The sequence below is a fragment of the Pseudomonas fluorescens genome (genome assembly GCF_902497995.1).
Taxonomy (GTDB): domain Bacteria; phylum Pseudomonadota; class Gammaproteobacteria; order Pseudomonadales; family Pseudomonadaceae; genus Aquipseudomonas; species Aquipseudomonas fluorescens_BK.
This window is the reverse complement of record NZ_CABVII010000017.1, coordinates 114,497-162,761: the sequence shown is the minus strand read 5'-3', so window position 1 is coordinate 162,761 and position 48,265 is coordinate 114,497. Positions and strand designations below refer to the sequence as shown.

Annotated in this window: 46 protein-coding genes, 1 tRNA gene, 1 rRNA gene and 1 pseudogene; 41 read left to right on the top strand and 8 right to left on the bottom strand. The window is 59.1% G+C overall.

Features of this window, described 5'->3' with window-relative positions:
• Window positions 1–10 precede the first annotated feature (10 nt).
• The 3 genes from rrf to F8N80_RS20335 all read left to right on the top strand — a co-directional run bounded on the left by rrf (window position 11) and on the right by F8N80_RS20335 (window position 1,548).
• A 5S ribosomal RNA gene (gene rrf, locus F8N80_RS20345) occupies window positions 11–126 on the top strand.
• 541 nt (window positions 127–667) lie between these two features.
• Window positions 668–1,120 (top strand): hypothetical protein, encoded by a 453-nt coding sequence (locus F8N80_RS20340; RefSeq protein WP_150784577.1) that lies wholly within the window; start codon window positions 668–670, stop codon window positions 1,118–1,120.
• A gap of 59 nt (window positions 1,121–1,179) precedes the next feature.
• Window positions 1,180–1,548 (top strand): PH domain-containing protein, encoded by a 369-nt coding sequence (locus F8N80_RS20335; protein WP_150748538.1) that lies wholly within the window; start codon window positions 1,180–1,182, stop codon window positions 1,546–1,548.
• Window positions 1,549–1,711: 163 nt separating this feature from the next.
• Here the strand turns inward: F8N80_RS20335 and F8N80_RS20330 are convergent, their stop codons facing one another.
• Window positions 1,712–2,023: a DUF3077 domain-containing protein gene (locus F8N80_RS20330; protein ID WP_150784576.1), complete on the bottom strand. Its 312-nt coding sequence runs from the start codon at window positions 2,021–2,023 to the stop codon at window positions 1,712–1,714.
• A gap of 944 nt (window positions 2,024–2,967) precedes the next feature.
• Here F8N80_RS20330 and F8N80_RS20320 point away from each other — a divergent pair.
• Both F8N80_RS20320 and F8N80_RS20315 read left to right on the top strand, forming a co-directional pair.
• A pseudogene (locus F8N80_RS20320) lies at window positions 2,968–3,510 on the top strand (Abi family protein); the annotation flags it as partial.
• A 293-nt stretch (window positions 3,511–3,803) separates the two neighbouring features.
• Window positions 3,804–5,102 carry a delta-60 repeat domain-containing protein gene (locus F8N80_RS20315; RefSeq protein WP_150784575.1) on the top strand — a complete coding sequence of 433 codons (1,299 nt, stop codon included), beginning with the start codon at window positions 3,804–3,806 and terminating at the stop codon, window positions 5,100–5,102.
• A gap of 379 nt (window positions 5,103–5,481) precedes the next feature.
• Here F8N80_RS20315 and F8N80_RS20310 read toward each other — a convergent pair whose 3' ends face one another.
• On the bottom strand, window positions 5,482–5,811 hold the full coding sequence (locus F8N80_RS20310) for a hypothetical protein (protein WP_150784574.1): 330 nt from the start codon (window positions 5,809–5,811) through the stop codon (window positions 5,482–5,484).
• Window positions 5,812–5,975: 164 nt separating this feature from the next.
• Window positions 5,976–6,060, bottom strand: a tRNA-Leu gene (locus F8N80_RS20305).
• 107 nt (window positions 6,061–6,167) lie between these two features.
• Between F8N80_RS20305 and queA the strand changes: the two genes are divergently transcribed.
• From queA to F8N80_RS20275, 6 genes are all read left to right on the top strand, one after another.
• On the top strand, window positions 6,168–7,217 hold the full coding sequence (gene queA / locus F8N80_RS20300; RefSeq protein WP_150748546.1) for a tRNA preQ1(34) S-adenosylmethionine ribosyltransferase-isomerase QueA: 1,050 nt from the start codon (window positions 6,168–6,170) through the stop codon (window positions 7,215–7,217).
• A 5-nt stretch (window positions 7,218–7,222) separates the two neighbouring features.
• Window positions 7,223–8,338 (top strand): tRNA guanosine(34) transglycosylase Tgt, encoded by a 1,116-nt coding sequence (gene tgt, locus F8N80_RS20295; protein ID WP_162130630.1) that lies wholly within the window; start codon window positions 7,223–7,225, stop codon window positions 8,336–8,338.
• A 43-nt stretch (window positions 8,339–8,381) separates the two neighbouring features.
• Window positions 8,382–8,717 carry a preprotein translocase subunit YajC gene (yajC, locus tag F8N80_RS20290; protein WP_053214538.1) on the top strand — a complete coding sequence of 112 codons (336 nt, stop codon included), beginning with the start codon at window positions 8,382–8,384 and terminating at the stop codon, window positions 8,715–8,717.
• A 63-nt stretch (window positions 8,718–8,780) separates the two neighbouring features.
• Window positions 8,781–10,649 (top strand): protein translocase subunit SecD, encoded by a 1,869-nt coding sequence (gene secD / locus F8N80_RS20285; RefSeq protein WP_150748548.1) that lies wholly within the window; start codon window positions 8,781–8,783, stop codon window positions 10,647–10,649.
• Between the two features lie 9 nt (window positions 10,650–10,658).
• Window positions 10,659–11,573: a protein translocase subunit SecF gene (secF, locus tag F8N80_RS20280; protein WP_150748549.1), complete on the top strand. Its 915-nt coding sequence runs from the start codon at window positions 10,659–10,661 to the stop codon at window positions 11,571–11,573.
• A gap of 119 nt (window positions 11,574–11,692) precedes the next feature.
• Window positions 11,693–12,241: a glycine zipper 2TM domain-containing protein gene (locus tag F8N80_RS20275; protein WP_150784573.1), complete on the top strand. Its 549-nt coding sequence runs from the start codon at window positions 11,693–11,695 to the stop codon at window positions 12,239–12,241.
• Window positions 12,242–12,638: 397 nt separating this feature from the next.
• On the opposite strand, the gene suhB is transcribed toward F8N80_RS20275, so the two are convergent.
• Entirely contained in the window at window positions 12,639–13,457 is an 819-nt protein-coding gene (gene suhB, locus F8N80_RS20265) for a type III secretion system regulator SuhB (RefSeq protein WP_092278434.1), read from the bottom strand.
• A gap of 146 nt (window positions 13,458–13,603) precedes the next feature.
• Here suhB and trmJ point away from each other — a divergent pair, with 146 nt between their 5' ends.
• The 21 genes from trmJ (at window position 13,604) to F8N80_RS20155 (ending at window position 32,615) form a co-directional block, all read left to right on the top strand.
• Window positions 13,604–14,374: a tRNA (cytosine(32)/uridine(32)-2'-O)-methyltransferase TrmJ gene (gene trmJ / locus F8N80_RS20260; RefSeq protein ID WP_150784571.1), complete on the top strand. Its 771-nt coding sequence runs from the start codon at window positions 13,604–13,606 to the stop codon at window positions 14,372–14,374.
• 2 nt (window positions 14,375–14,376) lie between these two features.
• Window positions 14,377–15,153 carry a serine O-acetyltransferase gene (gene cysE, locus F8N80_RS20255; protein WP_064679566.1) on the top strand — a complete coding sequence of 259 codons (777 nt, stop codon included), beginning with the start codon at window positions 14,377–14,379 and terminating at the stop codon, window positions 15,151–15,153.
• Window positions 15,154–15,393: 240 nt separating this feature from the next.
• Window positions 15,394–15,885 carry a Fe-S cluster assembly transcriptional regulator IscR gene (gene iscR, locus F8N80_RS20250; RefSeq protein ID WP_150748552.1) on the top strand — a complete coding sequence of 164 codons (492 nt, stop codon included), beginning with the start codon at window positions 15,394–15,396 and terminating at the stop codon, window positions 15,883–15,885.
• 50 nt (window positions 15,886–15,935) lie between these two features.
• The gene (locus F8N80_RS20245; protein WP_150748553.1) at window positions 15,936–17,150 is read left to right on the top strand and encodes an IscS subfamily cysteine desulfurase; all 1,215 of its coding nucleotides are present in this window, start codon (window positions 15,936–15,938) and stop codon (window positions 17,148–17,150) included.
• An 84-nt stretch (window positions 17,151–17,234) separates the two neighbouring features.
• The gene (gene iscU, locus F8N80_RS20240) at window positions 17,235–17,621 is read left to right on the top strand and encodes a Fe-S cluster assembly scaffold IscU (RefSeq protein ID WP_007974006.1); all 387 of its coding nucleotides are present in this window, start codon (window positions 17,235–17,237) and stop codon (window positions 17,619–17,621) included.
• A gap of 34 nt (window positions 17,622–17,655) precedes the next feature.
• Window positions 17,656–17,979 (top strand): iron-sulfur cluster assembly protein IscA, encoded by a 324-nt coding sequence (gene iscA, locus F8N80_RS20235; protein WP_003227904.1) that lies wholly within the window; start codon window positions 17,656–17,658, stop codon window positions 17,977–17,979.
• An 8-nt stretch (window positions 17,980–17,987) separates the two neighbouring features.
• Complete coding sequence (hscB, locus tag F8N80_RS20230) at window positions 17,988–18,509, top strand: co-chaperone HscB (protein WP_150784570.1); 522 nt, start codon at window positions 17,988–17,990, stop codon at window positions 18,507–18,509.
• 51 nt (window positions 18,510–18,560) lie between these two features.
• Window positions 18,561–20,426: a Fe-S protein assembly chaperone HscA gene (hscA, locus tag F8N80_RS20225; RefSeq protein ID WP_150784569.1), complete on the top strand. Its 1,866-nt coding sequence runs from the start codon at window positions 18,561–18,563 to the stop codon at window positions 20,424–20,426.
• Window positions 20,426–20,767: an ISC system 2Fe-2S type ferredoxin gene (gene fdx, locus F8N80_RS20220; protein WP_150748556.1), complete on the top strand. Its 342-nt coding sequence runs from the start codon at window positions 20,426–20,428 to the stop codon at window positions 20,765–20,767. Before hscA ends, fdx begins: the two co-directional genes overlap by 1 nt.
• A gap of 14 nt (window positions 20,768–20,781) precedes the next feature.
• Window positions 20,782–20,982, top strand: a complete 201-nt coding sequence (iscX, locus tag F8N80_RS20215) for a Fe-S cluster assembly protein IscX (protein ID WP_007903597.1) — start codon at window positions 20,782–20,784, stop codon at window positions 20,980–20,982.
• Window positions 20,983–21,074: 92 nt separating this feature from the next.
• Window positions 21,075–21,500 (top strand): nucleoside-diphosphate kinase, encoded by a 426-nt coding sequence (ndk, locus tag F8N80_RS20210; protein WP_007916882.1) that lies wholly within the window; start codon window positions 21,075–21,077, stop codon window positions 21,498–21,500.
• 28 nt (window positions 21,501–21,528) lie between these two features.
• On the top strand, window positions 21,529–22,677 hold the full coding sequence (gene rlmN / locus F8N80_RS20205) for a 23S rRNA (adenine(2503)-C(2))-methyltransferase RlmN (protein ID WP_150748557.1): 1,149 nt from the start codon (window positions 21,529–21,531) through the stop codon (window positions 22,675–22,677).
• Window positions 22,678–22,689: 12 nt separating this feature from the next.
• A complete protein-coding gene (gene pilW, locus F8N80_RS20200) occupies window positions 22,690–23,448 on the top strand; it encodes a type IV pilus biogenesis/stability protein PilW (protein ID WP_150784568.1) in 759 nt (252 codons plus the stop codon).
• The gene (locus tag F8N80_RS20195) at window positions 23,448–24,473 is read left to right on the top strand and encodes a RodZ domain-containing protein (RefSeq protein WP_150784567.1); all 1,026 of its coding nucleotides are present in this window, start codon (window positions 23,448–23,450) and stop codon (window positions 24,471–24,473) included. Before pilW ends, F8N80_RS20195 begins: the two co-directional genes overlap by 1 nt.
• 3 nt (window positions 24,474–24,476) lie before the next feature.
• The gene (ispG, locus tag F8N80_RS20190; protein ID WP_150747933.1) at window positions 24,477–25,586 is read left to right on the top strand and encodes a flavodoxin-dependent (E)-4-hydroxy-3-methylbut-2-enyl-diphosphate synthase; all 1,110 of its coding nucleotides are present in this window, start codon (window positions 24,477–24,479) and stop codon (window positions 25,584–25,586) included.
• A 37-nt stretch (window positions 25,587–25,623) separates the two neighbouring features.
• Window positions 25,624–26,913, top strand: coding sequence for a histidine--tRNA ligase (gene hisS / locus F8N80_RS20185; RefSeq protein WP_150747934.1), 1,290 nt, complete (start codon window positions 25,624–25,626; stop codon window positions 26,911–26,913).
• 40 nt (window positions 26,914–26,953) lie between these two features.
• Window positions 26,954–27,595: a tetratricopeptide repeat protein gene (locus F8N80_RS20180; protein ID WP_150784566.1), complete on the top strand. Its 642-nt coding sequence runs from the start codon at window positions 26,954–26,956 to the stop codon at window positions 27,593–27,595.
• Window positions 27,588–28,739 (top strand): outer membrane protein assembly factor BamB, encoded by a 1,152-nt coding sequence (gene bamB / locus F8N80_RS20175; RefSeq protein WP_150747936.1) that lies wholly within the window; start codon window positions 27,588–27,590, stop codon window positions 28,737–28,739. Before F8N80_RS20180 ends, bamB begins: the two co-directional genes overlap by 8 nt.
• 255 nt (window positions 28,740–28,994) lie before the next feature.
• Window positions 28,995–30,464: a ribosome biogenesis GTPase Der gene (gene der, locus F8N80_RS20165; protein ID WP_150747938.1), complete on the top strand. Its 1,470-nt coding sequence runs from the start codon at window positions 28,995–28,997 to the stop codon at window positions 30,462–30,464.
• A gap of 223 nt (window positions 30,465–30,687) precedes the next feature.
• Window positions 30,688–31,836, top strand: a complete 1,149-nt coding sequence (locus F8N80_RS20160; RefSeq protein WP_150784565.1) for a pyridoxal phosphate-dependent aminotransferase — start codon at window positions 30,688–30,690, stop codon at window positions 31,834–31,836.
• Entirely contained in the window at window positions 31,824–32,615 is a 792-nt protein-coding gene (locus F8N80_RS20155) for an amidohydrolase (protein ID WP_150784564.1), read from the top strand. The genes F8N80_RS20160 and F8N80_RS20155 overlap by 13 nt, the downstream gene beginning before the upstream one ends.
• A 251-nt stretch (window positions 32,616–32,866) precedes the next feature.
• Here F8N80_RS20155 and leuA read toward each other — a convergent pair whose 3' ends face one another.
• Window positions 32,867–34,546: a 2-isopropylmalate synthase gene (gene leuA / locus F8N80_RS20150; RefSeq protein ID WP_150747941.1), complete on the bottom strand. Its 1,680-nt coding sequence runs from the start codon at window positions 34,544–34,546 to the stop codon at window positions 32,867–32,869.
• 396 nt (window positions 34,547–34,942) lie between these two features.
• On the opposite strand from leuA, the gene F8N80_RS20135 reads away from it, so the two are divergent.
• Complete coding sequence (locus tag F8N80_RS20135) at window positions 34,943–35,299, top strand: hypothetical protein (protein ID WP_150747943.1); 357 nt, start codon at window positions 34,943–34,945, stop codon at window positions 35,297–35,299.
• Between the two features lie 177 nt (window positions 35,300–35,476).
• Here F8N80_RS20135 and F8N80_RS20130 read toward each other — a convergent pair whose 3' ends face one another.
• Window positions 35,477–36,298: a peptidoglycan DD-metalloendopeptidase family protein gene (locus F8N80_RS20130; RefSeq protein ID WP_150784563.1), complete on the bottom strand. Its 822-nt coding sequence runs from the start codon at window positions 36,296–36,298 to the stop codon at window positions 35,477–35,479.
• 3 nt (window positions 36,299–36,301) lie between these two features.
• Complete coding sequence (gene xseA, locus F8N80_RS20125) at window positions 36,302–37,681, bottom strand: exodeoxyribonuclease VII large subunit (RefSeq protein WP_150747945.1); 1,380 nt, start codon at window positions 37,679–37,681, stop codon at window positions 36,302–36,304.
• Between the two features lie 199 nt (window positions 37,682–37,880).
• Between xseA and F8N80_RS20120 the strand changes: the two genes are divergently transcribed.
• From F8N80_RS20120 to F8N80_RS20095, 6 genes are all read left to right on the top strand, one after another.
• On the top strand, window positions 37,881–38,648 hold the full coding sequence (locus F8N80_RS20120) for a sulfite exporter TauE/SafE family protein (RefSeq protein WP_150747946.1): 768 nt from the start codon (window positions 37,881–37,883) through the stop codon (window positions 38,646–38,648).
• A gap of 185 nt (window positions 38,649–38,833) precedes the next feature.
• Entirely contained in the window at window positions 38,834–39,382 is a 549-nt protein-coding gene (locus F8N80_RS20115; RefSeq protein ID WP_150747947.1) for a sugar ABC transporter ATPase, read from the top strand.
• A gap of 364 nt (window positions 39,383–39,746) precedes the next feature.
• On the top strand, window positions 39,747–41,216 hold the full coding sequence (gene guaB / locus F8N80_RS20110) for an IMP dehydrogenase (protein WP_150747948.1): 1,470 nt from the start codon (window positions 39,747–39,749) through the stop codon (window positions 41,214–41,216).
• Window positions 41,217–41,315: 99 nt separating this feature from the next.
• Window positions 41,316–42,893 carry a glutamine-hydrolyzing GMP synthase gene (guaA, locus tag F8N80_RS20105; RefSeq protein WP_150747949.1) on the top strand — a complete coding sequence of 526 codons (1,578 nt, stop codon included), beginning with the start codon at window positions 41,316–41,318 and terminating at the stop codon, window positions 42,891–42,893.
• A gap of 309 nt (window positions 42,894–43,202) precedes the next feature.
• Window positions 43,203–43,481: a hypothetical protein gene (locus tag F8N80_RS31680; protein WP_082930408.1), complete on the top strand. Its 279-nt coding sequence runs from the start codon at window positions 43,203–43,205 to the stop codon at window positions 43,479–43,481.
• Window positions 43,482–43,485: 4 nt separating this feature from the next.
• Window positions 43,486–44,004 carry a helix-turn-helix transcriptional regulator gene (locus tag F8N80_RS20095; protein ID WP_150784562.1) on the top strand — a complete coding sequence of 173 codons (519 nt, stop codon included), beginning with the start codon at window positions 43,486–43,488 and terminating at the stop codon, window positions 44,002–44,004.
• Between the two features lie 10 nt (window positions 44,005–44,014).
• Here the strand turns inward: F8N80_RS20095 and treR are convergent, their stop codons facing one another.
• On the bottom strand, window positions 44,015–44,719 hold the full coding sequence (gene treR, locus F8N80_RS20090; protein ID WP_150784561.1) for a trehalose operon repressor: 705 nt from the start codon (window positions 44,717–44,719) through the stop codon (window positions 44,015–44,017).
• A 307-nt stretch (window positions 44,720–45,026) separates the two neighbouring features.
• Between treR and treP the strand changes: the two genes are divergently transcribed.
• Together treP and treC are read left to right on the top strand one after the other, a co-directional pair.
• Window positions 45,027–46,469: a PTS system trehalose-specific EIIBC component gene (gene treP / locus F8N80_RS20085; protein WP_150784560.1), complete on the top strand. Its 1,443-nt coding sequence runs from the start codon at window positions 45,027–45,029 to the stop codon at window positions 46,467–46,469.
• Between the two features lie 134 nt (window positions 46,470–46,603).
• Complete coding sequence (gene treC / locus F8N80_RS20080; protein WP_150784559.1) at window positions 46,604–48,250, top strand: alpha,alpha-phosphotrehalase; 1,647 nt, start codon at window positions 46,604–46,606, stop codon at window positions 48,248–48,250.
• The last annotated feature ends 15 nt before the right edge of the window (window positions 48,251–48,265 follow it).

The window sequence follows — 48,265 nt, the reverse complement described above, 5'->3', positions numbered from 1 at the left end:
ACCCGAATTTCTTGACGACCATAGAGCATTGGAACCACCTGATCCCATCCCGAACTCAGCAGTGAAACGATGCATCGCCGATGGTAGTGTGGGGTTTCCCCATGTGAGAGTAGGTCATCGTCAAGATTAAATTCCGAAACCCCTATCTGCGCATGCAGGTAGGGGTTTTGTTTTTGTCCGCAGGAAAGCCGCTGTGTGTAGGAGCGAGCTTGCTCCGGGCGGCGTTCCGACGACGGTCGCCAACGATGACGCTCACTTCCTGACACCCCCCATTGTCCTGAAGTTCCTGGCGCGTCGCGGGATGCATTCCCACGCGGAGCATGGGCACGATCAAGGCGGGGCAGCTTATCCGAGATCGACCTGGGCGAGTATTGCCGGCGCAAAGGGCCTTTACCCCGAGCAAATCACTGCTTGGTGACGCTGTGCGACAGCTCTGAGTACGCCCATCTGCCGCCGAGCCAGATCGTGCCGCGCCTGGCCGGTCAAGGGCGCTATCTGGCATCGGAGGCGACGTTTTATCGCGTCTTGCGTACAACATCAGGTGATGGGTTCCACGAGCGCGATCTTGTCATGTAGGTACAATATGTGGCGCGGGTATTGAAGGACGTGATCAGCCCACTACAGTGAGCGTGCGATACCGTTCGACCTTGATCGCAAAGGAGCAAACATGAATAGAATCATCCTGCCGGCGCTGGCCATTTTGATCGCGACACAATCCCCGGCGTACGCCATCAACGACAAGTACCGCAAACAGCTCGAGCAATCCGGCTGCACCCAGGTCAGCGAAACCCAAGGCTGCGATATCCACAAGACCAAGGCGGAAAACGCCAAGGCCGGATTCGCCAACCCCGCCACGGACAGCTCAAGCGCCCAGACCCCCTATGCCGGGCAGTGGGTGGCCAAGAGCGATTCAGGCGCCACCGTGGCCACCATCCGCATCGATGCCAAAGAACAAGTCTGGGTCAACGGCCAACGGGTGAATGCCAGACGCACCGATGGCACGCTGCAGTTTCGCCAGGGCAAGATCCTCTTCACCCTCCAGGACGATCGGCGACTGCAGAATGAGGACTACTGGACGGACAGCGATGCCGGGACCAAGGGACCGATTCAGATTGAGTAGCCGCTGAGGCGATTGCGTTGCAGGAAGCGTCGAAGTGCATTTAACAACAGGAGCGGCAAATGATTGACTTCAACAACAAGGGATTTTTCAAACTCAAGCAAAATGAAGAATACGCCGAACGCGTTTCCGCCCTTTTGCTCGACGGGGAACACGTCATCGACTCGTACAAATCCATGCGCGACGGCGTGGTCTTTACCAACAAACGCATCATCGCCGTCAACGTGCAGGGCCTCACCGGCAGCAAGAAAGACTTCACCTCGTTGCCGTACAAAAACATCGTGGCGTACTCGGTGGAAACCTCGGGCACGTTCGACCTGGATTCCGAGCTGGAGATCTATTTTTCATCGCTGGGAAAGGTGAAATTCGAATTCACCGGCAGGACATCGATGGTAGAAATCTCGAAGCTGATTTCCCAGCATGTGCTTTGAGCTGAGTATCGACAGCCCCGAAAGAGTTCGGGGCTAACAATGCCAGTCAGTTCACCGCAATCCCTGTGGGAGCGGGCTTGCCCGCGAAAGCGTCAGGTCAGCCAACATCAATGTTGAAAGTCCTGCCAAAATCCCAAGCAGTCCGCTCCCCATTTTTCAAAATCTACTCTTCAGACGTCGCCGTCGTCCGCTTAGGTGGAACTGTGGAAGGCCGATCCCGCGTGAGCACCTTCACCGCATCATCAACCACCGCCTTACTCATCGCCGTCAAATAATGCGCAGCCCAGGCGTGGCGGTCGGTGTCTCTGGCGTAGGCGGCATCTTCAGTGAGCGCCTTGGCGAGAAACAGAAAATCGGAAGCCATGGCTAACGCATCACCGAGGGGAACGCCGCGAGTGACGTGGAACAGGGCTTGGTCCGCGCAGTAGATGGCGGGTGTTAAACCGATGGTTTTCAGCTCTGATTGTTCGGTCATTGGCCACCTCCGATAACGGAGAGGGGGAGGGGGAGGGTGAATGGTGGGGCGATACGCAACTGGGAGTCGCGTTGAGGAAAAACCCAAATTTTGTACGGATTGATGCTGCGCATTATCAAACTCCTTGATATGAGGAGCTGCCACATTCGTTTCCACACGAATGGGTGACAGCTGTGCGCAGGGTGGAAAACCGGGAATCAAGGAAACCGGCACGCCCAAAGACGTCCCACGCACAGCCGCCATAACTCACGCCGCAGGCATAAAAAAAGCGCCGGCAGACGTGATGGGGGCGCTGTTGCGCCTTGAATTACACGGGTTTCCACACCCGGTCGCTGAATTGGCAGCGACGGTGGAAGGGTATCGCGCGCACCCCGTTACTGCAACTTTCAAACCCAGTTCTCTTTGAAAATTGCTAGCACCAGGCATCGCAGAGAATACCCCTACCGCTATTTCGGAATGGCCTGACAGCTAACCAAAGAGCTCTGTTTTAGGGTGCTCACAAGCGCCCTATCGTCAGCAATAGATCGTCACAAACCCGCATAAAGCCTAGTGTTTTCCGCGTTTTATGTGACTTATACATTGACGTGGTCATTAGGCTACGGCAGCATCAATCCCAATCGCGCCCGATCCTCTGGTGCTGGCTTAGTCCGGCATTACGTTCGGGCCTTCTTGTTTCTGGAACATGGAAGTTGCCTACCCCAGCCCGTCCGAAACCGTTCCGTACATACCCTGATATGGTTGCGCTGCTGGCCAGCAGGGGTATGCAAATCCATGACCCGTCTGGTTCAGAGCGCAAGCTCGCGCAGCTAGGGTATTACCGCCTCAGCGGATTTTGGTACCCGGCGCGGGAGTTCAAAATGAACGGCCTGCAGCAAGACGTTACCAATGCGAAATTCATTCTGAACAAATAGACTCAACCGTACACGGACCGTCGCGGTAATAGGCGGAACAAGTGGGCAGAGTGGAGCCAAAAGCAGCAATCGCACATTGCACGAAGTAAAGAGGACTGCATTCAGTGGCACTATCGAGCCGGCAAGTCCATACCCGTTTGGGTAGCGGTGGAAGCATGGGATTTCGGGGATCTCTCGGAGTTTTTCGAACTGCTCAATAGCAAGTATCAGAATCTCATCCTCGCGCGCGTCGGCTTGGACAACGCCAAGATGCTAAGTCGGTGGATGCAGCAGACGAGCCATTTGCGCAACCGCTGTGCGCACCATACCCGTATCTGGAATCAGGCTTCGGCTAACCCGTTAGCGGTACCTGACGACCGGTATTTTCAGACGCTGGGGCTGGATCCGCATGCACTCAAGCGGCTGTACGGGTTGGTTGCGGTCATGTGGTTTCTACAGAAGATCGCCCCAGCCTCGACTTGGATCAGCGAAGTCGCGGATCAGATCGACAGAAAGCCTGCTATGCCGGGCTGCACCTTCAAAGCGATGGGGTTCCCGGATGAGACCGGGTTCCCTCGGAAACTGTTCGGGATCTAGCTGGCTTCGGCGTAAAGCAAAAAATAAATTTGCCCCCTTTTTTCTTTTTTCCCTCTTTTTCCCCTTTTTTTGCCTAGGTTTTTTGAATATTAAATTTGGTTTTTATTCTATGTTGCCAATTTTGGTCTCAAAAAATGGTGGCCACTATTTTTTAAGGGGCGTGCCAGATAAGCAGGCGATTGTCTACTGTCAACTCTGACAGTAGACCAAAGTCCAAGGTTAACCATAAATTGAATGAAAGTGAGTGGGAGGTAGCTGCTCTTGATTAATCTAATGGTTATTAGGGAGAAAAAATGTCGAGTTCAGATGTTCGGGGGAGTGATAAGGCGGGTGAGCCTGATGAAAGTTACGGAAATAACGGTGTGTGTTTGCTAGAGGCGAACATTGGTCTGTATATATTCGACATGGCGGAAGGAAATAACGGATTTGAAAATCACTTTTACGTTACAGGGGTGAGGCGAGAGTCAGGTGGAGATAATTATTTCCTAGCTCGAATTACAGATAAGGGGGTGGTTGATCCAGGCTTTGGTGGGGGATATATATTTGGCTCATTTGCCACAAATCTGCCTTCCCAAGCTCTGAGCGTTTCTACGCTAACTGATGGACGGGTTCTGATATCGGGTACAGTCGCTAATTCTTATCCAGGCTTGGTCCGATTTAATATGGATGGAACACCCGACAAGACTTTTGGAGTCAACGGGTCAGTGGTTCTGGATTTTCTGAAAGAGTGTAACGTCGACGGAGAGGTGGTGGTTAAAGAGTCGGATGTCAGTGAGCGCCCCAGAAGCTCGGCTTCTGATGGATCGAACATGATTGTTTTTCCGGACGGATCAATATTGCTGGCCCATACCAACAGACACACTTCCCGAAAATGGCTTATCCGTCTTAAAGCTAACGGAAGTCTTGATCACGGTTTTCAGGGTGAGGGTTATGTTGATGTTACCAGAGCGAGTTCCCAGCGTATTGAAGGACTTGCTCTCCAGATAATCAATGGTGTTGAAAAGCTCGTGATAACGGGATATTTACGCATCCCGTATCCGAATGAATCAGGCTTTCTAGTTAAAGGTTTTATTTCTCGTTACGAAATCAATGGAGATCCTGATACTTCTTTTGGGGTGAATGGTTACGTAGAGTTGCAAGAGCCTGAAGAGTCAGAGTTGTGGGGTGTTGATATTCAGCAGGATGGAAAAATTTTAGCGATAGGCAGAACTCCGCCTCCTCATATTGGTGGCGGTGACCCATCGAGTGGACTCGTCGTTCGACTGAAAGAAGGCGGCGTCATTGAATTTATATCGCGCATTGAGAAGGGTCACGAACTTGAATGGATATCCGGTCTAGAACAGCGTGACAAAAAAATAGTAGTGGTTGGTTCTTATTGGGGGGGGGACGGAGGATTTGGCGTAGTGGGTCGTTATCTTGATAACGGGGGACCTGATACTGGGTTTGGTGGCAACTCAGATGGAATTGTCATTTTCCCAAGTCCGGGGATGGCGCGAGTGATCGCTGTGCAATCCGACGGTGCGCTTGTCGCCTGCGGCTCCGTCTCCAATAATGGCACTGGCACTCCTGCTATTTTACGGTTTTTAGGATGAGATTGATGTCGGTGCGTCTGTAGTGATGAATTCCTGTCGTTACTCCTTGATGAGCAGTAACGATAGGTGCCATATCAAGCGTTCATCACGTCGAGTTCTACACTCTAGTGTTTGCCGAGTTTTATGTGACTTACACATTTGACATGACCGGTGGGATACCGCGGCATCAACCCCAATCGCGCCCGATTCTCTGGTGCTGGTGCCGTCCGGCATTACGTTGGGGCCTTCTTGTTTCTGAAGGGAAGCATCTGCGTGCAACCCCTCCGAAGCCGTCCCGTCCATATACTGATTAGTTGCGCTGCTGGCCAGCAGGAATATGCATATCCATGTCCATCCCCTCGCAGGCTCCGTCGGGGTAGTCGGCCACCCAAACGAATCCTTACTGGATAGCTTTCAAATAATCCCTGAGCGTAATAAGCAGGTTATCAAGCTGCTCCATCGTCTGTGCACTACCAAAATCAGCTACGAGTCTATTCAACTCCCGTCCAAGGGGTTTCTCCGCACCGCCTAAAGCTTCCATCGCCAGGCACACACACGCACCCACTTTTTGCTGAATCCCCTCAACATCCCCCCGACGCACCAGCAACCCAAACACCTCCCGCTCATAATCACTCATCATCAAATCATCCCGCAGAATCGGACTCGAATCCTCCGTCTCATAAGCCAGCTTGAGGGAGAACAGGGCAACGGTTTCCAGCAGCAATTCCATGGGGGGAATCCTTGTGAAATGCTCCACCAGTGCGGGCGGCGTGGGCGAACAGCAAGATCAAAAGATCGCAGCCTTCGACAGCTCCTACCCGACTGCGGCGGGGCGGGGGTGGCTTTTTTGCAGACGAAAAAAAAGGCCTTGCAAAGCAAGACCTTTCTTAATTTTGGTGCCCCGAGGGAGACTCGAACTCCCACTTCTTGCGAAAACGGATTTTGAATCCGCCGCGTCTACCAATTCCGCCATCAGGGCTCAATGGCGGCGAAGTATAGAGATGAGATTACCGTTGGTCAATCAGGTACATGGAGAATTTTTGATATTTCCGCTAGACTTTGCGGCCCTGCTAGACGAACCCCATCATGCGCGTTGCTGACTTTACCTTCGAACTCCCTGATTCGCTGATCGCCCGCCACCCTTTGGCCGAGCGTCGCAACAGTCGCCTGTTGACCCTGGATGGGGTCAGTGGCGCCCTGGCACACCGTCAATTCACTGATTTGCTCGAGCATTTGCGTCCGGGCGATTTGATGGTGTTCAACAATACCCGGGTGATTCCGGCGCGGCTGTTTGGCCAGAAGGCTTCCGGCGGCAAGCTGGAAATTCTGGTGGAGCGGGTGCTGGACAGTCATCGCGTGCTGGCGCATGTGCGTTCCAGCAAGTCGCCCAAGCCGGGGTCGAAGATCCTGATCGACGGCGGTGGCGAGGCCCAGATGCTGGCGCGTCATGATGCGTTGTTCGAGTTGGGGTTTGCCGAAGAGGTGTTGCCGCTGCTCGATCGCGTCGGGCACATGCCGTTGCCGCCTTATATAGACCGCCCGGATGAAGGCTCGGACCGTGAGCGTTATCAGACGGTGTACGCCGAGCGTCTGGGCGCGGTGGCGGCGCCGACGGCGGGGCTGCATTTCGATCAGCCGCTGATGGAGGCGATTGCCGCCAAGGGCGTCGAGACGGCGTTCGTGACCTTGCACGTGGGTGCGGGCACGTTTCAGCCGGTGCGCGTCGAGAAGATCGAAGACCACCACATGCACAGTGAATGGCTGGAAGTCGGCCAGGACGTGGTGGATGCGGTTGCCGCCTGTCGCGCTCGTGGCGGGCGGGTGGTGGCGGTGGGGACCACCAGTGTGCGTTCCCTGGAAAGCGCGGCGCGCGATGGCGTGCTCAAGCCGTTCAGTGGCGACACCGACATCTTTATCTACCCGGGCCGGCCGTTTCATGTGGTCGATGCCCTGGTCACCAACTTTCATTTGCCCGAATCCACGCTGTTGATGCTGGTTTCGGCGTTCGCCGGTTATCCCGAAGCCATGGCCGCTTACAAAGCCGCCGTCGAGCATGGTTACCGCTTTTTCAGCTACGGTGATGCGATGTTTATCACCCGTAATCCGGCGCCGCGCGGCCCAGAGGAAACAGTATGAGTCGTATGTCGTTTGAACTGCTGGCCACCGACGGCAAGGCGCGTCGCGGTCGTTTGACCTTTCCACGCGGTACGGTAGAAACCCCGGCGTTCATGCCGGTGGGCACCTACGGCACGGTCAAGGGCATGCTGCCGCGGGATATCACCGCCACGGGCGCGGAAATCATTCTGGGCAACACCTTCCACTTGTGGCTGCGTCCTGGCACCGAAGTGATCAAGAAGCACGGCGACCTGCACGATTTCATGCAGTGGAAAGGCCCGATTCTGACCGACTCCGGTGGTTTCCAGGTGTTCAGCCTCGGCGCGATGCGCAAGATCAAGGAGGAGGGTGTGACTTTCGCCTCTCCTGTGGATGGCGCCAAAGTATTCATGGGCCCGGAAGAGTCGATGCAGGTCCAGCGTGACCTGGGCTCGGACATCGTGATGATTTTCGACGAATGCACGCCGTACCCGGCCGACGAAGATGTCGCTCGCGTATCGATGGAGCTGTCGTTGCGCTGGGCCCAGCGTTCGAAAAACGCCCATGGCGACAACACGGCGGCGCTGTTCGGCATCGTGCAGGGCGGCATGCACCAGGATTTGCGCATGCGCTCCCTGGAAGGCCTCGACAAGATCGGCTTCGATGGCTTGGCGATCGGCGGTCTGTCGGTGGGCGAGCCCAAGCACGAGATGATCAAGGTGCTGGACTACCTGCCGGGCCAGATGCCGGCTGACAAACCTCGTTACCTTATGGGCGTTGGCAAACCGGAAGATCTCGTGGAGGGTGTGCGCCGCGGTGTGGACATGTTCGATTGCGTGATGCCAACCCGTAATGCCCGCAATGGGCATCTGTTCATTGATACAGGCGTGCTGAAGATCCGTAACGCGTTCCATCGCCATGATGATTCGCCGCTGGATCCGACCTGCGATTGCTACACCTGCCAGAACTTCTCCCGTGCTTATCTGCATCACCTGGACAAGTGCGGCGAAATGCTGGGTAGCATGTTGAATACCATCCACAATTTGCGCCATTACCAGGTGCTTATGGCTGGTTTGCGCGAGGCTATTCAACAGGGTACATTGGCCGCCTTTGTCGATGCCTTCTACGCCAAACGCGGGTTACCTGTTCCGCCTTTGGACTGAGTTTTCTGACCCCAAGATTCAACATTTGCAACTGGAGTGCTAAATGAGCTTTTTTATCTCTAACGCCATGGCTGACGCCGCTGCACCTGCTGCTGGCCCGATGGGCGGCGGCTTTGAGTGGATTTTCCTGGTCGGTTTCCTGGTCATCTTCTACCTGATGATCTGGCGTCCACAGGCCAAGCGCGCCAAAGAGCAGAAAAACCTGCTGGGCAGCCTGCAAAAAGGTGACGAAGTCGTGACCACCGGCGGCATCGCCGGCAAGATCACCAAAGTGGCCGACGACTTCGTGGTTCTGGAAGTTTCCGACACCGTCGAAATGAAATTCCAGAAAGGCGCCATCGCCGCCACGCTGCCAAAAGGCACGCTCAAAGCGATCTAAGTTTCAACTTCTACTCAATCGACGGGGCGCGCAAGGCGCCCCGCGTCATAAGCGGGCGGCGTGATGCTGAACAAATACCCTCTGTGGAAATACATTCTGATCCTGGCGGTGCTGGCGGTCGGTCTGGTGTATTCCGCTCCCAATTTATACCCTGATGACCCGGCTATTCAGATCAGCGGTGCAAGCACTTCGCTGCAGGTCACTCAGGCTGATCTGGATCGTGTGAGCGCAGCGCTCAAGGAATCCGGGATCAACGTCAAGGCGGCCAGCCTGGCCGAGAACGGCAAGGGCGGTCTGCTTCGCCTGACCAAGGCTGAAGACCAGCTGCCGGCCAAAGACGTTGTACGCAAGGCATTGGGTGATGACTACGTCGTTGCACTGAACCTGGCGCAAACCACCCCGCAATGGCTGCGCAGCTTTGGCGCGCACCCGATGAAGCTGGGTCTGGACTTGTCCGGTGGTGTGCACTTCCTGCTGGAAGTGGACATGGACAAAGCCCTCGACGCGCGCCTGAAAGTCTACGAAGGCGACGTCAAGAGCCTGTTGCGTAAAGAGAAACTGCGCTATCGCAGCCTGCCGCAAGTCGACGGTGCCATTCAGCTGGGCTTCACCGATGAAGCAGCCCGCGAACAAGCCCGTGCCCTGATCCGCAAGAACTTCAACGATTTCGACATTGTTCCGGCCGACCTCAATGGCCAGCCGGTGCTGCGTCTGGCGATGACCCCGGCCAAGCTGGCGGAAATCCGCGAATACTCCATCAAGCAGAACTTGACCACGGTACGTAACCGCGTCAACGAGCTGGGCGTGGCCGAACCCATCGTTCAGCGCCAGGGCGCCAACCGCATCGTGGTTGAGCTGCCGGGCGTGCAGGACACCGCAGAAGCCAAGCGTATCCTCGGCAAGACGGCCAACCTCGAGTTCCGTCTGGCCGCCGAGCCGGGTGCTTCGAAGGCCACTTCCGAATCCTTCGAGTTCCGTGAAGGCAATCGTCCGCCGGCACAGATCGAGCGTGGCCTGATCATCACCGGTGACCAGGTCACCGACGCCAAGGCTGGCTTCGGCGAGCAAGGCACGCCTGAAGTGAACATCCGTCTGGATGGCCACGGTGGCGAGCTGATGAGTCGCGCGACGCGCAGCAACGTCGGTCGCAGCATGGCGGTGATCTTCATCGAACAGCGTCCGGTGACCACTTACGTCAAGAAAATGGTCAATGGCGTCGAGAAAGACGTGCCGGTGCAAACCTTCAAGGAAGAGAAGAAGATCATCAGCCTGGCGACCATCCAGTCGCCGCTGGGTGCTCAATTCCGCATCACCGGCCTGAACGGCCAGGGCGAGTCGTCCGAGCTGGCGCTGCTGCTGCGTGCCGGTGGTCTGGCGGCACCGATGTACTTCGCTGAAGAGCGCACCATCGGCCCGAGCCTGGGTGCCGACAACATCGTCAAGGGTGTCGATGCATCGCTGTGGGGCATGCTGTTCGTCTCGCTGTTCATCATCGCCATCTACCGCTTCTTCGGCATCATCGCCACCGTCGCGCTGGCGGTGAACATGGTGTTGCTGCTGGCCTTGATGTCGCTGCTGGGTGCCACGCTGACCCTGCCGGGTATCGCCGGTATCGTCTTGACCATGGGCATGGCGGTCGACGCCAACGTGCTGATCTTCTCGCGGATACGTGAAGAGATCGCGGCGGGCATGTCTGTGCAGCGGGCAATCAACGAAGGCTTCGGCCGGGCATTTACTGCGATTCTCGACTCCAACCTGACCACCTTGCTGGTCGGCGGGATTCTCTTTGCCATGGGCACCGGCCCGGTGAAGGGCTTCGCAGTGACCATGTCCCTCGGGATCTTTACCTCGATGTTCACGGCCATCATGGTGACCCGCGCGATGGTCAACCTGATCTTCGGCGGTCGTGACTTCAAGAAGTTGTGGATTTAAGGGGCTGCCATGTTACGTACAATCAACTTCATGGGCGTTCGCAACGTTGCGTTCGGCGTCACATTGCTCCTTACGGTTCTGGCGTTGTTCAGCTGGTTCAGCAAGGGCCTGAACTACGGTCTGGACTTCACCGGCGGTACGCTCATCGAGCTGACCTACGAGCGTCCGGCCGACGTCACCAAGGTGCGTGAGCAGCTGGCGACCTCGGGTTACAACGACGCCATAGTCCAGAGCTTTGGCGCGACCACCGATCTGCTGGTGCGCATGCCTGGCGAAGACCCGCAACTGGGTCACCAGGTGGCTGAAGCCCTGCAGAAGGCCGGCGGCGACAACCCGGCCGTGGTCAAGCGCGTCGAGTTCGTCGGCCCGCAGGTCGGTGAAGAGCTGCGCGACCAGGGCGGCCTCGGCATGCTGATGGCGCTGGGCGGCATCATGCTCTACCTGGCGTTCCGCTTTCAGTGGAAATTCGCGGTCGGCGCCATCGTTTCGCTGATCCATGACGTGGTGGTGACCCTGGGGATCCTTTCGTTCTTCCAGATCACCTTCGATCTCACGGTGCTGGCGGCGGTGCTGGCGATCATCGGTTACTCGCTGAACGACACCATCGTGGTATTCGACCGGGTTCGTGAGAACTTCCGTGTGCTGCGCAAGGCGACCCTGATCGAGAACATCAACATCTCGACCACGCAAACCCTGCTGCGGACCATGGCCACTTCGATCTCCACCCTGCTGGCGATCGGCGCGCTGTTGATCTTCGGCGGTGACAACCTGTGGGGCTTCTCCATCGCGCTGTTTGTCGGTGTGATGGCCGGTACCTATTCGTCGATCTACATCGCCAACGTGGTGTTGATCTGGCTGAACCTGAGTACCGAAGACCTGATTCCACCGGTGGCTACCGAGAAGGAAATCGACGACCGTCCTTGAAGGAACATTCCTCCAGCGGTGTCATCCAAAAAGGCGCGAGTTGAACTCGCGCCTTTTTTTATGCTCCAAGGCTGGGAGAAGCGCGGGCGCGTCCCGCATGAGATGGTCAGGAGGTTCATGTGAACAAGTCGATGCTGGTTGGTGCGGTATTGGGTGCTGTCGGTGTGACTGCCGGGGGTGCTGTGGCCACCTACAGCCTGGTTAAAAGCGGTCCTGAGTTTGCTCAGGTTCTAGCCGTTGAACCGGTCAAGACACAAATCAAGACGCCACGTGAAGTGTGCAAGGACGTAGCAGTGACCCGGCAGGCGCCGGTCAAAGATCAACACCAGATTCTCGGTACCGCCATCGGTGCCGTTGCGGGTGGTTTGCTCGGTAACCAGGTCGGCGGCGGTACGGGCAAGAAAATTGCCACGGTGGCCGGTGCGGTCGGTGGCGGTTACGCGGGTAACAAGGTGCAGGAAGGTATGCAGAATCGCGATACCTACACCACGACCCAGACTCGCTGTAACACGGTGAATGACATCAGTGACAAGGTTGTAGGCTACGACGTGCGTTATTCGCTGTATGGCAAGGAAGGCAAGGTGCGGATGGATCGGGATCCGGGTAATCAGATTCCGGTGGACAAGGAAGGTAAGCTGATTCTGTCGCAGAATGAGCCGGCTCAGTAAGAGCTGAAATTCAGATTCCAAAAGAAGCACCCTGCGGGGTGCTTTTTTTGTGCCCGGAATACTGGTTCGAAGTCACCACAAACCCCTGTGGGAGCGGGCTTGCTCGCGAAAGCGGTGTGTCAGCGGCACAGATGCTGACTGACACACCGCTTTCGCGAGCAAGCCCGCTCCCACATTTAATCGTCGGCGTTTTCGAACCCGTATTCCGGGCATAAAAAAGCACCCCGCAGGGTAATGCCTGTCAGTTAAGGGTAAATCGGACCTGTAGGAGCCAGGCTTGCCGGCGAAGGCGTCCTTAAGAGCGCCTTCGCCGGCAAGCCTGGCTCCTACAGAAAAGCGGCTCATTCGCTTAACTGACTGGCATTGCCCCGCAGGGTGCTTTTTTGTGGCGGCTCGCTTAGCGTTTCAGCGAAGCCGGCAGGTGCGGCTGGATCGCCGTCAGCACTGCCTTGAAGCACTTGGTGTTACCGGCAACGACGTGGCCTTTCTCAAGGAAGTCGTGACCGCCGGTGAAGTCGCTCACCAAACCGCCTGCTTCCTGGATCAGCAGGGCGCCTGCCGCCATGTCCCATTCGGACAGGCCCGACTCCCAGAACGCGTCGAAACGGCCGGCGGCCACGTAGGCCAGGTCCAGGCTCGCCGAACCGGCGCGGCGGATGCCGGCAGTCTGGCCTACCAGGGCGCGGAACATGCCCAGGTAGTTGTCGAGGTTGTCCATCTGGTCGTCACGGAACGGGAAGCCGGTGCCCAGCAGGGCGCCATCCAGGCTGGTGCGACCGCTGACGCGCAGGCGACGACCGTTCAGTTGAGCGCCGCGACCACGGCTGGCGGTGAATTCTTCCTGGCGAACCGGATCCAGGACGACGGCGTGTTCCAGGCGGCCGCGGTATTTGCAGGCGATGCTGACCGCGAAGTGAGGAATGCCGCGCAGGAAGTTGGTGGTGCCGTCCAGCGGATCGATGATCCACAGGTATTCTTCGCCTTCGATCCCGTTGCCGGCGTGCATGCCGGTTTCTTCACCCAGGATCGAGTGGTTCGGGTAGGCCTTGCGCAGCGCGTCGATGATTTTCTGCTCGGCGGCGCGATCCACCTCGGACACGTAATCCTTGGCGTCTTTTTCGTCGACCTTGATGGTATCCAGGCGCTCGATGGAGCGGAAGATCAATTCACTGGCGCTGCGGGCGGCGCGCAGCGCGATATTCAGCATGGGCTGCATGGATGTGTCACCTAAGGTTGTTAAAGAAAGCCGGGCATTCTACTCAGAAAGTTTCTACAGGTGAAGGACAGTGTGCGCTTTCATAGCTTAACGGTAGGAGGAACTGTAAGATTTGCTCCCCTTTGATGTGTTCGAGAGTGCCTCCCGTGCTGCAAAACATTCGTGTCGTCCTGGTCAATACCAGCCACCCCGGGAATATCGGCGGGGCTGCGCGTGCCATGAAGAACATGGGCCTGTCGCGGCTGGTGCTGGTCGAACCGCGGTTGTTCCCGCACCACGAAGCCGATGCCCGTGCTTCCGGTGCCGGAGACATCCTTGAAAACGCGCAAGTCGTCGCCACCCTGGAAGATGCCCTGGTCGGCTGCAACCTGGTGCTCGGCACCAGCGCCCGTGATCGGCGCATCCCCTGGCCGCTGCTCGATCCGCGCGAATGCGGGGTGAGGGTGGTCGAGGAGGCTGCGCAAGGCGCCGAAATTGCCCTGGTGTTCGGTCGTGAAGACTCCGGCCTGACCAATGACGAGCTGCAACGATGTCATTATCACGTGCACATCCCGTCAGATCCCGAGTTCAGTTCGCTGAACCTGGGGGCGGCGGTGCAGGTGTTGAGCTATGAAGTGCGCATGTCCTGGCTGGCGGCCCAAGGTCAGCCGAGCAAGGTGGAAAAGGATGAAGTGGCGTCCACCAAGAGTGGTGAACTGGCGACCATGGATGAGCTGGAGCGATTCTATGAGCACCTGGAGCAGACCCTGGTGGCCATCGAATTCCTCGATCCGGAAAAACCGCGGCACTTGATGGCGCGCCTGCGCCGGTTGTACGGACGCAGTTCGGTCAGCCGGGCGGAAATGAATATATTGCGTGGCATCCTCACGGAAACCCAGAAAGCGGCCCGTGGCGAGCTTCTAAAGCGGAAGGATTAATGATGTTCGAGCGTTTGCGTGAAGATATCCAGAGTGTTTTCCATCGTGACCCGGCGGCGCGTAACGCATTTGAAGTCCTGACCTGCTACCCGGGCATGCACGCCATCTGGATTCATCGGCTGTCGGCGGCCTTGTGGCGCGCAGAGCTGAAATGGCTGGCACGGCTGGTGTCGAACTTTGGTCGCTGGTTGACCGGGATCGAGATTCATCCGGGGGCCAAGGTGGGTCGTCGGTTCTTTATTGACCATGGCATGGGCATTGTCATCGGGGAAACGGCCGAGATCGGCGACGATGTCACCCTTTATCAAGGTGTCACGCTCGGCGGCACCAGCTGGAATAAAGGCAAGCGGCACCCGACTCTGGAAGATGGCGTCGTGGTTGGCGCTGGTGCCAAGGTGCTCGGCCCGTTCACCGTCGGTGCGGGGGCCAAGGTTGGTTCCAATGCCGTGGTGACCAAGGCGGTGCCCGCCGGGGCGACTGTTGTTGGCATTCCGGGGCGGATTATCGTCAAATCCGATGAAGAGCAGGACGCCAAGCGCAAGGCCATGGCCGAGAAGATCGGTTTCGATGCCTATGGTGTTGGCGAAGACATGCCGGATCCGGTGGCTCGCGCCATTAACCAGTTACTCGATCATCTGCAGGCGGTTGATGGGCGTCTAGAGGGGATGTGCGGGGCGTTGAAGGATCTGGGCAGTAATTACTGTGCGAAAGATCTGCCTGAGCTGCGCGAGGAGGATTTTGCGTGTGTGAAGGATAAGGATCAGAGTCAGGCCAGTTAAACTGCGTCGCTCCCTTCGCGGGCAAGCCTCGCTCCTACAGGATTCGCGCAACCCCCTGTAGGAGCGAGGCTTGCCCGCGAAGAACGATAACGCGGTACTGCTGGCTGTTACAGGCCAGCCTTTGCTATGATGCCGCCGCTCTTTTGCGGCTAATCCTGACTAAAGCACTAGGTCTTATAGTTGACTTAAATACTCGGGAATTGCATACTCGCCCCATTCCGAACTCCGTGGTAATTGTCCATGCGACTGACTACAAAAGGCCGATACGCCGTCACCGCCATGCTTGACCTGGCGTTGCACGCGCAGCACGGGCCGGTGTCCCTGGCCGATATCTCCGAGCGCCAAGGCATCTCCCTGTCCTACCTCGAACAGCTGTTCGCCAAGCTGCGTCGCAGCAACCTGGTCTCCAGCGTCCGCGGTCCGGGCGGCGGCTACCAGCTGTCGCGCGACATGCAGGGCATCCAGGTGGCCCAGGTGATCGATGCGGTGAACGAATCGGTCGATGCCACCAAGTGCCAGGGCCAGGGCGATTGCCATCACGGCGATACCTGCCTGACCCACCATTTGTGGTGCGATCTCAGCTTGCAGATTCACGAATTTCTGAGCGGTATCAGCTTGGCTGACCTTGTCACTCGCCGTGAGGTACAAGAAGTAGCCCAGCGTCAGGATCAGCGCCGTTGCAACAGCAAGGCGCCGCGCCTGGACAAGATTGAAGCGTCCGCCGTCGAATGACAGCCAAAGAGCTAGCGGTGCGCCAGCCAGCCTGATTTAGGAGATAGTCCATGAAATTGCCGATTTACCTTGATTACTCTGCGACCACCCCGGTTGATCCGCGTGTCGCGCAAAAGATGAGTGAATGCCTGCTGGTCGACGGAAACTTCGGTAACCCGGCGTCCCGTTCCCACGTGTTCGGCTGGAAAGCTGAAGAGTCCGTCGAAAACGCCCGTCGCCAGGTCGCTGACCTGGTCAACGCCGACCCGCGTGAAATCGTCTGGACCTCCGGCGCCACCGAGTCCGACAACCTGGCAATCAAGGGTGCGGCGCATTTCTATTCCACCAAAGGCAAGCACCTGATCACCACCAAGATCGAGCACAAGGCTGTCCTCGACACCATGCGCCAACTGGAGCGTGAAGGTTTCGAAGTGACCTACCTCGAGCCTCGCACCGATGGTCTGGTGACTCCGGAGATGATCGAAGCTGCCCTGCGTGACGACACCATCCTGGTTTCGGTCATGCACGTGAACAACGAAATCGGCACCATCAACGACATCGAAGCGATCGGCGAACTGTGCCGCTCCAAGGGCATCCTGTTCCACGTCGACGCCGCTCAGTCCACCGGCAAGGTCGAGATCGACCTGCAGAAGCTGAAAGTCGACATGATGTCGTTCTCTGCCCACAAGACCTACGGCCCTAAAGGCATCGGCGCGCTGTACGTCAGCCGCAAGCCGCGTGTGCGCATCGAAGCGACCATGCACGGCGGCGGTCACGAACGTGGCATGCGCTCCGGCACCCTGGCGACCCACCAGATCGTCGGCATGGGCGAAGCCTTCCGTGTAGCCAAGGAAGACATGGCGGCCGAGAACGTGCGCATCAAAGCCCTGAGCGACCGTTTCTTCAAGCAGGTCGAAGACCTGGAAGAGCTGTACGTCAACGGCAGCATGACCGCCCGCGTTCCGCACAACCTGAACCTGAGCTTCAACTACGTTGAAGGCGAGTCGCTGATCATGGCGCTCAAGGACCTGGCGGTTTCGTCCGGTTCGGCCTGCACCTCGGCTTCCCTTGAGCCTTCGTACGTACTGCGCGCCCTGGGCCGCAACGACGAACTGGCACACAGCTCGATTCGCTTCACCTTCGGCCGTTTCACCACCGAAGAAGAAATCGACTACGCCGCGCAGAAGGTCTGCGAGGCCGTTACCAAGCTGCGCACCTTGTCGCCGCTGTGGGACATGTACAAAGACGGTGTCGACATTTCGAAAATCGAGTGGGCGGCACACTGATTTCAAGTCGCCGCAAAACAGCCCTGCAAACCCTCGGGTGCAGGGCTTCAAGAGCGACTCTCTGATGAGTGAGGATTAAGAATCATGGCTTACAGCGAAAAGGTCATCGACCACTACGAAAACCCGCGCAACGTCGGCAAGATGGACGCGGAAGATCCTGATGTCGGCACCGGCATGGTCGGCGCTCCGGCGTGCGGCGACGTGATGCGCCTGCAGATCAAGGTCAACGACGCCGGCATCATCGAAGATGCCAAGTTCAAGACCTACGGCTGCGGTTCGGCGATCGCCTCCAGCTCCCTGGCGACCGAGTGGATGAAAGGCAAGACTCTGGATGAAGCAGAGACCATCAAGAACACTCAGCTGGCTGAAGAACTGGCCCTGCCGCCAGTGAAAATTCACTGCTCCGTACTCGCTGAAGACGCCATCAAGGCGGCCGTTCGCGACTACAAGCAGAAGAAAGGCTTGATCTGACTTTCAAGAGTTGGCGACGAACAAGGAGTCACCGATGGCTATCAGCATGACAGAAGCGGCTGCTCGACACGTGCGACGCTCCCTCGACGGGCGCGGCAAAGGTGAAGGGATTCGTCTGGGTGTTCGCACCACGGGCTGTTCCGGCCTTGCCTACGTGCTGGAGTTTGTCGACGAGGTGGTTGCAGAGGACCAGGTGTTCGAAAGTCACGGCGAAAAAGTGATCATCGACCCGAAAAGCCTCGCTTACCTGGACGGCACCGAGCTCGATTTCGTCAAGGAAGGGTTGAACGAAGGCTTCAAGTTCAACAACCCCAACGTACGCGGTGAATGTGGCTGCGGCGAAAGCTTCAATATCTGAGGCTTCTTGTGGGTACTCCTTGTCATTTCGCTTTATTTGAGCTGCAACCGAGTTTCAATCTGGACCTCGATCAGCTGGCCACGCGCTACCGTGAGTTGGCGCGCGGTGTTCATCCCGACCGCTTTGCCGACGCTTCCGAGCGAGAGCAGCGGCTGGCGCTAGAGCAATCCGCGAGCCTCAACGAGGCCTACCAGACGCTCAAGAATCCCCCCAAGCGCGCGCGTTATCTGCTCGCCATGGGCGGTCGCGAGCTGCCGCTGGAGGTCACGGTGCATGATCCGGCGTTCCTTCTGCAGCAGATGGAGCTGCGTGAAGAGCTCGAAGACCTGCAAGACAGTGCCGACATGGCCGGTATTGCAGCGTTCAAGCGTCGCCTGAAAACCGCTCAGGATGAACTGAACCAAAGCTTCGCAGCCTGTTGGGATGATGCCGCGCAACGTGAACAGGCCGAACGCCTGATGCGACGCATGCAGTTCCTCGACAAGCTCACCTACGAAGTGCGCCAGCTGGAAGAGCGCCTCGACGATTAACCCAGTGCCGCTCCGGTCGCACGCCTGATATACAGATAAGTCCTGATAACGATGGCCCTACTGCAGATCGCCGAACCCGGCCAAAGTCCTCAACCGCACCAGCGTCGTCTGGCTGTGGGGATCGACTTGGGCACTACCAATTCGCTGGTCGCTGCCTTGCGCAGTGGTCTTTCCGAGCCTCTGGCCGACGCTGACGGGCAGGTCATCCTGCCGTCTGCGGTGCGCTATCACGCTGATCGCGTTGAAGTGGGCGAATCCGCCAAGCTGGCTGCCGCCTCCGATCCCTTGAACACCGTGCTATCGGTCAAGCGGTTGATGGGTCGTGGTCTGTCCGACGTCAAGCAGCTTGGTGATCAACTGCCGTACCGTTTTGTCGGTGGCGAGTCGCACATGCCGTTCATCGACACGATCCAGGGCCCGAAAAGCCCGGTCGAAGTCTCCGCCGATATCCTCAAGGTGCTGCGCCAGCGCGCCGAGGCTGCGTTGGGTGGCGAACTGGTCGGTGCGGTGATCACCGTTCCGGCCTATTTCGACGATGCCCAGCGTCAAGCCACCAAGGACGCGGCAAAGCTGGCCGGTCTGAACGTGCTGCGTTTGCTTAATGAGCCAACCGCTGCTGCTGTGGCTTATGGTCTGGACCAGCATGCCGAAGGCCTGGTGGCGATTTATGACCTGGGTGGCGGTACGTTCGATATTTCCATTCTGCGCCTGACCGGCGGTGTGTTCGAAGTCCTGGCCACCGGCGGCGACAGTGCGCTGGGCGGCGATGATTTCGACCATGCGATCGCTCGCTGGATCATCGAGGGCGCTGGCCTGTCGGATGACCTGGATCCGGGCGTGCAGCGCCATCTGTTGCAAATTGCCTGCGCGGCCAAAGAAGCGCTGACCCATGCCTCGTCCGTTGAAGTCACTTACGGTGACTGGAAAGCCGAGCTGACTCGTGAAGCCTTCGACACGCTGATCGAGCCGATGGTCGCCCGCAGCCTGAAAGCCTGCCGCCGGGCTGTGCGTGATTCCGGTATCGAACTGGAAGAAGTGCACGCCGTGGTCATGGTGGGCGGCTCGACCCGCGTGCCTCGCGTTCGCGAAGCTGTCGCTGAAGCCTTCGGTCGCCAACCGCTGACCGAAATCGATCCGGATCAAGTGGTGGCCATTGGTGCCGCGATCCAGGCCGATACCCTCGCCGGCAACAAGCGCGACGGTGACGAATTGCTGCTGCTTGACGTGATCCCGTTGTCCCTGGGGCTGGAAACCATGGGCGGCCTGATGGAGAAGGTGATTCCGCGCAACACCACCATCCCCGTCGCCCGGGCGCAGGACTTCACGACGTACAAAGATGGCCAGTCGGCCATGGCGATCCATGTGCTGCAGGGCGAGCGCGAGCTGATCAGCGACTGCCGCTCCCTGGCGCGTTTCGAATTGCGCGGCATTCCGGCGATGGTGGCCGGTGCGGCGAAGATTCGCGTGACCTTCCAGGTCGATGCCGACGGGCTGCTCAGTGTCTCGGCCCGCGAACTGGGTTCGGGCGTTGAAGCGAGCATCCAGGTCAAGCCGTCCTACGGCCTGACCGACGGCGAAATCGCCAGGATGCTCAAGGATTCGTTCCAGCACGCCAATGACGACAAGGTCGCCCGTGTCCTTCGTGAACAGCAGGTCGATGCCCAGCGCTTGATCGAAGCGGTGCAGGCCGCCCTCGATGTTGACGGCGAGCGTCTGCTCGACGCCGAAGAGCGCATGGTCATCGAGTTGCAGATGCAGGAACTGACCGAATTGATGAAAGGCACCGATGGTTACGCCATCGAGCAGCAGACCAAGCGTCTGTCGCAAGTGACCGATGCTTTTGCTGCCCGCCGCATGGATTTGACGGTGAAAGCCGCTCTATCGGGGCGCAACCTGAATGAAATCGAGGATATCTGATGCCGCAGGTCATTTTTCTGCCACACGAGAAGTTTTGCCCTGAGGGCATGGTTGTGGAGGCCGCGACCGGTACGTCCATCCTCGAACTGGCTCATGAGCACCACATCGAGATGGAAAGCGCCTGTGGAGGCGTCTGCGCCTGCACCACCTGCCACTGCATCATCCGCGAGGGTTTCGACTCGCTGGAAGAGGCGGATGAGCTGGAAGAAGACTTTCTTGATCGGGCCTGGGGCCTGGAGGCGCAATCGCGTCTAGGCTGTCAGGCGATCGTCGGGACTGAAGACCTGACGGTCGAAATTCCGAAATATTCGCTCAACCATGCGGCCGAAGCGCCGCACTGATTCAAGGAACCGACATGAGTCTGAAATGGGTTGATGTGCTGGAAATCGCGATCCAGCTGGCTGAATCCAGGCCGGAAGTGGACCCGCGTTACGTGAACTTCGTCGATCTGCACCAATGGGTGCTGGCATTACCGGAGTTCAGCGATGATCCGACCCGCGGTGGCGAGAAGGTGCTTGAAGCCATTCAGGCCGCCTGGATCGAAGAAGCCGATTGATTCGGCACCGTACGCAGTTAGGCAATACCCAAGAACCCGCGTATAATTCGCGGGTTTAATTTTTCACAAATTACCGTTTCTGGAGTTACACCATGGCTGTTCAACGTACTTTCTCCATCATCAAGCCTGACGCTGTTGCAAAAAACGTTATCGGCGAGATCACCACTCGTTTCGAAAAAGCTGGCCTGCGCGTTGTAGCTTCGAAACTGAAGCAACTGTCCAAAGCCGAAGCTGAAGGCTTCTACGCTGAGCACAGCGCTCGTGGTTTCTTCGGCGACCTGGTTGCTTTCATGATCTCCGGTCCGGTTGTCGTTCAGGTTCTGGAAGGCGAAAACGCTATCGCTCTGAACCGTGAGCTGATGGGCGCTACCAACCCTAAAGAAGCTGCTGCCGGCACCATCCGTGCTGACTTCGCTGATTCGATCGACGCCAACGCCGTACACGGTTCGGACTCCGAAGCCGCTGCTGCCCGCGAAATCTCGTACTTCTTCGCAGCTACTGAAGTAACCACTCGCTAAGCATTGGCTTAAGAGTGAAGGTGAATCCATGACTACATCGACTGTTAAAACTAACCTGCTGGGTCTGACTCAGCTGGAAATGGAAAAATTCTTCGACTCAATCGGGGAGAAGCGTTTCCGTGCCGGTCAGGTAATGAAATGGATTCACCACCTTGGCGTCGATGATTTCGACGCCATGACGAACGTCAGCAAGGCCTTGCGCGACAAGCTCAAGGTGATTGCCGAAGTTCGCGGCCCCGAAGTGGTCAGCGAGGATATCTCCACCGACGGCACCCGTAAGTGGGTGGTGCGCGTGGCATCCGGCAGCTGCGTCGAGACCGTGTACATTCCCCAGGGCAAACGCGGCACTCTGTGCGTTTCGTCCCAGGCAGGCTGTGCCCTGGATTGCAGTTTCTGCTCCACCGGCAAGCAAGGTTTCAACAGCAACCTCACCGCCGCCGAAGTCATCGGCCAGGTGTGGATTGCCAATAAATCGTTCGGCAGCATCCCGGCGACCGCCGACCGTGCCATCACCAACGTAGTGATGATGGGCATGGGTGAGCCGCTGCTGAACTTCGACAACGTCGTGGCCGCCATGCACCTGATGATGGATGACCTGGGCTATGGCATCTCCAAGCGCCGCGTCACCCTGTCCACTTCGGGCGTGGTGCCGATGATCGATGAGCTGTCCAAGCACATCGACGTCTCCCTGGCGTTGTCGCTGCACGCACCCAATGACGCATTGCGTAACCAATTGGTGCCGATCAACAAGAAGTATCCGCTTAAGATGCTGCTCGAGTCGTGCCAGCGCTACATGTCGTCCCTGGGCGAAAAGCGCGTGCTGACCATCGAGTACACCTTGCTCAAGGACATCAACGACAAGGTTGAACACGCGGTCGAGATGATCGAGTTGCTCAAGAACATCCCGTGCAAGATCAACCTGATTCCGTTCAACCCGTTCCCGCATTCCGGTTACGAGCGTCCGAGCAACAACGCGATTCGCCGGTTCCAGGATCAGCTTCACCATGCCGGCTTCAATGTCACCGTGCGCACCACCCGTGGTGAAGACATCGATGCCGCGTGTGGCCAATTGGTAGGGCAGGTGCTGGATCGCACCCGTCGTAGCGAACGTTATATCGCCGTGCGCGAGTTGAGCGCCGAAAACGATATTGCACAGAACGCTGCGAACAGTAATTAAGAGAGGATCTCTATGTCCCTGCGCTTGGCGCTGCTGTTGCTGGTGGCCAGTCTGTGTACTGGTTGTGTCCTGTCGGGCGATTTCAACCCGATGAAGACCAGCAAGGGCCGTGATGAAGCGCGGGTCGCCTATGTGCAATTAGGGCTTGGCTACCTGCAGCAGGGCATGACCGAACGCGCCAAGGTGCCGTTGAAGAAGGCTTTGGAGCTGGATAGCTCGGATCCCGACGCCAATGCGGCGCTGGGTCTGGTGTTCCAGGCGGAGATGGAGCCGGAACTGGCCGACCAGCATTTTCGCAAGGCGCTGTCCGGCCGTCCCGACGATGCGCGAATCCTCAATAACTACGGCAGTTTTCTTTTCGAACAGAAACGTTACAAAGAGGCTTACGAGCGCTTCGAGCAGGCCGCCGCCGATACCCTGTATCCTGAGCGTTCGCGAGTATTCGAAAACCTGGGCATGACCGCTTCCAGGCTTGGCCAGCGTGACCTGGCCCAGCAACAACTGGAAAAAGCCCTGCGCTTGAACCGCCAACAGCCACGTGCCTTGCTGGAAATGGCTGAGTTGTCTTACGAAGACAGGCATTATGTGCCCGCGCGTGACTATTACGACCGTTTCAGCCAGCTCACCGAGCAAAATGCACGTAGTCTATTGCTCGGCGTCCGGCTGGCAAAAGTGTTTGAAGATCGCGACAAGGCTGCCAGTTTTGGCCTGCAATTAAAACGACTCTATCCCGGTACGCCGGAATATCAGCAATACCTGTCGGAGCAATGATGAAAGCGGCGCATCCCGAAGTTGTAGCAGCGAATCGCGTTAATCCCGGTGAGACTTTGCGCCAGGCTCGCGAAAGCAAAGGCTGGTCGCTGGCCGAAGTGGCCCTCAAGCTCAACCTCACCGTCAATTCCCTGAGCAATCTGGAAGCCGGCGCTTTCGACAAGCTGCCGGGGCATACCTTTGCCCGCGGTTACATTCGCACCTACGCCAAATTGCTCGGCATGGATCAAACCGTGCTGGTGCAACAGTTCGACCAGTCCACCGGCACCGACTCCCAGGGCAGCAACGTCCACAGCCTGGGTCGTATCGAAGAGCCGGTCCGGGTGTCCCACACCATTTTGCGGATTGTCAGCCTGCTGTTGCTGATCGCGGTGATCGGTGGCGGTTTTATCTGGTGGCAGGATCAGACTTCGTCGCGCACCAAGGATCAGGTCAGTCTGAGCCCGGAGCACGTTGAAGTCGAAGGCGCCGATGGCACGACCCAGATCCATCCGCTGGACGAGCCGGAAGACCAGGCCGTCGCGCAGGGCGAGGCCGAAGGCACCACTGCGCTCGTCTTGCCGCAAGCCGAGACCGCGGCTGACACCTCGACCGCAACTGAAGCCACCGCGCCCGCTGCTCCAGCGCCTGCTCCAGCGCCTGCTGCACCCGCGCTCGGCACCGCGCCGATTGTCGCCACGCCGGCAACGCCAGCTCCCGCGGTGCCCGCTGTACCGGCACCTGTGGTGACCGCTCCGGTGGCGCCGACCGTTCCGGCTCCAGCCGCGGCGGCTCCGGTGGCCGCCCAGGGCCAGGTTCAACTGAAGTTCACCGCCGATTGCTGGACCTTGGTCACCGACGGTACCGGCAAGGTGCTGTTGAGTGGTCTCAAGCGTAAAGGCGAAAACGTTTCCGTCAGCGGCAAGCCACCCTTTTCCGTGCGCCTGGGCTTTGCCCGTGGCGCGCAGGTCAGCTATAACGGGCAGGTGGTTGATGTCGCTCCGTTCACCAGTGGCGAGACTGCTCGCCTGAAGTTGGGTCAATAAGTCATGCACGGCGAATCTCCAATCAAACGTCGCGAATCCCGCAAGATCTGGGTCGGTAACGTGCCTGTGGGCGGCGATGCACCTATCGCGGTGCAGAGCATGACCAACAGCGACACCAATGACGTGGCCGCCACCGTGGCCCAGATCAACCGCCTGGAAGCCGCCGGCGTCGATATCGTGCGCATTTCGGTGCCGGATATGGACGCCGCCGAAGCGTTCGGCAAGATCAAGCAGCTGGTCAAGGTGCCCTTGGTGGCCGACATCCACTTCGACTACAGGATCGCGCTGCGCGTGGCCGAGCTGGGCGTTGACTGCCTGCGGATCAACCCGGGCAACATCGGTCGCGAAGACCGTGTGCGCGCGGTGGTCGATGCCGCCCGTGATCGCGGGATTCCGATCCGGATCGGCGTCAACGCCGGTTCCCTGGAAAAAGACCTGCAAAAGAAATACGGCGAGCCGACCCCGGCCGCGCTGGTCGAGTCTGCCTTGCGCCACGTCGAGCACCTCGAGCGCCTGAACTTCCAGGACTTCAAAGTCAGCGTGAAGGCTTCCGACGTGTTCATGGCCGTTGCTGCCTACCGCTTGCTGGCCAAGGAAATCGTCCAGCCGCTGCACCTGGGCATCACCGAAGCCGGTGGTTTGCGTTCAGGCACGGTGAAATCCGCCGTGGGCCTCGGTATGCTGCTCGCCGAAGGGATTGGCGATACTATTCGCATCTCGTTGGCGGCCGACCCGGTCGAGGAAGTGAAAGTCGGCTACGACATTCTCAAATCCCTGCACCTGCGTTCCCGTGGCATCAACTTCATCGCCTGCCCGAGCTGCTCGCGGCAGAACTTCGATGTGGTCAAGACCATGAACGAACTGGAAGGGCGCCTCGAAGACCTGCTGGTGCCGCTGGATGTCGCGGTCATCGGCTGCGTGGTCAACGGGCCGGGCGAAGCCAAGGAAGCCCATATCGGCTTGACCGGCGGCACGCCCAACCTGATTTACATCGACGGCAAGCCGGCGCAGAAACTGACGAATGACAATCTGGTGGATGAGCTTGAACGCTTGATCCGCCAGAAAGCGGCCGAAAAGGTCGAAGCCGACGCTGCCGTCATCGCGCGTGGCTGAGCCTGACTGAAGAGCCGAACGAATTTAAGGATTTAAAGTGAGCAAGTCTTTGCAAGCCATACGTGGCATGAACGATATCCTGCCCGAACAGACTCCCCTGTGGCGTCATTTCGAGGGCACCGTCTCGCGTTTGCTGGATAACTACGGTTACAAGCAGATCCGCATGCCGATCGTCGAGTTCACCGAGCTGTTCAAGCGCTCCATCGGTGAAGTGACCGACATCGTCGAAAAAGAGATGTACACCTTCGATGACCGCAACGGCGATTCCCTGACCCTGCGCCCCGAAGGCACGGCGGCCTGTGTGCGTGCGGTGCTGGAGCATGGCATCACCGGCGGTGGCCAAGTGCAGAAACTCTGGTACATCGGCCCGATGTTCCGCCACGAACGTCCGCAGAAAGGCCGTTATCGCCAGTTCCACCAGATCGGCCTGGAGGTGTTCAACCTCGACGGTCCGGACATCGACGCCGAGCTGATCGTGCTGACCTGGCGCCTGTGGGGCGAGCTGGGTATCCGTGACGCGGTCAAGCTCGAACTCAACAGCCTCGGCACCAGCGAATCCCGCGGGCGCTATCGCGAAGCGTTGGTCGCGTTCCTGTCCGCGCACCTGGACAAGCTGGACGAAGACAGCCAGCGCCGCTTGAAGACCAACCCGTTGCGGGTCCTGGACACCAAGAACGCCGATACCCAGGCGATCCTGGTCGACGCGCCGAAAATGGCCGACTACCTCGACGACGAATCCCGCCTGCACTTCGAGGGCCTCAAGGCCCGCCTCGATGCGGTCGGCATTCCTTACGTGATCAACCCGAAGCTGGTTCGCGGGCTGGATTACTACAGCAAGACCGTTTTCGAATGGGTCACCGACAAGCTGGGCGCCCAGGGCACTGTGTGTGCCGGTGGTCGCTACGACGGTCTGGTCGAGCAGATGGGCGGCAAGCCGACCCCGGGCGTCGGTTTCGCCATGGGCATCGAGCGCCTGGTGCTGATGCTGGAAACCCTGGAGCAGATCCCGGAAGAGATTTCCCGTCAGGTCGACGTTTACCTCTGCGCTTTCGGCGACGCAGCCGAATTGGCCGGTCTGGCCCTGGCCGAGCGAGTGCGCGACCAATTGCCCAACCTGCGCCTGCAAGTCAATGCCGGTGCCGGCAGCTTCAAAAGCCAGTTCAAGAAAGCCGACAAGAGCGGTGCGCTGTACGCGCTGATCCTCGGTGACGACGAAATGGCCCGGCAAGTGGTAGGTTTCAAACCCCTGCGTGGCCAGGGCGAACAACAAAGCATTGCCTGGGATGCGCTTGCTGCACACCTGGCCACCTGCATCGTGCAGGGTTGAAGCTGTCAAACAGCCGATTTAGCGATTAAGGAGTATTGGGGTGTCGAGTACCGAAGACGAACATCTGGCGGATTTGAAGGACTGGTGGACACGCAACGGCAAGCCCCTGGTTACTGGCGGCCTGCTGGCGCTGGTCATCGTGTTCGGCTGGCAGGCCTGGCAGAAATATCAGAGCAATCAGTCGCAAGGCGCCTCGATTCTCTATCAGCAGTTGCTGGAAACCACCCTGACACCTGACGGCAAGCCCGATGCCGCCCGTGTTTCGGACCTGGCCGGCAAGCTCAACAGCGAATTCGGCGGCACCGCCTACGCGCAGTACGGCAGCCTGTTCGTGGCGAAAGTCGCGGTCGACAGCGGCAAGCTGGATGACGCTGCCAGCGAGCTGAAAGCCATCGTCGCCAAACCGGCCAACCCGGCACTGGGCGAAATCGCCCGTCAGCGCCTGGCGCAGGTGCTGGCCGCGCAGGACAAGGCTGCTGAGGCCCTGAAACTGCTCGAAGGCGATGCGGATACAGAGTTCCTGGCCACTCGCGAGGAACTCAAGGGCGACCTGCTGGTGCAGTTGGGCCGTACCGACGAAGCGAACGCGGCGTATCAGAAAGCCAAGGCGGCACTGTCGGATGAAGCGGCAGTCGGCGGCCTACAAATCAAGCTGGACGACCTGGCCAAAGGGGATGCGTGACGTGATTCGTTGGAAACATGTAGCATTGCTGGCTCTGGCCGTACTGGCCGCGGGTTGCAGCAGCAACAGCAAGAAAGAATTGCCGCCGGCCGAGTTGACCGACTTCAAGGAAGAAGTGGTTCTGCAAAAGCAGTGGAGTCGTTCGATCGGTGACGGTCAGGGCGAAACCTACAACATGCTGGTTCCGGCGATCGATGGCGATACCATCTATGCTGCCGACGTCACCGGTGAGGTGATGGCGCTGGATCGCAGCAATGGCGACGTCAAATGGGAGAAAGATCTGGATCTGCCTGTTTCCGGCGCCGTTGGCGTGGCTTACGGGTTGCTCACGATCGGTACGCTCAAGGGTGAAATCGTTGCCCTGGACGCCAGCAGCGGCGAAGAGAAATGGCGCGCACGCGTGTCCAGTGAAGTGCTCGCGCCGCCGGCCAACAACGGTGACGTGGTGGTGGTCCAGACTCAGGACGACCGTCTGATCGGCCTGGATGCCGCTACCGGCACCCAACGCTGGTTGTATGACAGCACGCCAGCGGTCCTGACCCTGCGCGGCACCAGCGCGCCGATCGTCACCAATCGCCTCGCAGTGGCTGGCCTGTCGACTGGTAAAGTGGTCGCGCTCAATATTTCCAACGGCGTGCCGGTGTGGGAACAGCGTGTAGCGATTCCACAAGGTCGTTCGGAACTGGAGCGTGTGGTCGATATCGACGGTGGCCTGCTGTTGTCCGGCAGTACGCTGTATGTCGCCAGCTACCAGGGTCGCGTTGCGGCACTGGACCTGGATAGCGGCCGTCAGCTCTGGCAGCGTGATGCTTCCAGCTACGCCGGTGTTGCCCAGGGATTTGGCAGCGTCTATGTGAGCCTGTCTTCGGGCACTGTTGAAGGCGTCGACGAACGTTCCACCACAGCCTTGTGGAGCAACGATTCGCTGGCCCGCCGTCAACTGTCGGCTCCGGAAGTGTTCTCCAGCTACGTTGCAGTCGGTGACCTGGAAGGTTACCTGCACCTGCTGAGTCAGGTGGACGGTCGTTTCGTCGGCCGCGAACGCATCGACAGCGACGGCCTGCGCGCCCGTCCGCTGGTGGTGGGTGACACGATTTATGTGTATGGCAACAGCGGCAAATTGGAAGCCCTGACCATCAAGTAATTGTTTTGACTATGCTTGGGGTTAAACCCCCAAGCGGCTTCACCTGTGGGTATGAATGTGGGAGCAGCCAGTCGACGCTCGACTGCTCGCGAAGGACGTCAACGATGACGTTTGCGGCCTGGATGAACGCGGTGCCTTTGCGTTTATCGCGAGCAGGCTCGCTCCCACAAAAAGACCCACAGTGATTGCCCCGAGCACCAGCCGCTGCCTAGCAGCGGCTTTTGTATTTTCTGAAATAACGCAGTGGAGAGCCGCATGGTTCCCGTAATCGCCCTGGTGGGCCGACCGAACGTCGGCAAGTCCACCTTGTTCAACCGCCTGACCAGGACTCGCGACGCCATCGTCGGCGACTTGTCCGGTCTGACCCGTGATCGCCAATACGGTGAGGCCAAGTGGCAAGGGCGTTCCTACATTCTGGTCGACACCGGCGGTATCTCCGGTGACGAGCACGGTATGGACGAAAAAATGGCCGAGCAGTCGCTGCTGGCCATTGAAGAAGCGGATGTCGTTCTGTTCCTGGTAGATGCCAAGGCCGGCTTCACCGCCGCCGACCAGATGATCGCCGAGCATTTGCGCAAACGTAACAAGCGTTCCTACGTGGTTGCCAACAAGGTCGACAACATCGACCCTGAAATGGCCCGCGCCGAATTCGCCCCGTTGGGCATGGGCCACGCGATCCCGATCGCCGGTGCTCATGGTCGTGGCATCACCCAGATGCTGGAAATCGCTCTCAGCGACTTCCCGAAAGACGACGAAGAGCCGGAAGACGGCGAAGAAGAAATCGTTGCCGAAGGCGAGGAAGCCAAGCGCATTCCTGGCCCGAGCGAAAAAGACGGGATCAAGATCGCCATCATCGGCCGCCCGAACGTTGGCAAGTCGACCCTGGTCAACCGCATGCTCGGTGAAGACCGGGTTATCGTCTATGACCAGCCCGGCACCACCCGCGACAGTATCTACATCCCGTTCGAGCGTAACGACGAGAAGTACACGCTGATCGACACCGCCGGTGTGCGCAAGCGCGGCAAGATCCACGAAGAAGTCGAAAAATTCTCCGTGGTCAAAACCCTGCAGGCGATCAAAGACGCCAACGTGGTGATCTTCGTCATGGACGCCCGCGAAGGCGTGGTCGATCACGACCTCAACCTGCTGGGCTTCGCCATTGAATCGGGTCGTGCGCTGGTCATCGCGATCAACAAGTGGGACGGCATGACCCCGAGCGAGCGCGACTTCGTGAAGGTCGAGCTGCAACGTCGACTGTTCTTCGTTGATTACGCCGACATCCACTTCATTTCGGCGCTGCACGGCACGGGCGTGGGCAACCTCTACGCCTCGGTGCAGAACTCGTTCAAGTCCGCGGTCACCCGCTGGCCGACCAACCGCCTGACCCAGATTCTGGAAGATGCGGTTGGCGAGCACGCGCCACCGATGGTCAACAATCGCCGGATCAAGCTGCGCTATGCCCACCTGGGTGGTGCTAACCCGCCGATCATCGTGATTCACGGTAACCAGATCGAGAAAGTGCCGAAGTCTTATGTGCGCTATCTGGAAAACACTTACCGTCGTGTCCTCAAGCTGGTCGGTACGCCGATCCGCATCGAGTTCAAGGGAGGCGAGAACCCGTACGAAGGTAACAAGAACTCACTCACCGACCGTCAGGTCAACAAGAAGCGCCGCATGATGTCGCACCACAAAAAGGCCGACAAAAAGCGCCGCGACAAGCGCTGATTGCAGGTTAACTCGCCTCTGTAGGAGCGAGGCTTGCCCGCGAAGAACGATAACGCGGTGTACCTGATACTCCGCGGTGTGGCATTCGCGGGCAAGCCTCGCTCCCACAGGGATCGGGGTTGAAGAAAGGGCGCTTAAGGTGCCCTTTTTTATGGGCGCCGTTTGGCTATCCTCGGGCTCTCCCGCGCCGCCGTAGAGCCGGGTGTAGAGCAGGGAATCACCGATGATCACCAGTAAGCTGCCGAATGTCGGCATCACTATTTTCACGCAGATGTCTCAGCTCGCGGCGCAGACCGGGGCGCTGAACCTGTCCCAGGGTTTCCCCGATTTCGACGGCCCGCAGGCCCTGCGTGATGCGGTCTGCCGGCATATCGCCAGTGGCCACAACCAGTATTCGCCGATGACCGGCCTGCCGGTATTGCGTCAGCAGATTGCGGCGAAGATCGCCCGCAGCTACGGCGCCAATGTGGATGCCGACCATGAAGTGACGGTCACTCCTGGCGCGACCCAGGCGATTTTCTGTGCCATCCAGGCGGTTATCCACAGCGGCGACGAAGTGATCGTGTTCGATCCGGCCTACGACAGCTATGAGCCTTCGGTGGAGCTGGCCGGTGGTCGTTGCGTGCATGTGCAACTGGGCCTGACAGACTTCTCCATCGACTTCCAGAAACTCGCGCAAGCCATTACGCCGCGCACGCGGATGATTATCCTCAATACCCCGCACAACCCCAGCGGTGCATTGATCAGCCATGCCGAACTGGATCAGCTGGCGACCTTGATCCGCGACCGTGACATCTATGTGGTCAGTGACGAAGTCTATGAACACCTGGTGTTCGACGGCGTGCCGCACGCCAGCGTGCTGGCCCACGAAGAGCTGTATCAGCGCGCATTCGTGGTCAGCTCCTTCGGCAAGACCTATCACGTCACCGGCTGGAAAACCGGCTATGTGGTCGCGCCACCGGCCCTTACTGCCGAGCTGCGCAAGGTGCACCAGTACGTCAGTTTCTGCGGCGTGACGCCGTTGCAATACGCCTTGGCCGATTACATGGCCGAACACCCGCAACATGTGGAAGAGCTGCCGGCCTTCTATCAGGCCAAGCGCGATTTGTTTTGCGACCTGCTGACGCCATCGCGCTTCAGCTTCTCCCGGGTGGCCGGCACTTACTTCCAGCTGGTGGATTATTCGCAGATCCGCCCGGACCTCAATGACGTCGAGATGGCGCTGTGGATGACCCGCGAGCATGGCGTGGCGAGTATCCCGATCTCGGTGTTTTACCAAACGCCGCCGGTCGGCCAGCGCCTGGTGCGCCTGTGCTTCGCCAAACGCGAGGAGACCCTGCGTGAAGCAGCGGAAAAATTATGCGTGATCTGAGTGCACTGCCCAATCTGAACATCGCGCTGATCCAGACCACCCTGGCCTGGCACGACCGCCAGGCCAACCTTGAGCATTTCGCGCAATTGCTGGAACAGGCGCGCGGTGCTGACCTGATCATCCTGCCGGAGATGTTCACCACCGGCTTCTCCATGGAATCGGAAACACTGGCCGAACCTGAGAACGGTCCGACCAGCAAATGGCTGCGCGTGCAGGCGGCGAAATTCGATGCGGTAATCACCGGCACCCTCATCGTCCAGGCCGCCGACGGCAGCCATCGCAATCGCCTGTTGTGGGCGCGGCCGGACGGGGAGGTGTTGCATTACGACAAGCGCCATCTGTTTCGCATGGCCGGCGAGCACAACCACTTCACCCCCGGCGAGCGCCAGGTGCAGTTCGAGCTCAAGGGGTGGCGTATTCGGCCGCTGATTTGCTACGACCTGCGATTCCCGGTGTGGAGCCGCGATGCTCAGGACACCGACCTGTTGCTGTACACCGCCAACTGGCCGGGGGCGCGGCGTCAGCACTGGAACCGGTTGCTGCCGGCGCGGGCCATCGAAAACCTGTGCTACGTGGCGGCGGTGAATCGCATCGGGACTGACGGTAAAGGCTTTGCGTATACCGGTGACAGTCAGGTGCTGGATTTCCAGGGTGAGACGTTGCTGAGTGCGGGGGAGGCGGATGGGGTGTTTCAGGTGGTGCTCAATGCTGCGGACCTGCAAGCCTACCGCACGCGGTTTCCGGCGAATCTCGATGCCGATACCTTCGAGTTCACCTGAGATTTTCGCTGCCTGAACCGGCCCCTTCGCGAGCAAGCCCGCTCCCACATTGGATTTCTGGTGTACACGAAATCTGTGCTCACATCGATCAACTGTGGGAGCGGGCTTGCTCGCGAAGAGGCCGGTCCAGGCAACATCGAACCAGCAGTGTCTAGCCCTGATACAGGTGTAAACCTTACTCAGGACGAGACAAGGCAAACAAAAAGGCCCCAAGGTTCACACCAAGGGGCCTTTTGCATATCAGCGAAGGCTTACGCCGCTTTCGCTTCCGGCTGGCTCAACGAGCGGTTCAGCGCACTGAACAGCGCCTTGAAGCTGGCAGTGGTGATGTTTTCATCGATCCCGACACCATGCACCGCACGCTCACCATTCACCCGCAGCTCGATGTAGGCCGCGGCCTTGGCATTGGTACCCGCGCCGATGGCGTGTTCGTTGTAGTCCATGATCTCGACCGGGATCGGCAGGCCGGCCACCAGCGCTTCCAGGGCGCCGTTGCCCTTGCCGCGCCAGTGCAGGTTGGTTTCGCCCTGGCCCTTGCTGGCCACTTCCACTTCGACGGCGCTGTGACCGTTTTCTTCCTGCAGGCGATGGCTGACCAGCGCGTACGGGGTGTTGGCTTGCAGGTACTCGCTGATCAACAGCGAGTGGATCTGCTTGGCGGTCATTTCGAGGCCCAGGCGATCGGTTTCACGCTGCACGACCTGGCTGAACTCGATCTGCATGCGGCGTGGCAAGCTGATGCCGTATTCCTGTTCCAGCAAGTAGGCGATACCGCCCTTGCCCGACTGGCTGTTGACGCGGATCACCGCCTCGTAGCTGCGGCCGATGTCGGCCGGGTCGATCGGCAGGTATGGCACTTCCCACAGGGCGTCCGGTTTCTGCTGGGCGAAGCCCTTGCGGATCGCATCCTGGTGCGAGCCGGAGAACGCGGTATGCACCAGGTCGCCGACGTATGGATGACGCGGGTGCACCTGGATCTGGTTGCACTCTTCAACGACTTTGCGCACGCCGTCGATGTCGGAGAAGTCCAGTTCAGGGTGCACGCCCTGGGTGTAGAGGTTCAAGGCCACGGTCACCAGGTCGACGTTACCGGTGCGCTCGCCGTTGCCGAACAGGCAGCCTTCGACACGGTCGGCGCCGGCCATCAGGCCCAGCTCGGTGGCGGCAACGCCGGTGCCACGGTCGTTGTGGGTGTGCAGGCTGATGATCACGCTGTCACGACGGTTGATATGACGGCCGAACCATTCGATCTGGTCGGCATAGATGTTCGGGGTCGCGCATTCGACGGTGGCCGGCAGGTTGAGGATCATCTTGTGCTCGGGCGTCGGGTTCCAGACCTCGATCACCGCGTCGCAGACTTCCTTGGCGAACTCCAGTTCGGTCGCGCTGAAGGTTTCCGGCGAGTACTCGAAGGTCCATTCGGTGTCTGGCTGCTTCGCCGCGTATTTGACGAACAGCTTGGCCGCTTCCACGGCAATGGCCTTGATCCCGTCCTTGTCCTGATTGAAGACAATCCGGCGGAAGGAAGGGGACGTCGCGTTGTACAGGTGAACGATGGCTTTCTTCGCCCCGCGCAGGGATTCGAAGGTGCGCTCGATCAGGTCTTCACGGCCTTGGGTCAGCACCTGGATGGTGGTGTCGTCCGGGATGTGGCCGCCTTCGATCAGGCTGCGCACGAAGTCGAAATCGGTTTGCGAAGCCGCCGGGAACGAGGCTTCGATTTCTTTCACGCCCACCGACACCAGGGTTTTCCAGAAACGCAGCTTCTTGGTCGCGTCCATGGGCTCGATCAGCGACTGGTTACCGTCACGCAGGTCGGAGCTGCACCAGATCGGCGCGGCGGTGATGGTCTTCGACGGCCAGGTGCGGTCCGGGATGTCGATGGTCGGGAACGCGCGGTATTTCGAAGACGGGTCTTTGAGCATGCTCATCGGGAAATCCTTGTTGTGTGGGCCGAAAAGAGGCGGCCTGCCGGTGGATCAAAATGTTCTTGGGCAAAGCGTGGGGCGAGGCACCGCGATTCAGCCCGGCAGTCGTGCACTGACAAGGCACAGGCTGCGGTGCTGGCGACGCTGAATGAGGGTGTGAGAGGTTTTCATGTCTTCAACCCTAACCGCGAGAAGAAAGGATGGCAAGCGGTCGAAAAAAAATGAGAGGAATACTCGAAAAGGCGAATTTATCGAGATTTTATTGCGGTTAATGGCGATGATTGTCTTGATGGTTGCGCGAGGTTTGAGCGGTGCGCAATTGAAAATTGTCGACCTTGTCTGCGGTGGCGCAGCTATCCTTAAAGCCTCAATCAGGCGACCTGGAAGCAGGAGTCGGCAATGAATGAATCGGATTGGAAACTTTATAGCGCATTGCGTCCGGTGGCCCATGAGCGGATGTGTATCCGGATCATGGAGGAGGTCGAGCGTTTGGTGCTGGATAAAAGCCTGGCGCCTTATGAGCGTATTGAAGCCAGTGAGGAGAGGCTCAAGGCCGGTCAGCAGGAGCTGTATTGGGCGTTTGACGTTTTCAGTCATTCACGCAGTGAGGCGCCGGCTCATTTGCTGGGATTGTGTACTCATGAGTTGATCACATCTGAGGAACTGGCCGGCTTCTCGGAGGAAACCCAGGCCTGGATCAAGGAGTGCCTGGCACACAGGGAAATTCATGGGATCGAGGATCTGGAGGCGGAATAAGCGGCGCCAATGAGGCCGCCTTCGCGGGCAAGCCCGCTCCCACAGGGATTGGTGGTGTACATAAAATCACGTTCACCCCGATCACTGTGGGAGCGGGCTTGCCCGCGAAGGGGCCATCAGCCTCACAATCATCTAAGGCTGGCTTGCCCGCGAAGGGGCCATCAGCCTCACAATCATCTAAGGCTGAAACGCCCCAATAAAGATCGCCGGATCCACCCGCGCATCATTCAGGCTGACATTCCAGTGCATATGCGGCCCGGTCGCTCGCCCAGTCGCGCCAACCTTCCCGACCACTCCACCACGGGCCAACTGCTGCCCGACCTTCACGTCAATCTTGGACATGTGACAGAACATGCTGATAAAGCCCTGCCCATGATCGACAAACACTGTGTTGCCATTAAAGAAGTAATTGCCGATCAGAATCACCTTGCCCGCAGCCGGCGTCTTGATCGGCGTACCCGCCGGCACCGCGAAATCCAGGCCTGCATGGGGATTGCGCTCTTCACCATTAAAGAACCGACGCACACCGAACTTGCTCGACAACGGCCCGTTGACCGGTTTATCCAGCAACAGGTTGCTCGGAGTATTCGGACTGAAACTGCGGTAGGCCTGGATCTGCTCGGCCAGTTCGCCCTCGATGCGCTTGAGATTTTCCGGGTCCGGATTGACCTGCTGCTTGTTCTTCAGGGTGATGCGCTGTTCCGGGTATTTCTTGTTGCCAACGGTGAAACTCAGATGACGCCCGTCACTGCTGAGCTGCTGCGTACCCGGCTTGACCGTCAACGGCACCCCGACAATAGCCAGCCAATTGTTCTGTTCCTTGACCACCAGCACCGGTTTGCCTTGATAGCTGGCTTTTGGCGCCTGGGCGGAAGTGCCCAGGTCGACAACCGCCACGCCACCGGGCACCGGCTTGTTCAACAGGCGGGTGATGTAACTGTCGGCGTGGGCATTGACGGTCAGGCACAGCAACAGCAGCGGAGCGAGAAAGCGCGGCATGGATCAATCCAGTAAAGAGAGGGTGACAGGCGTCAGGTGATTGTCTTCGACCCGCACTTGCAGCTCGCCTTCGCCCAGTCTGGCTTTCAGGCGCTGGCCGGTGTGGGTTTGCGCAGCGTTGCGGATCGCGTTGCCGCGCTCGTCCAGCAGAATGCTGTAGCCACGGCTGAGGGTCGCCAGGGGGCTGACCACATGCAGCGTCTGCATCTGGCTTTGCAGTTGCAGGCGGCGGTTCTTGAGGCCTTCGCGCATGGCCCGGGGCAGGCGTTCGGCAAAGCTGTCGAGGCGCTGACGGAGCATTGCCAGTTGCCGACCGGGATGTTGCCCGGCAAGGCGGGTTTCCAGACGAATCAGGCGTTCGCGACGGGTATTGAGGCTGCGTTCGAACGCGCGGCGCAGGCGCATGTCCAGGTCATCCAGGCGCTGCGCTTGCTGACGCAGGCGTTCGCCGGGATGGCGCAGGCGGCGGGACATGCCTTCCAGGCGCAGTCGATCACGCATCAAGCGGTCACGAATACGCATCACCAGCCGTCGATGCAGGCTTTCGACCCGACGCACCAGGTCGCTGGAATCCGGCGCCAGCAGTTCGGCGGCGGCGGAAGGGGTCGGGGCGCGAACGTCGGCGACGAAGTCGCTGATCGAGACGTCGGTTTCATGGCCGACGGCGCTGACAATCGGCGTCACGCAAGCGTCCACGGCGCGGGCCACGGCTTCTTCATTGAAACACCAGAGGTCTTCCAGGGAGCCGCCGCCACGGGCCAGGATCAGCGCGTCGAAGCCACGGGCGTCCGCCAGTTTCAGCGCGCGGACAATCTGCGCGGTGGCTTCGCGGCCTTGTACGGCGGTGGGGATCAGCGTCAGCTGCACCTGCGGGGCGCGGCGACGGAAGACGCTGATGATGTCGCGGATCACCGCGCCGGTGGGCGAACTGATGATGCCGATGCGTTGCGGGTGCGCCGGCAGCGGCACTTTGCGCTCGGCACTGAACAGGCCTTCGGCGCTGAGCTTTTCTTTCAGCGCATCGAAGGCCAGGCGCAGGGCGCCGTCGCCGGCAGGCTCCACGGTGTCGAGGATCAGTTGATAGTCACCGCGGCCCTCGAACAGCGAGACCTTGCCGCGCACCTTGACCGCCAGGCCATCTTTCAACGCCTGGCGCACCCGCGCCGCGTTCTGCCGGAACAAGGCGCAACGCACCTGGGCACCGCTGTCCTTGAGGGTGAAATACACATGGCCGGACGCCGGGCGGGCGAGGTTGGAGATTTCGCCTTCGACCCAGATATTACTGAACACGTCTTCGAGCAACACCCGCGCGCGGCCGTTGAGCTGGCTGACAGTCAGGACTTCCCGGTCCAGGCCGAGTCTTGCAAAGGGATCTTTAATCATGGGGCGCAGTTTAAAGGCATTCGACGAACAATCTCCATGAGTCAACGCAAATCCCTGTGGGTAGGCTTTTTTGTGGGAGCGGGCTTGCTCGCGAATGCGGAGTATCAGTCGATATCAACATTGACTGTCACACCGCATTCGCGAGCAAGCCCGCTCCCACAGGTTTAAAGTCTGCTTCGGGATTCAAGGAAGACACGTAATGAATGTGCTTGAGTTGTTGCACCAATGGCCCTTCGGCGCGACGGATTGGCTGGTGATCGGGCTGGGCATCGCGCTGGCCTATATCGTGTTCGGCATCGCCGGATTCGGTACCGCCCTGGTGGCGGGGCCGATTCTGATCCTGTTCATGCCGTTGTCGAAGATCGTGCCGCTTCTGGTGCTGCTGGATTTCGTCGCGGCATTTGGCAATCTGCTGCCCTCGAGGCGGGATGTGGCCAGGCCCGAGTTGTTGCGCTTGTTGCCCTGCATGGCGGTGGGCTGCACCTTGGGGGTGATTTTTCTGCTGAACCTGCATTCCGATGTGTTGCTGCTGTTGATGGGGCTGTTTATCAGCGCTTATGCGATTTACAGCCTGTGGGTCAAAACCCGTCCAGCACAATTGTCCGCCGCCTGGGCCGTGCCGATGGGTGCGGTGGGGGGGATGTTCGGGGCGTTGTTTGGCAGTGGCGGCTTTTTATATGCGATTTATTTGAACAGCCGGCTGCCCAAGGAGGCGGCGAGGGCGACGCAGAGCGCGCTGATCAGTTGCAGCACGGTAGTGCGTTTGAGCCTGTTTGCCGTCGCGGGCGTGTATGCCGAGCTACCCTTGTTGGTATTGGCCGTGTGTTTATTGCCGGCCATGGCGCTGGGGTTGTGGATTGGCCGGCGGTTGACGATGAAACTGTCCCGGGAGGCGTTCGTGCGGCTGGTGACGTGGTTGGTGCTGGCCAGCGGGATTGCCTTGATTGGGCGGTATTTGAGCACTTGACCGGATTTCGTCAGGGATTAAGCTGCCGGCCGTCCTGACGCCTTCGCGGGCAAGCCCGCTCCCACAGGTCTTGTGTCGTTCGCAAATTCATCAAACGACACAAGACCTGTAGGAGCGAGGCTTGCCCGCGAAGGCGTCAAACGGCGCGCCGCAGAAACATCCATTTGACGCAGTAGGCTTGCACCATGAACTCTCAAAGCATCATCGTCCCGAAAATCTCCACGCTGCCGGTACACGAACCCCGGGCCCGGGCGGTCGTGCGTTGGCTGGTGCGCAAGAACATCATCAAGGAAGAACTGACCACTTGCGGCCGCACCGGCAACCGCATGGCCCATGCCATCGCCGACGGTGCCCGAGCCGTGGTCCTGCACCCGCAAGCCCTGCCGTTCGGCGAGCCGATCAATGGCCTGGAGATCATCACCAAACGCTGCATCTATACACCGGCCAAGGGATTTCTCGAAGAAGCCGGCTGCGCCGAGTGCCGCAAGGAAGTCGGCGAAGCGTTGTTCGAAAGCCTGGAAGACTGGATGCCGGGGCGCACCGATAACTTCACCTGCCCCGAGTGCGGGCATGAAGACGACATCAACGGCTTTTTGTTCCTGCAGGAATGCGGCTTTTCCAACCTGGGATTCATTTTCAACAATTGGGCCGAGGCCGGGTTCAAGCAGAGTTTTATCGACGAGTTTGCCGATTGGCTGGATCAGCCGGTGAGTTGGGTAAAAGTTGAGCTGTAACCGAAACCGAAACCGAAACCGAAACCCTCGCCTTAACCGTAACCGTAACCGTAACCCTAACCCTAACCCTAACCCTAACCGTCGCCGTCGCCGTCGCCGTAACTGAAATCCATCGCCGTAACCGAAACCCATCGCCGTAACCGAAACCCATCGCCGTAACCGAAACCCGTAGGAGCGAGGCTTGCCCGCGAAGCTTTTAGCGCCAGTGAAGACGCCTTCGCGGGCAAGCCTCGCTCCTACGGGATTTGTGCGTTCAATACCCCGTCGATCACCGCATTGATAATAGCCAGAGTTTTACATTGAACCCGAGGGGGTGTCTGACTATAATGGCGCGCTTCCATTTTCCCGCTCGGGAGCCCCCGCGATGCTGCGTATCAGCCAAGAAGCTCTGACATTCGACGACATTCTCCTAGTGCCCGGTTATTCCGAGGTGCTTCCTAACGAAGTCAGTCTCAAGACCCGCCTTACCCGTGGCATCGAGCTGAATATTCCACTGGTTTCTGCCGCCATGGACACCGTTACCGAAGCCCGTCTGGCAATTGCCATGGCTCAGGAAGGTGGCATCGGCATCATCCACAAGAACATGACCATCGAGCAGCAAGCTGCCGAAGTGCGCAAGGTCAAGCGTTATGAAGCCGGCGTGGTCAAGGACCCGATCACCATCGAGGCTGGCGCCACGGTTCGTGAACTCTTCGAACTGACCCGCCTGCACAACATCTCCGGCGTTCCGGTGCTGCACAATGGTGACCTGGTCGGCATCGTCACTTCCCGTGACGTGCGTTTCGAAAACCGTCTGGAAGCCACTGTCCGTGAAGTGATGACGTCTAAAGAGCGCCTGGTCACGGTCAAGGAAGGCGCCGACAAGAACGACGTTCGCGAGTTGCTGCACAAGCACCGCATCGAACGCGTGCTGATCGTCGACGACAAATTCGCCCTCAAAGGCATGATGACCGTCAACGACATCGAAAAAGCCAAGGCCTATCCGCTGGCCAGCAAGGACGATCAAGGTCGTCTGCGCGTTGGCGCTGCAGTCGGTACCGGTAAAGACACCGGTGATCGCGTAGCCGCCCTGGTCCACGCTGGCGTTGACGTGGTGGTGGTCGACACTGCTCACGGTCACTCCAAAGGCGTGATCGACCGCGTGCGCTGGGTCAAGCAGAACTTCCCTGAAGTGCAGGTCATCGGCGGCAACATCGCCACCGGCGCTGCCGCCAAGGCCCTGGCCGAAGCCGGCGCCGATGCAGTCAAGGTCGGTATCGGCCCGGGCTCGATCTGCACCACCCGTATCGTCGCCGGTGTCGGCGTCCCGCAAATCAGTGCTATCGCCAACGTTGCCGCTGCCCTCGAAGGCACTGGCGTGCCGTTGATCGCCGACGGCGGCATCCGTTTCTCCGGTGACCTGTCCAAGGCCATCGTGGCCGGTGCTTCCTGCGTGATGATGGGCTCGATGTTCGCCGGTACTGAAGAAGCGCCAGGCGAGATCGAACTGTTCCAGGGTCGTTCGTACAAGGCTTACCGCGGCATGGGTTCGCTGGGTGCCATGTCCCAGGCCCAGGGTTCCTCCGACCGTTACTTCCAGGACTCCTCCGCGGGTGCCGAGAAGCTGGTTCCGGAAGGCATCGAAGGGCGTGTTCCGTACAAGGGCAGCCTGAGTGCGATCATCCATCAACTGATGGGCGGCCTGCGTTCCTCGATGGGTTATACCGGCAGTGCCGACATCGAAGAAATGCGTACCAAGCCTGAGTTCGTGCGGATCACCGGTGCCGGCATGGCCGAGTCCCACGTCCACGACGTACAGATCACCAAAGAAGCGCCAAACTACCGCGTAGGTTGAGGCTTCAAGCAAATCGTTAAGCAACCGGGGCTGTTCTATTCAGCCCCGAGTTGTTTCTGAATCACGACTGTTTCTGAATTATTAAGACGAGACTGAATCATGGCCCTCGACATTCACGCCCACCGCATCCTGATCCTCGATTTCGGTTCCCAGTACACCCAGCTGATTGCCCGCCGCGTGCGTGAAATCGGCGTGTACTGCGAATTGCATCCGTTCGATATGGACGACGAAGCGATTCGCGAATTCGCACCGAAGGGGATCATCCTCGCCGGCGGCCCCGAGTCGGTACACGTCGCCGACAGCCCGCGCGCACCGCAAGCCGTCTGGGACCTGGGCGTACCGGTCTTCGGTATTTGCTACGGCATGCAGACCATGGCTGAACAGCTGGGGGGCAAGGTCGAAGGTTCCGAGCTGCGTGAGTTCGGTTACGCCCGAGTCGACGTAGTCGGCAAGAGTCGCCTGCTCGACGGTATCGAAGACCACATCGACGCTGACGGCCTGTTCGGCCTCGACGTCTGGATGAGCCACGGTGACAAGGTCACCAAAATGCCTCAGGAATTCCACATCCTGGCCAGCACCCCGAGCTGCCCGATTGCCGGCATGTTCGACGATGCTCGCGGCTACTACGGCGTGCAGTTCCACCCGGAAGTGACCCATACCAAGCAGGGCGGCCGCATCCTCTCGCGTTTCATCCTCGACATCTGCGGCTGTGAAGCGCTGTGGACGCCGTCGAAGATTGCTGAAGACGCGATCGCCAATATTCGCGCCCAGGTGGGCACCGACAACGTCTTGCTCGGTCTGTCCGGCGGCGTTGATTCCTCGGTGGTTGCGGCACTGCTGCACAAAGCCATCGGCGACCAGCTGACCTGCGTCTTCGTCGACAACGGCCTGCTGCGTCTGCACGAAGGCGAGCAAGTGATGGCCATGTTCGCCGAGAACATGGGCGTCAAGGTGATCCGCGCCAACGCTGAAGACCAGTTCCTCGACAACCTGGCCGGCGAAAGCGATCCAGAGAAGAAGCGCAAGATCATCGGCCGTACCTTCATCGACGTCTTCGATGCCCAGTCCAACAAACTGGACAACATCAAGTACCTAGCCCAAGGCACCATCTACCCGGACGTGATCGAGTCGGCTGGCGCCAAAAGCGGCAAGGCCCACGTGATCAAGTCGCACCACAACGTGGGTGGCCTGCCGGAAGAAATGAACCTCAAGCTGGTTGAACCCCTGCGCGAGCTGTTCAAGGACGAAGTCCGTCGTCTGGGCCTGGAACTCGGCCTGCCGTACGACATGGTCTACCGTCACCCGTTCCCGGGCCCGGGCCTGGGCGTGCGGATCCTCGGTGAAGTGAAGAAGGAATACGCCGACCTGCTGCGTCGCGCCGACCACATCTTCATCGAAGAACTGCGCAAGGCCGACTGGTACCACAAGGTCAGCCAGGCCTTCGTGGTGTTCCAGCCGGTGAAATCGGTTGGCGTGGTCGGCGATGGCCGTCGTTACGCCTGGGTGGTTGCCCTGCGTGCGGTAGAAACCATCGACTTCATGACTGCGCGTTGGGCACACCTGCCTTACGAACTGCTGGAGACCGTCAGCGGTCGCATCATCAATGAAATCGAAGGCATTTCCCGCGTCACTTATGACGTGTCGAGCAAGCCGCCAGCGACCATTGAGTGGGAGTGATCCCGCGCTGGCGCTCCGGCAATCAGGGCGTTAACCGATAAACCAAACCCCGACTCAGGTCGGGGTTTTGTTTTTTTCGGGGCAGGCAAAAAATCACCAGGCAGACCCAGGTTATGTGTAAGGAGAACATACCTTGGCAATGCCCTGAAAGACATGAGACAGCCATATTCTCAGCCTCATCTGTACTCTCTTTGGGGCAATCTTCCCTGCCTCTGCGGACTGTCTTGCAGCTCGAGTGGTGCTTGTGGATTTTTGTGTAAGGTTGTCAGTTGACAACCATTGGAATACTGCGGAGACTGGAGGCTATGGATGGCTCGTGCATCTCACCCGAAAAAAGAAATCGAAATGGCCCTGCGTCACGCCGAAGAGCGAGGCTGGCGGATAGAAGTCGGCGGCAGTCACGCCTGGGGAAAGATCTACTGCCCTTTCAGGCATGACCTCTGTCGCTGTGGCGAATTCTGTATCACCAGCGTGTGCAGTACGCCGAGAAACCCTTTCAACCACGCGAGGGCATTGCGGCGAGTGGTCGACAACTGTACGACGCAGCAGGTGATTGACGGGAAGTCGGCACCTCGACTCAAGGAGTAATTCAATGGACTACATTTTCACCCTCAAGTATCAACTCGCGCAGTGCGATACCAATCCTGACGAATTGATCGAACGTTTGTACGCCCAAGGATGCGATGACGCGTTGGTCGGTGTCGGGTTACCCGGCCGACTGGCGTTGGAGTTCACCCGAGAGGCGGTGACTGCCGAAGCGGCGTTGTTGAGTGCACTGATCGACGTCAAGCGCATCATCCCTGATGCTCGCCTGGTGGAGGTGGCGCCCGACTTCGTCGGCCTGACGGACATTGCCGACATCGTCGGCGTTTCGCGACAGAACATGCGCAAACTGATGCTCACCCATGGCAGCAGCTTCCCGTTGGCCGTGCATGAAGGCAAGGCATCGGTCTGGCACCTGGCTGAGGTGCTGAGCTGGCTGGATGCGAAGGGCGGCTACCACCTCGAACAACCGGTCATCGAGGTCGCCCGTATCGCGCAAAGCGTCAATCTCGTCAAGGAATCACGTCGGGTTGCCGCCCTGGGCGCCGAGTGGCAGGCACTGGTTTGACGTCATCCTTTCAGCGCCGTGCCACATCCGAAAAGTAGAACTTGTCCAGGGTATGCCGCGATTCGGTGTACTCGAACTGCCTTCCATCCTGCAAAAACGTCTGGTTGCTGACCACGATCACATGGCTCTGGCCATCCAGGTCCAGGTGTTGCTGGTCGTCCTTGCTCCGCGGCACTGCTTCGATGGTGCGCTGGGCATAGGCGATTTGCAGCTGCAGGGTCTGCTCGATGAAGGCGTAGATCGAGTGCTCGGCGATGTCCCGGGACAGGCCGGGGATCACGTCGCTGACGAAATGGTTGATGTCGAGGATCACGCGTTTGCCGCCGATCCGTCGCACGCGTTTGATCCGGATGATCGGGCTGCCTTCATCAGCCTGGATGTGTTCGAGCAACGGACCCTCGAGAGGGAACTGGGTGAATTCGACCACTTCGGTACTGACGTCGTTGCCCAACCGCGGGTAGGTTTCCTGGAAGCTGACGATGCCGCCGAGCTGAAATTCGATCGGGTTGGTCGACAGCACGAAGGTGCCTTTGCCGTGGACCTTTTGCGCGAAACCGCGTTCCTGAAGTTGTTCGATGGCCTTGCGCACGGTGCCGCGACTGGCCTGGTAGCTGTCCATCAGTTCGGTTTCGGAAGGCAATCGGGCGCCGCGTTCCAGACGTTCGGTGGTGATACTCGCAAGCAGATCGCTGTAGATCTGGTTGTATTTACTCATGGGGATGGCTCTGTGCCGCAATGCTCAAGGGTTTGAACCTTAAGGGTCGGGTAGGGAATTGTCCATGCGGGTTTGGATTTCATCCCTTTCGGATGTAGGAAATTTCATGGTCTGTAGGCCCTGTAGGAGCCAGGCTTGCCGGCGATGGCGGTTTCGAGGGCGCCTTCGCTCTGTAGGAGCCAGTGGCTGGGCAGATTTTAAACAATTTGAAACTCGTCTGTACGAGTTGTTGCTTTAACTCGTACAGACGAGTACTTTTGACGTCGGCGTGCTGCCAATAACAAAAAACCACAGCGGAAGACCAAGCATGAGCCACGACTATCCGAACATCGTCACCGAGCTGCTGCACAGCCTCGGTGGCAGCGACAATATCGAGCAGGCCGCGCACTGCGTGACCCGCCTGCGCCTGGCCCTCAAGGATCCGAGCCTGGTCAGCAGCGCCACGCTGAACCAGATTGACCTGGTCAAGGGTTCGTTCTTCACCGGTGGCCTGTTCCAGGTGGTCATCGGCCCGGGCGAGGTGGAAAAGGTCTACGCCGAATTACGCCACCAAACCGGTCTCGCGGCGTCAACCATCGCCGACGTTAAACAGAAAAGCGCCGACAAGATCAACGCCGTGCAACGGCTGGTGCGGGTGTTTTCCGATGTGTTCATGCCGATCCTGCCGGCGCTGATCGTTGCCGGCCTGCTGATGGGCATCAACAACCTGATCGGCGCCAGGGGCATGTTCATCGAGGGGCAGACCCTGCTGGACGCCTACCCGAAACTTGAAGGGCTCTGGAGCCTGATCAACCTGATGGCCAACACCTCGTTCGTGTTCCTCCCGGCGCTGGTGGGCTGGTCGGCGGCCAAGCGCTTTGGCGGCAGCGAAATCCTCGGCATCGTGCTCGGCCTGATGCTGGTTCACCCCGATCTGCTCAATGCCTGGAACTACGGCAAGGCGGTAGCCGGTCTGGAAGGGCAGAGCCTGCCGTACTTCGACATCCTCGGATTGTTCCAGATCGAGAAGGTCGGCTATCAGGGGCAGATCCTGCCGATCCTGCTGGCCGCCTACGTCATGAGCGTCATCGAGAAATGGCTGCGGGCGCGGGTGCCGAATGCGGTGCAATTGCTGGTGGTGCCGATCACCACCATCGTCGTCACCGGCGTGCTGGCGCTGGCGGTGATCGGCCCGGTGACGCGACACCTGGGCATCCTCATCACCGAAGGCGTGGTCATGCTGTTCGACCTGGCGCCGATGGTTGGTGGGGCGATCTTCGGTCTGCTCTATGCGCCGCTGGTGATCACCGGCATGCATCACATGTTTCTCGCGGTCGACTTGCAGCTGATCTCGACCCAGGGCGGCACGTTCATCTGGCCGATGATCGTCATGTCCAACCTCGCCCAGGGCAGCGCGGCACTGGCGGTGTTCTACATGACCCGTAATGTGCGGGACAAGAGCATGGCCTCGACCTCGGCGATATCCGCTTACTTCGGTATCACCGAACCGGCCATGTTCGGGGTCAACCTGCGCTACAAGTTTCCGTTTTATGCCGCGCTGGTCGGCTCGGCGCTGGGGTGCATCTTCCTGTCGCTGAACAAGGTCCAGGCCTCGGCCATCGGCGTCGGGGGCTTGCCGGGTTTTATCTCGATCATTCCGCAATTCATTCCGATGTTCGTGATCGGGATGGTGATTGCCATGGTCGTGCCATTTGTTCTGACCTGCGGGTTGAGCATGAAGATTGTCCGGCCGGGGTATCGGGTCGCCTGACAGATCGCATTCGCGGGCAAGCCTCGCTCCTACAGGTAATCGCGTTCCCATGTAGGAGCGAGCGGTGCGGCGATCCGACTTGCCCGCGAAGGGGCCCTCTAGGCCGATACAAAACTTACTGAAGGAATAGCGTCATGCAAGACTGGCAACGTTCGGTGATCTACCAGATCTACCCGAAAAGCTTTCACAGCCACGCCGGCAACCCCACGGGTGATTTGCTCGGTGTCGTGGCCAAGCTCGACTACCTGCACTGGCTGGGTGTCGATTGCCTGTGGATCACCCCGTTCCTGCGTTCGCCCCAGCGCGACAACGGTTACGACATCAGTGATTACTACGCCATCGATCCGAGCTACGGGACCATGGCCGATTGCAAGTTGCTGATCGCCGAGGCCGGCAAGCGCGGGATCAAGCTGATGCTCGATATCGTCGTCAACCACACCTCCATCGAGCACAGCTGGTTCCAGCAGGCCCGCAGCAGCCTCGACAACCCGTACCGCGACTTCTATATCTGGCGCGACCAACCGAACAACTGGGAGTCCAAGTTCGGTGGTTCGGCCTGGGAGTATGAGGCGCAGACCGGTCAGTACTACCTGCACCTGTTCGACCACACCCAGGCCGACCTGAACTGGGACAACCCCAAGGTGCGCGCCGAAGTGTTCAAGATGATGCGTTTCTGGCGGGACAAGGGCGTCGGTGGATTCCGTCTGGACGTGATCAACCTGATCTCGAAACCGGCGGATTTCCCTGACGACGACAGCGACGGTCGACGCTTCTATACCGACGGCCCGAACGTCCACGAATACCTGCAGCAAATGCACCGCGAAGTGTTCGAAGGCCATGACTTGATCAACGTCGGCGAGATGTCGTCCACCCGCCTGGAACACTGCATTCGTTACTCGCGGCCGGAGTCGAAAGAACTGTCGATGACCTTCAACTTCCATCACCTGAAGGTCGATTACCCCAACCTGCAGAAATGGATTCGCGCCGACTTCGACTTCCTCGAACTCAAGCGCATCCTCTCCGACTGGCAGACCGGCATGCAGGCCGGGGGTGGCTGGAATGCGCTGTTCTGGTGTAACCACGACCAGCCACGGGTGGTCTCGCGTTTTGGCCATGACGGCGAATATCGGGTGCTGTCGGCGAAGATGCTCGGCACCGCGCTGCATTTGCTCCAGGGCACGCCATTCGTGTATCAGGGCGAGGAACTGGGCATGACCAATCCGGGCTTCGATCACATCGACCATTACCGCGATGTCGAGACGCTGAATATCTTCCGGCTCAAGCGCGAGGCGGGTGCCAGTGACGCCGACAACATGGCGGCGATCATGCAGAAGTCCCGGGACAACGGGCGTACGCCGATGCACTGGAGCGCCGAGCCAAACGCAGGCTTCAGTACTGCCGAACCATGGATCGGCGTGCCGGCCAACTCGGCGCAGATCAACGTCGCCACCCAAGTCGACGATCCGGATTCCGTGCTGCATCACTACCGACAGCTGATCGCCTTGCGTCGCACCGAGGCGCTGATATCCGACGGCGTCTACCGGCAATTGCTGCCTGAACACCCACAACTCTGGGCGTATGTGCGAGAAGGCCAGGGCGAGCGTTTGCTGGTGCTGAACAACTTCTACGGCACGCCGTGCGAAGTCCTGTTGCCGGATGATGTGATCAGCGAGGCGATGGCCCAACGTCTGGTCATCAGCAACTACCCGGACTGTCCGCCGCGAAATGGGCAGGTCTCTTTACGACCCTATGAGTCCTTGGTTCTACACCTGACCGACTGACCGACCGCTAGAAAA

Excerpts from the sequence above, each read along its gene's own strand:
- F8N80_RS20340 (WP_150784577.1), top strand. The coding sequence starts at position 668 with ATGAATAGAATCATCCTGCCGGCGCTGGCCATTTTGATCGCGACACAA.
- F8N80_RS20335 (WP_150748538.1), top strand. The coding sequence starts at position 1,180 with ATGATTGACTTCAACAACAAGGGATTTTTCAAACTCAAGCAAAATGAA.
- F8N80_RS20330 (WP_150784576.1), bottom strand. The coding sequence starts at position 2,023 with ATGACCGAACAATCAGAGCTGAAAACCATCGGTTTAACACCCGCCATC.
- F8N80_RS20315 (WP_150784575.1), top strand. The coding sequence starts at position 3,804 with ATGTCGAGTTCAGATGTTCGGGGGAGTGATAAGGCGGGTGAGCCTGAT.
- F8N80_RS20310 (WP_150784574.1), bottom strand. The coding sequence starts at position 5,811 with ATGGAATTGCTGCTGGAAACCGTTGCCCTGTTCTCCCTCAAGCTGGCT.
- queA (WP_150748546.1), top strand. The coding sequence starts at position 6,168 with ATGCGCGTTGCTGACTTTACCTTCGAACTCCCTGATTCGCTGATCGCC.
- tgt (WP_162130630.1), top strand. The coding sequence starts at position 7,223 with ATGTCGTTTGAACTGCTGGCCACCGACGGCAAGGCGCGTCGCGGTCGT.
- yajC (WP_053214538.1), top strand. The coding sequence starts at position 8,382 with ATGAGCTTTTTTATCTCTAACGCCATGGCTGACGCCGCTGCACCTGCT.
- secD (WP_150748548.1), top strand. The coding sequence starts at position 8,781 with ATGCTGAACAAATACCCTCTGTGGAAATACATTCTGATCCTGGCGGTG.
- secF (WP_150748549.1), top strand. The coding sequence starts at position 10,659 with ATGTTACGTACAATCAACTTCATGGGCGTTCGCAACGTTGCGTTCGGC.
- suhB (WP_092278434.1), bottom strand. The coding sequence starts at position 13,457 with ATGCAGCCCATGCTGAATATCGCGCTGCGCGCCGCCCGCAGCGCCAGT.
- cysE (WP_064679566.1), top strand. The coding sequence starts at position 14,377 with ATGTTCGAGCGTTTGCGTGAAGATATCCAGAGTGTTTTCCATCGTGAC.
- iscR (WP_150748552.1), top strand. The coding sequence starts at position 15,394 with ATGCGACTGACTACAAAAGGCCGATACGCCGTCACCGCCATGCTTGAC.
- F8N80_RS20245 (WP_150748553.1), top strand. The coding sequence starts at position 15,936 with ATGAAATTGCCGATTTACCTTGATTACTCTGCGACCACCCCGGTTGAT.
- iscU (WP_007974006.1), top strand. The coding sequence starts at position 17,235 with ATGGCTTACAGCGAAAAGGTCATCGACCACTACGAAAACCCGCGCAAC.
- iscA (WP_003227904.1), top strand. The coding sequence starts at position 17,656 with ATGGCTATCAGCATGACAGAAGCGGCTGCTCGACACGTGCGACGCTCC.
- hscA (WP_150784569.1), top strand. The coding sequence starts at position 18,561 with ATGGCCCTACTGCAGATCGCCGAACCCGGCCAAAGTCCTCAACCGCAC.
- fdx (WP_150748556.1), top strand. The coding sequence starts at position 20,426 with ATGCCGCAGGTCATTTTTCTGCCACACGAGAAGTTTTGCCCTGAGGGC.
- iscX (WP_007903597.1), top strand. The coding sequence starts at position 20,782 with ATGAGTCTGAAATGGGTTGATGTGCTGGAAATCGCGATCCAGCTGGCT.
- ndk (WP_007916882.1), top strand. The coding sequence starts at position 21,075 with ATGGCTGTTCAACGTACTTTCTCCATCATCAAGCCTGACGCTGTTGCA.
- rlmN (WP_150748557.1), top strand. The coding sequence starts at position 21,529 with ATGACTACATCGACTGTTAAAACTAACCTGCTGGGTCTGACTCAGCTG.
- pilW (WP_150784568.1), top strand. The coding sequence starts at position 22,690 with ATGTCCCTGCGCTTGGCGCTGCTGTTGCTGGTGGCCAGTCTGTGTACT.
- F8N80_RS20195 (WP_150784567.1), top strand. The coding sequence starts at position 23,448 with ATGAAAGCGGCGCATCCCGAAGTTGTAGCAGCGAATCGCGTTAATCCC.
- ispG (WP_150747933.1), top strand. The coding sequence starts at position 24,477 with ATGCACGGCGAATCTCCAATCAAACGTCGCGAATCCCGCAAGATCTGG.
- bamB (WP_150747936.1), top strand. The coding sequence starts at position 27,588 with ATGCGTGACGTGATTCGTTGGAAACATGTAGCATTGCTGGCTCTGGCC.
- der (WP_150747938.1), top strand. The coding sequence starts at position 28,995 with ATGGTTCCCGTAATCGCCCTGGTGGGCCGACCGAACGTCGGCAAGTCC.
- F8N80_RS20160 (WP_150784565.1), top strand. The coding sequence starts at position 30,688 with ATGATCACCAGTAAGCTGCCGAATGTCGGCATCACTATTTTCACGCAG.
- F8N80_RS20155 (WP_150784564.1), top strand. The coding sequence starts at position 31,824 with ATGCGTGATCTGAGTGCACTGCCCAATCTGAACATCGCGCTGATCCAG.
- leuA (WP_150747941.1), bottom strand. The coding sequence starts at position 34,546 with ATGAGCATGCTCAAAGACCCGTCTTCGAAATACCGCGCGTTCCCGACC.
- F8N80_RS20135 (WP_150747943.1), top strand. The coding sequence starts at position 34,943 with ATGAATGAATCGGATTGGAAACTTTATAGCGCATTGCGTCCGGTGGCC.
- F8N80_RS20130 (WP_150784563.1), bottom strand. The coding sequence starts at position 36,298 with ATGCCGCGCTTTCTCGCTCCGCTGCTGTTGCTGTGCCTGACCGTCAAT.
- xseA (WP_150747945.1), bottom strand. The coding sequence starts at position 37,681 with ATGATTAAAGATCCCTTTGCAAGACTCGGCCTGGACCGGGAAGTCCTG.
- F8N80_RS20120 (WP_150747946.1), top strand. The coding sequence starts at position 37,881 with ATGAATGTGCTTGAGTTGTTGCACCAATGGCCCTTCGGCGCGACGGAT.
- F8N80_RS20115 (WP_150747947.1), top strand. The coding sequence starts at position 38,834 with ATGAACTCTCAAAGCATCATCGTCCCGAAAATCTCCACGCTGCCGGTA.
- guaB (WP_150747948.1), top strand. The coding sequence starts at position 39,747 with ATGCTGCGTATCAGCCAAGAAGCTCTGACATTCGACGACATTCTCCTA.
- guaA (WP_150747949.1), top strand. The coding sequence starts at position 41,316 with ATGGCCCTCGACATTCACGCCCACCGCATCCTGATCCTCGATTTCGGT.
- F8N80_RS31680 (WP_082930408.1), top strand. The coding sequence starts at position 43,203 with ATGGCTCGTGCATCTCACCCGAAAAAAGAAATCGAAATGGCCCTGCGT.
- F8N80_RS20095 (WP_150784562.1), top strand. The coding sequence starts at position 43,486 with ATGGACTACATTTTCACCCTCAAGTATCAACTCGCGCAGTGCGATACC.
- treR (WP_150784561.1), bottom strand. The coding sequence starts at position 44,719 with ATGAGTAAATACAACCAGATCTACAGCGATCTGCTTGCGAGTATCACC.
- treP (WP_150784560.1), top strand. The coding sequence starts at position 45,027 with ATGAGCCACGACTATCCGAACATCGTCACCGAGCTGCTGCACAGCCTC.
- treC (WP_150784559.1), top strand. The coding sequence starts at position 46,604 with ATGCAAGACTGGCAACGTTCGGTGATCTACCAGATCTACCCGAAAAGC.